Origin of the sequence: Chitinophaga sp. GbtcB8, from assembly GCF_019091455.1 — a bacterium.
In the GTDB taxonomy this organism is placed as follows: Bacteria; Bacteroidota; Bacteroidia; order Chitinophagales; family Chitinophagaceae; genus Chitinophaga.
Map to the genome: position 1 here is coordinate 1 of NZ_JAGXJN010000034.1, position 57,671 is coordinate 57,671.

Here is a 57,671-nt window from a genome sequence, read left to right on the forward strand (position 1 = left end):
CACACAACTGGACACCTGCATAAAAAGTAGAGCCTCCCTCTTCAAGAAAAAAACATGTACTTGCTCGTGGGGATACGATAATCAGCCACTTTAGCCGCATGCTCTTCAGACGAAAAATCAATCAGCAAAACATCAGGTATATCTTTAGATCTCCACCCTATTTATTGCATTAAAATCAACCCAGAGGAAATACAGAAATAGAACAAGCAATGCAATTGACATCACTGCTGTTACATTTTCAGTCTTTTGAATCAATATTATAATAAAAGGCAACAAAATGCTAGTCATAATAATATTAAAATTTGTAAAGCTTGGTATTAGGATAACCTGTCCGGCATTGATCTCAAATTTGGGTACGGTTAGTTTTGTATTGCTGACATAATGTTGCAGCTCTTCCAGAGAAGACATTTTCATGGCCTTCAAATTATACTTTATTGTGTTTTAGATCTGGTGTCTGCGGTCATTTTGCTATCTACCTGCCGGGCTGCTATGTTTAAACCTCTTACAAAAAAGGCCGGGCTAAGTTAAGGTACTCCGCAGCCGCAAAATACATCCTTCCTCTGTCCCCCTCACCCAACTTTTGTGTTACAATATATTCATCTATTTATACTCATTCCTCACCAACCTTCCTGGTAAACAAGTATTCCCAATCCCCACAAATTTCAACGTATCCTTTACCTGAAGATAACGTGCATTGCCAACAAAACAGTTACCCCGAAAGGGCGCTGCTACCGTTAAAGTAATCGTATCATTTTTATTTATCCAGTTACCAATGAACTCAACAGGAGCTGCTTGTTTACGGCGCGTATCCCACTTACTGAATTTTAAATAAAAAGCACCGCCGCCGTTTAATTTCAGCTCCCAGCGTTTTGTAATCGTATACGCAAATGTGCACTTCACTTCCGTATGCGCATAAAACACATCTCCCCCACTCAAACCAGCAGCATTTACCAACATAAGCCCCAAATATTCATGATAACTTAATATAAACCATACACGGAACCGCGTCAATCAAAATCCCCCTTTTCTCAACCTCCACCACCCAAAATCCACCCCACTATTATTACATAATAATTAATTGTTAATTCACAATCATTCGTTATTTTTAGTAAAAATAAATATAACCTACATCCCCAGCTCAACCAAAACGTAAATTCTACCTGGTATGAAGAACACCTTCCTTAAAACCTGTTTGTGTGCCGTATTTTTATGTATTTCCCTATGGTCTGTAACACAAGCACAACAAATTTCCATCAGTGGCGCGGTCACCGACAAAACCACCGGCGAAAAAATGGCCGGTGTGACCGTTAGCGTGAAGGGCTCCCTGAGCGGCACTATTTCAGACGGCAGCGGTAATTTTAAGCTCAACACCTCCCGCAGCTTACCGTTAACGCTGGTATTTTCCTACGTAGGATTTAAAAGTGAAGAAGTACTGGTGAGCAATGCCGGCGAAACATTGAGCGTACAGCTGTCATCTACGGAAGTGCTGGGACAGGAAGTAGTAGTAGCTGCCAGCCGCGTAGCGCAAAGCATCCTGCAATCTCCGGTATCTATTGAAAAGCTGGATTCGCGCGCTATTAAAGCATCCCCTGCACCAACATTCTATGATGCCCTGGCTAATATGAAAGGCGTAGAAATGAGCACGCAGAGCCTCACCTTTAAATCAGTGAACACCCGCGGTTTTAACAGTAATGGTAATACCCGTGTGCTGCAGCTGATCGATGGTATGGATAACCAGGCGCCCGGCCTGAACTTTTCTGTAGGTAATATAGTAGGTATCACAGAGCTGGATATGGATAATGTAGAGCTGCTGCCCGGTGCAGCATCTGCCCTGTACGGGCCTAATGCGCTGAATGGCATTGTGCTGATGAACAGTAAAAATCCTTTTGAGCACCAGGGGCTGAGCGCTAATGTTAAATCCGGTATATTATCAGACGATGGCCGCAGCAAAGCCACTACCGGCTACTATGATGTAACGGTACGTTACGCGCATGCCTTCAATAACAAATGGGCCTTTAAAGTGAACTTTGGCTATATTAAAGCAGACGACTGGCAGGCTTACGACACCCGCGATCAAAGCGTCCTGAATGGTCATAACCTGCAGGATGGCACGCGCGCTAATAACCCGGCCTATAACGGGGTGAATACCTATGGCGATGAGACCAATGTAAATATGTATGCCAACCTGCGGCCCGCAGCGCTTACGCCCAACAACCCGCTGGGTATGGGTATTGCGCAGCTTTCTGCTGCTACCGGCGGTCTTATTACCCCTGGCCAGATCTTTAACGCTATTATGCCGGACAGCGCCAATACCTTCGTATCCCGCACCGGTTACGACGAACGCTCCATGGCAGATTATAATACCAAGAACATGAAGATCAACGGCGCCATTCACTACCGTATCAAAGATAACCTGGAAGCATTCATACAGGGCAGCTATGGTACCGGTACTACGGTGTATACCGGGGCAGACCGCTACTCTATTAAAAACTTCCGCATGGGTCAATATAAGGCAGAGCTTAAAGGCAGCAACTTCTATGTGCGCCTGTACACCACCCAGGAAAGGGCGGGCGACAGCTATGCCATCGGCACCCTGGCCCAGGGTATTAATGAAGCCTGGAAACCCAGCGCTGGCGCTAATGGTTGGTTTGCCCAGTATTTTGGCGCTTATGCAGGAGCCTCATTAACCACCTTCAGCACCGCTTTCCAAACTGCGCTTGGACAAGGCCAGAGCCCGGCACAGGCATTTGCCACCGCCACCACTGCTGCAAAAGGAGGATCCACCACTTTCCACAACAATGCAAGAGCTGCTGCTGATCAGGGCAGGCTGGTGCCCGGCACTGCCGCCTTTAACAATGCGGCCGATACTGTTAAGGGAAAAGCCATCCCCGGAGATGCTAACGGCGTAGGCGCTAAGTTCAATGATAAAACAAACCTGTACCAGGCAGAGTTCATGTATAACTTCAGCGACCTGATCCCCTTTGCCGAAGTACTGGTGGGCGGCAACTACCGTGTATATGCCCTTAACTCCGGCGGCTCTCTTTTTGCTCTGGATGATAACGGCAAAGAATTCCGCATCAATGAATACGGTGGTTATGTGCAGGTGGCTAAAAGCCTGGTAGAAGATCACATACACCTCACAGGCTCCATCCGTTACGATAAGAACGAGAACTTTAAAGGGCAGTTCAGCCCCCGCCTTTCCGCAGTATACACCTTCTTTAAAACGCATAACATCCGCGCTTCCTACCAAACCGGTTTCCGTATTCCCACCTGCCAGGATCAATACATTGACCTGCAGACACCGCAGTACCGTTTGATTGGCGGCATTCCCTTTATGATTGACCGCTTCGGATTGAAGAACGGACCAATATATACGCTGGAATCCGTACAGGCAGGCGCTCCGAAGCAATACGAGTTCCGCGATTTTGAACCGGAACGCATTGTAGCATTTGAAGTAGGTTATAAAGGCCTGTTTGCCAATAAGGTGCTGGTAGACGCTTATGTATACAGCAATAACTTCAAGAATTATAATGGCGTGCAGGCACTGGTAAAACCTGACGGCGCCGGCGGCAGTCAGATCTACTCCATCCCGGTAAATCTTGACAGGGATATTAAATCCTGGGGATGGGCATTGGGCATAGATTATTCTCTTCCGCTGAACTTTGTAACAGGAGGTAATATTTCCTATAACGACCTGCGGGATGATGAAGGACTGACCAGCGCAGGCGTAATGTGGAACACGCCTAAAGTGCGTTATAACCTGTATGTGGGCAACCGTAACATTGCCGGCTCTAATTTCGGCTTTAATGTTACCTGGCGCTGGCAGGATAAGTTCATCTGGAACTCTACGTTCGTATCTCCTGCAGTGAATACGCTTGCCCTCAGCGAGATCCCTTCCTACGGCACACTGGATGCACAGATAAGCAAGTTCTTCCCGAAAGCGAAGACCACTGTGAAGATCGGCGGCGCTAACATCCTGAAGAAAACATATATACAATCATGGGGTAATCCTACCGTGGGAGCACAATTCTATGCTTCCCTGGGGTATAACTTATAGCTTACTCACTCCTTAAATTGGCGAAGGTCCTGGCTTAGCCAGGACCTTCTATTTTGTTGTAACCCCCAACCAGAGTTGGGATATCTTTGAACTATACGTTAAATCTGAAGTGCATCACGTCGCCATCCTTCACCAGGTATTCCTTACCCTCAATACGCAGGCGGCCATTATCGCGGGCAGCAGTTTCTGAACCAAATTTCACATAATCATCGTAGGCGATCACCTCTGCTTTAATAAAGCCTTTTTCAAAATCCGTGTGGATCACGCTGGCGGCCTGCGGCGCTTTCCAGCCTTCGTGGATGGTCCAGGCGCGTACTTCCTGTACCCCTGCGGTAAAATACGTGATCAGGTTCAGGAGCTGGTAGGCAGAGCGGATCAGGCGGTTCAGGCCGGGCTCTGTGAGGTTGTATTCTGACAGGAACAGCTCTTTATCGGCCGGATCTTCCATTTCGGAGATCTGTGCTTCAATAGAGTTGTTCATAATAATTACCTGTGCGTTTTCGCCCTTTACGGATTCTTCCAGGGCTTTGGAGAATTTGTTGCCGGTATGCAGGGAGGCTTCATCTACGTTGGCTACGTATAATACCGGCTTTTCTGTTAACAGGAAAAGGTCGGCAATAGCGCTGCGGTCTTCCTTGCTTAATCCCAGGGAGCGGATGTTCTTGCCCTGTTCCAGGCATTCCTGGCACTGTTTCAGGGTTTCGTATTCCTTTTTGGCTTTAGGATCGCCGCCGGTTTTGGCCATCTTTTCCGTCCGGGCAACCTTCTTTTCCACGGTTTCAAGATCCTTCAGCTGCAATTCGGTATCAATGATCTCTTTATCGCTTACCGGGTTAATAGGGCCTTCTTCCCTTAATATATTATCGTCTTCAAAGCAACGGATCACGTGTACAATGGCGTCTACCTCGCGGATATTGGCCAGGAACTTGTTACCCAGCCCCTCTCCCTTGCTGGCGCCTTTTACCAGGCCGGCAATGTCCACAAATTCGATGGTAGTGGGCACTACGCGGTTAGGTTTTACCAGCTCTTCCAGCTTGAACAGGCGTGCATCCGGCACATCTACCAGGCCTACGTTCGGCTCAATGGTGCAGAACCGGTAGTTGCTGGCCTGTGCTTTGGCGCTGTTACTAACTGCGTTAAATAAAGTTGATTTTCCTACGTTCGGCAATCCTACTATTCCTGCTTGCAACGCCATTTTTTAAAAATTTGCCCGCAAAGATAGGGGAAATAGTTGAATAGTCGGTGGCCCATGGTTTATAGTCCGTAGAACCGTGCGGGTGGCGGGTTTGGAGATTCCATGGTCCATGGCCGGTGGTCCATTGCCTGTTGCGCGGAGGTATATTTGCGGGAAATGGGAGGCTATGGACCATGAACCAGCGGCTATGGACTTTTTCTACATATCATTTTTAATTTACAATTTTAGCGTTTAGATTTGGCAGATGGACTTTGATCTACAGATCATTGCCTATAGAATATAAGCGCAATATAAATCGTACGCAGAACAGCCATGGACTATAGGCCATGGACCGTGGATTAAACAACAACTATGGCATTAAACTACATCTGGATCGCTTTTTTTGTGATCGCGTTCATAGTGGCGCTGATCCGCCTGATCTTCCTGCATGATACCACGGTATTCTCTACCTTGATGACCGGTATGTTTGACAGCGCCAAAACCGGCGCGGAAATATCCCTGGGCCTGGCCGGTATCATGACCTTCTGGATGGGCATAATGCGCATAGGTGAAAAGGCCGGTATGATCGGCATTTTTGCGCGGGCGGTTGATCCGCTGTTCTCCCGCCTGTTTCCGCAGGTGCCGCGTCAGCACCCGGCCATGGGCTCTATTGTGATGAACTTTTCTGCCAACATGCTGGGGCTGGATAATGCTGCTACCCCGGTAGGCCTGAAAGCCATGAAAGAGCTGCAGGAGGTGAATCCTGCCCCGGATACTGCTACCAATGCCCAGATCATGTTCCTGGTGCTGAATACGGCCGGCATGACCATCATCCCTACCTCTGTAATGGCCATGCGCTTAGCCAATGGGGCGGCCAACCCGGCAGATATTTTTATTCCTACGGTGATCGGCACCTTTATTTCCTTCATCAGCGGTATTATTGCCGTGGCGCTGTATCAACGTATTAATTTGTTTAACCTGCCCATGCTGGTATTCTTAGGTGGTTTTGGCCTGCTGATGTGGGGCCTGTACGCCTGGATGCACAATATGCCGCCCGCCGAAGTAGCCACTTATACGGGTATGCTGGGCGGGCTGGTGATCTTTTCCATCCTCACTTCCTTCCTGGTACTGGGATTCGTAAAAAAGATCAATGTATACGAAGTGTTTATTGACGGCGCCAAGGACGGATTTTCTACCGTAGTATCCATTATTCCTTACCTGGTGGCCATCCTGGTAGCTATCAGCGCGTTCCGCAGCACCGGCTGTATGGATTACATTGTGAATGGTATTGGCAGCTTGTTTGCCTGGATGGGCTTTAATACGGACTTCGTACCGGCATTACCGGTAGGCCTCATGAAAACCCTGAGCGGCGGCGCTGCCCGCGGGTTAATGGTAGATACCATGCAGCATTATGGCGCTGATTCCTTTGCCGGCCGCCTGGCCTGTATTATGCAGGGCTCTACCGAAACTACCTTTTATATACTGGCCGTGTACTTTGGCTCTGTAAATATCAAGAATACCCGTTATGCCCTCACCTGCGGCCTGATAGCGGATTTCGTAGGTGTGGTAGCTGCCATTATATTGGGATACCTGTTCTTTCATTAATTACGAATTGGGTAATTCGTAATTCAATTTGTATTTTGCGCGTCCGCACCCACCATGCGCTATCTCATATCAAAACCTTTTCATGACTATGAAGAAGTCTCTCCACGAAGACTGGATAGCCGTTATTATTGCTTTTCTGACTATTGCACTGGTATGTAGCGGCCTTAAACCGGCGTTACCAAAATTTGGAGCCTGGAATACGGGCGGCGGCTTATGGGCGCAGCTTAGCAACCCGGACCTGTTACGCCAAACCGGGATCCTTTTCCTGTGGGCTTTAGGCAGCCTGCTGCTGGCGCGCCTGCTGGCCAAAGACCTTCAACCCGTAAAGCTGGCACTAAGCCTGCTGGGTATTGTGCTTATTACCTTGGTGGCACAGCTGATAACCAGTAACAAGATCGTTAAGGACTTCGGTATTGAAGTGGTGTTATTCAGCCTGTTGCTGGGCCTTTTCATTAACAATGTGCTGGGTGTGCCTGCCTGGCTGAAACCAGCTATACAAACGGAGCTGTTCATCAAAATTGGTTTGATACTGCTGGGCGCCAATGTGCTGTTCCAGGATATTATCAATGCCGGCGGGTTGGGCATCCTGCAATCTGTGGTGGTAGTGTTTACGGTATGGTATTTCTCTTTCTGGATCTGTAAAAAGCTGGGACTGGATGATGAGTTCAGGATGATGATCTCCAGCGCGGTATCCATTTGCGGGGTATCGGCTGCTATTGCTACTTCCGGCGCTATCGAGGGCGATAACCGTAAATTATCGCATGTAATATCGCTGGTGCTGATCGTAGCCATTCCCATGATGCTGATCATGCCCTATATTGCTATCTGGGCGGGTATGTCGCCGGCAGTGGCCGGGGCCTGGCTGGGCGGCACTATTGATACCTCCGGCGCCGTGGTAGCAGCAGGTACACTGCTGGGCGAAGAAGCGCTGAAATACGCCACCCTGGTGAAATTCTCGCAGAACGTATTGTTAGGCCTTGCCGCCTTCTTTATTTCCGTATACTGGACGGTTAGTAAAAAAGAGGTGAGCGCCGATAAAAAACCGGGGCTGAAAACCATCTGGGAACGTTTTCCCAAATTTGTGCTGGGCTTCGTGCTGGCATCCCTGTTATTTTCCTTTGTGCTGCCGCGGGAAGTAGTGACTGCTGCCAAAGGATCGCTGAAAGAACTGCAAACATACTGGTTTGCGCTGGCCTTTACCTGTATAGGGCTGGAAACCAAGTTCACCGATATTTTTAAAATGGAGAACGGCCGTCCTGCTATGGCGTTTATTATTGCGCAGCTGTTTAATATCTTCTTTACGCTGGTGGTGGCGTATCTGGTGTTTGGACGGCTGGCCGGGTAAAAGGTCCTACATCTTTAAGACGTAGGACCTTTTGTATTGTACAGCTTAATTCGTAATTATCATTCGTCCCACCACAACTTATCAGACAACGCGCCTACAGGCGGTACATTCGCTGCATTGCGGCTGGTTTCAATAGTAGGGTAAGCTACCCGGCGGATGAAGGTGCTTAGCACAGCATTCTCCGGCAGGTGAAAGTCTTTGTACTTATAATCAAACCTTCTTGCATCCACCCATGCTTCCGGGTTCAGGAACATGGCTACGTATTTTTCCTTCATGATCAGGTCCAGGGTAATGTTGGCGGCGCCTACGGCTACTACCGGCTGTTGCATATAAATCCTGCTGGCAGTGGTATCCACACCAATCTTATCCATATTAGCCTTAATACCCGCCAGATAGGCTGTGTATGCTGCTGGTTTATTGCCGGCACGGAAAGATGCTTCAGCTGCAATAAACTTACACTCAGCATTGGTGATGAGCAGCAGGGGGGCCCCGGGTTTAGAATAAAAACCACTATCAGCAGACAGATAGCTTTCATCTTTAGTGGTACCGGTACCTACCCTGCCCTTGCCATTGATGGTCCCTCTATAGTCTCCATAACGCGTAGTGTCTGTAATCCATGGAAGCCGGGGATCAAAAACACCAAACGTGCTGTCATTCAGGGCTGCTACGAAATGCGTACTTAGCCAGCCATCAAGCAAGGCCTGTGTATTATTATAGGCCGCCTGATTCCAGGGACTGCGCGACTGGAACTCCATAAGCTGCGCATCATCATTGTTACTGGTATAAGCGTTAGCTAATGCAGCAAGTACCTGTGCCGGGTCATAATCGGCGGTTTTACTTACACGATTTAACAAGCGTGCTTTCAGTGCATAACCTGTCTTTTTCCAGGCAGCTACATTGCCATGATGCAGCAGGTCGCGTACTGCGTCCAGCGATATTTTGGGATCAGCTTTTTCGAGTGATGCAATACCATCGTTTATCAATGTAAGGCATGATTGGTAAACATCCTTATCTGCATCATAATGCGGTTGTAAAATACTGCCGTTCAATCCTTCTTTATAAGGTACAGCACCCCAAAGAGAATTGGTTATGCTCAGGTTCAAAGCCATCATGATCCTCGCGGCGCCGGCATGCTCATAAGCGCCTACAGAATCGGCCTGCTTAATAAGATCATACAGATCTGCCATGGTGTTATAAATGGCTTCCCAGGTGCCGCTGTAATCTACTTCATCATATGTATCTGTGCTGCTGGCCGTGTTGGGTGAAGCCAGGTATTGCACAAAATAAGAAGTAAAATCGCCTGTACGATATACAGTATAAGCGGTATTATAGGTAGTGCTGGCCAGCAAACCATTGAGGGGGGCAGTTTCTGACAGGTTTGGATTTTTGTTTACATCCAGGTATTTCTTACACCCTGCTATCATAAACAGGCTGCAGCAAGTAACAGCTATGATCAATCTTTTCATAATGCAGGGCTTTAAAAGGTAACATTGATACTGGCTAAGAAACTCCGTACTGCCGGATAAGTGAATCCTGCAAATGCATCGGCATTACTGCCTGCATTAAAGGAGCTGGATTCCGGATCAAAACCAGTGAATTTAGTGTGCAGCCACAGGTTATTACCAGTGAGGGTAATATTGGCGCCGTTAATGAAATGTGTTTTAGACAGCAGCCTGGAAGGCAGCTGGTAAGAGAGGCTTACATTACGTAAACGTACCCACGAAGCATCTTCTATAAACGCCTCTGTTACGCCCCTGTATATACGGCGGTAGTAACCATCCCCATAGTCCTTACCATCGGGGCCTAACTTTTGTCCCAGGTACACAGGTATGTTATTGGGCTTTCCATCTGAAAATACACCATCAAAGGTTTTCATCTGGTCACGGTTCTCTGTCATTTTGGAAGCGCCGAAAGCTGCCAGGAAGTTGGCGAACTGGTTGTACTTCTGCACGCCCTGCCTTACATCAAACAAAAAGGAAAAGCTGAATGCTTTATAAGTAAAGGAGTTGGAAATGCTGCCGATCCATTTGGGTTGTGAATTACCCAGGTATTTCTGTGAGGTATTAATAACCGGGAATCCCGCCGATGAACCGCTGCTCTGGATCAGGATAGGCCTGCTTTTATCGATCAGTAAGGGATCTTCCGTGGCATCACCATAATACCGGGCGTAACTTCTGCCAAAGATGGCGCCTACCGGGTAACCTACAATGTACTTCATAGTGGCAGTGGAGCTGGCGTAACCGAACTGAGATCCTACCACTATTTCATTTACATCCTGCCGCAGGGATAATACTTTATTACGATTGGCTGAAAAGTTCACCCGTACATCCCAGTTAAAATCTCTGCTTTTTACCGGTGTGCCGTTCAGAGATATTTCTACGCCCCTGTTCTGAATGGAGCCTGCGTTTGTATAAAACGTTTCATATCCTGAACTGGATGGAATAGGTACTCCCATCAGGAGGTTGGTGCTTTTAGAAGTGTACCAGGTAAAGTCAATGCCTATACGGTTTTTCAGGAACTTTAACTCCGTACCTGCTTCAAAGGTGTTGGTAAACTCAGGTTTCAGATCCGGATCTGTTTTAGTATCTGCACGTGTCCAGCCAATAATGCTGTTATTGATCGGGCCGTCTGCAAGAGGTTCATAACCGGCAGTTAATTTATATACTGCAGGGTCCTTCCCTATCCTTGCCCAGGAAGCACGGATCTTACCATAGCTCAGGATATTGTCCTGCATTTTAAAATGATCTGTAAATACATAACCTGCGCTTACAGAGGGATAGAAGAAATGATTGCGGCCGGATGGCAGCGTGGAGGTGAAATCCTCCCGGCCGGTGAGCGTCAGGTACAGGTAATTGTCCCAGCTCAGCGTCCAGTCTGCAAACACGCCAATAATGCGGTAATCTTCCTTATACTGGCGGCCTACTACACGCTTGGCATTCTGCATTACCAGCAGGTCCGGGATATCCAGTGTATCGCCTTCCGTGGATATCTGTTTCAGCTTATACTCATACAGGTCATGCCCCAGCTTTAGGTCAGATGTTAAACGGGGCGTGATGTTATTTTTCAGGTTGGCAATAAAGGTGCTGTTAAGCGTGCGTTTATTAGTCTGGTATTCATGTACAAAACCGGGGCCGGCATCGCCGTTGGGCACTTCATCCGTGAGGCCTTTAGGGCCTGCAGCAGTAAAAGTTCTGCCATCTGTATAAAAATCAGTACCTACGCGGTAAATGAGGTCCAGCCATTTAAAGGGTGAATAGGTGGCGTTCACGTTGCCGATCACCCGGTTCACATTGTCCACAAAACGGTTGTGGTACAGGGTGTACATCGGGTTATCGGTACCTGCAGCATAGGTTTGCTGCGTACCGTTGGGTTTAATGTAATTGGCCACATCCCAGCGCGGCGACCAGTAGATCAGCTGCTCGCCGTAGCGGTCTGCATTGATGCGGTTACCTCCGGAATTAATATAGTTCAGGGAGGCGCCTACTTTGAATTTTTCGCTAAAGCGTAGCTCACCGTTTAATTTGGCGGAGTAATTCTTGTAATCGCTGAAAGGTACTACCCCATCCTGGTTCAGCTGGGAAAAAGAGGCGGCAAACACCGCTTTTTCCGTACCACCGCTCATGTTTACGGTATTTCGTACCTGCTTGCCCGTGTGGTAAGCCCGTTTATAATTATCAAATAGTTCTGCGGGATGCGTAGGGTCCAGCTGTTTGGCCTGCTCTACCGTAGGCCCCCAGGAAGGCCAGAAGCTGGCCGGGTCATACACGCCCTGGTAACCTTGTGAAAACCGGGTTTGTACATCCGGCGTTTTGTTCACATTCTCAATGCCGTAGGTGGAGGTAAGGCTTACTGTTAAACGCCCTGCCCTGCCGGATTTGGTGGTGATAACCACCGCGCCGTTAGCTGCACGCAAACCATATAAGGCAGTGGCAGCGCCGCCGCGTAAAATGGAAATGCTTTCTACGTCATCCGGGTTGATGTCTGCTGCACGGTTGCTCATGCCGCGGGTATCATCCACACCGGCGCTGGTGTAGGTATCATTGTCCATGGGAATACCATCTATAATAAATAAGGGCTGGTTGGATTTTGTAGGATCCAGCGAGTTTATGCCCCGGATAATGATCCTGGAACCCTGGCCCGGCGCGCCGCCTGTGCTGGAGATCTGCACACCGGCTACCTTACCTTGTAAGGCATTTACCACATTGGTTTGTTTGGAGGTGACGAGTTCTGCCCCGCCTACATCCTGCACGGCATAACCCAGTGCACGTTTCTCTTTTTTAATACCAAGGGCCGTTACCACAACCTGTTCCAGGTTACGGGTATCGGCCTGCAGCACTACCTGCACGCTGGACCGGCCGTTTAATGGCACTTCCTGTTTTAAATAACCTACAAAGCTGAATACCAGTGTGGCATTCGTGCTGGAAACAGTGAGGCTGAAGCTTCCGTCTGCCCCGGTGGTGGCGCCGGTGGTGCCACCTTTTACCTGGATGGTTACTCCCGGAAGGGGCTGACCTCCGTCTGATGCTGTTACGCTACCGCGTATTACGGGGTTTTGCGCCTTTAGCAAAACAGGCAGCAAGCAACAGCACAGCATGATGCACGCGAAGATTTTTTTCATGTTGCGCGGTTTAGAATTGGTTGATGTAAGTGTAATTAAATATACGAAAAACAGTCTACAGTCCACGGACAACAGCCGACGGTCTACGGATCACGGTTAGGTCTGTAAACCTGAGTACGCTATGTCTTTAGTTATTTGATATACGTGATCTTCCCTGTCGTCAGGTAGAATAACTTTGGTTGATAATTAAGATGAATGCAGTGCTACCCCCTTAATCGTATTTGCCTACTTTCTCTTCCATGGTCACATCTTCATCCTTACGGATCTGCATTTTAATATACACCAGCAGCTGCGAGGCGCCTGCTTTAAAACATACTTCCTGTGCTCTGCGCGCAATATCCATCAGCTGGTCATACGGGCCTTCCATCACGGTTTCAAAGGGGCATACGCGGTAAGGCACGCCGGAGGCCTGTATCACTGCAATGGCTTCATCTACTACAGCGTATACTTTTTCGCTGGCTACCTGCGGAATGATCTGCAGCGCTAAATTGATCTTGTGAGAATGCATGTGTAAGTTTTATGCAACAGTTTCCTTTGTATGCTTCTTGCAAAATAATCAATGATCGTCTAAATTCATAGTTTTATATAACCTACTTCTTCCACTTCACCTCATACAGATCCCTGCGCATATCTTTTTTCGTATGCACGCTGCCAAAAGCATTCAGCTCTTTCAGCAGCACCAGGTCTACATCCGCCACCACTATCATTTCCGTATTGGGCGTGGCATCGGCTTTTATACCGGTTACCGGGAATGCAAAGTCAGAGGGGGTGAACACTGCGCTTTGCGCATATTGCAGGTCCATATTATTTACTTTGGGCAGGTTGCCTACGCAGCCGGCAATGGCTACATAACATTCCATTTCCACCGCGCGGGCCTGGGCGCAGAAACGTACACGGTTATACGCATGCTGCGTATCTGTGAGGAAGGGCACAAATAAGATCTGCATCCCCTGTTCTGATAATATACGGCTGGGTTCGGGGAACTCTACATCATAACAGATCTGTATACCTATTTTACCGCAATCAGTATCAAATACCTTTAGCTCCTGCCCGCCTTTTACGCCCCAGGCAAATACTTCGCTGGGTGTGGGATGTATTTTAATATAGTGATCGTAGGTACCATCGCGGCGGCACAGGTAACAAATATTATACAGCTGCTCATCTATTACAATGGGCATGCTGCCGCCAATAATGTTTACGTTATAGGACACTGCATGGCGTACAAATTCATCGCGGATCTGCTCCGTATAACGGGCTACGCCACGTATGGCGCCGGCAGGATCCAGCTGGTTAAACTCCGCCATGAGCGGGGCATTGAACAGTTCCGGAAATACTACAAAGTCGGATCCGTAATCGCTTACTGCATCAATAAAATATTCCACCTGCTCCAGGAAGCCGTCCAGGTTACGGTAATCGCGCATTTGCCATTGCACCAGGCCAATACGCACGGTGGATTTGTTGTAGCGAACCGTATCGGCATCCTTCTCATAATAAATATTATACCATTGCAGCAGGGTGGCAAATCCTTTGGAGGATTCATCATGCGGCAGGTAGTTACGCAGTATTTTCTTTACCAGAAAATCGTTGGAGAACTGGAAAGTAAGTGTAGGATCGTACAGCTCTTTGTCCTGCACTTTTTCAATGTATTCACGCGGCGACATTTCATCTGCATACTTTTCATAGTTGGGAATGCGACCTCCGGCCACAATGCCGCGCAGGTTCAGTCTTTCGCATAATGTTTTACGTGCATCGTACAGGCGGCGCGCCAGGCGTTTGCCCCGGTAGTCGGGGTGCACAAATATTTCTATGCCATACAGGATATCCCCTTTTGGATCATGTGTGTTAAAGGTGTAATAACCGGTGATCTGTTCATAGGTATGCTCATCGCCAAACTTACCATAGTTCACAATAATAGATAATGCGCAGCCTACCACCTTATTGTTTACGGTAATGGCTATCTGCCCTTCAGGGAACAGGCTGATAAGGCGGCTGATGGTAGGTTCCCGCCAATAGCTGCCTGCCATGTCCGGGTAGGCGGACACCATGGATTCTTTCAGGTCAAAATAATCCTCTGCCGTTAACAACCGTATGTCTATTGTTTCTGTCATGGCCGTAAATTTGGATGTATCACAAAAAAATTGTTACTTTTAGCTCTCAATAAATATACCCAAAAGACTCCAATAACCCCTAAATACAATCCCTGGTTGACACATTAAACCCTCATAATACCTTAAATCCAATCTATGATTATGCAACTTTACCCCTCCCAACGAATGACGTGGATCATGGCGGCGTTGTTATGCCTGCTATTCCCACGCACCTATGCACAACAGGTGTATGCCAATAGCCAGACCAACGGCATTACCGGCTTGTGTTTTTCATGTAGTGTCAGCAACCCCAATAATGCGGTGAACAACAGTAACCTGAATGATTATGCACAGCTGAATATGGGCACAGCGCTGGGCACAGTAACGGTGTACCAGATGCTCATTTTTCCATCAGCCAGCAACGGCTGTGATTCACTGGTGATAGGCATTGGCGCCAGCGGCAGCCCGGCAGACAATCCGTATACCAGCGTTACCGTGCAAACATATAACGGCAATACGGCCAACAATGATGCACAAACAGTGGACGACAACATGCTGCGGCAGCTGCAGGGTTATGGGCAGGCAGAGATCCTGCTGAAGGCACAACAAACTTTTGACCGTGTACGCGTTACGCTTACGCGGCAGGGATCCGGCTCATTAACCAACCTGCGCATCTTTTATGCATACCGCCAACCCGGCCTGCTGCCGCCTGTTGTAACAGACAGCCTGCTGAGCACCTGCGAGGGCAGCACCATAACCCTGCATGCATTTTCGGATGATCCGCAGGTAACTGCTATTAACTGGTACGATGCGCCCTCCGGCGGGAACCTGTTATATACCGGCGATTATTTTACACTGCAGGCCGACAGCACTGCTACCTATTACGTTACCTCCCAGGCGTTATGTGAATTTCCGCAACGGGTAGCCGTACAAGTGACCACCACTCCCCGGCCGCCGGCGCCGGTACTGGGCGTGCCAGACACAGTGTATGCCTACCGTTTTGCCAATGTAACGCTTACGGCTACTGCGGCAGACAGCGCAGTGATACACTGGTACCGTTCCGACACGGGTACCACTGCGGTTTACACCGGCAACAGCTACCGCTTTACCGTGCTTACACCCGGTACCCTGTACTTTTATGCCGGTACAGAGCAGCAGGGCTGCATTAGCCTTCGCAAACAGGTAGTGGTAATAGTAAGCACCCAAACAACGCCACCAGCCGCACGCAGCGCCGCAACGGCGGTTAAGCAGCAGCCGGCAGCATTGCCTGCATTACAGCTCTACCCCAACCCTACCAGGGGCGAACTGCGGTTTACCGGCAAAGACCTTTCCGGCAGTGTAGCGGTTATTAGAGATGTGAATGGAAGGGAAGTACAGCGGGAAGTGCTGCAGCGTAATGGCCTGAATATATCCCGGTTAAAAACAGCGGGCATTTATTTTATACAGGTTATTGCCAAAGACCATGCAGTATACAGCGGCAAGGTGCTGCTGCAGCGATAATAACAGGTTTTAACTGGCAGAGCCCCGGTATGGTACCGGGGCTTTTGTTTTGGAGGAAAGCCGTTACCTTTGTACCTTATTTCAAACTATAGCGTTCTTATGCCCCTTATTCAGAATCGGGACATTGTTATTGTGGGTCTTCAACAATGGTACACGCCTATTGGCAGCAATTGTAAAAATATTGCGTTGCAGTTTGCCCGGCATAACCGGGTGCTGTATGTAAACTCCCCGCTGGACCGCCGCACCATTATGCAGCAAAAACATGATCCGGAAGTGGCCTTTCACCTGAAAGTGGTAAAAGGGGAAACCAGCGGCATTGTACCTATTGGCGAAAACTTCTGGAACCTGTACCCCAACCGGGTGCTGGAATCGGCTAATTTCATACCTTTTACGCCCCTATTTTCCATTTTTAACCGTATTAACAACGGACGCTTTGCCAAAAGCATCCAGGCGGCTGTAAATGAGCTGGGATTTAAGAACATCCTTTTATTTAACGACAACGATATTTTCCGCGGGTTTTACCTGAAAGAGCTGTTAAAGCCCGACCGTTATATTTATTACAGCCGGGATTACCTGGTAGCCATGGATTACTGGAAACGGCATGGCGCCAAGCTGGAACCCCGGCATATTGCCAAGGCAGATGTTGCGGTAGCCAACTCCCTGTACCTTACTGATATGCTGCTGCAGTATAACCGCAACAGTTATTATGTAGGCCAGGGCTGTGACCTGAGCTTATTTGACCCGCAAAAAGTATACGAGCGGCCGGCAGACCTGCCCCTGACAGATGCACCCATCATTGGCTATGTAGGTGCGCTTACCGCTATGCGGCTGGACCCTGAGATCCTGTTATACATTAGCCGTAACCGCCCCCAGTGGCAAATTGTACTGGTGGGGCCGGAGGATGAGGTGTTCCAGCAATCGGCGCTGCACCAGCAGCCCAATGTTCATTTCCTGGGACGTAAACCGCTACCGGACCTGCCGATGTACCTGCAGCATTTTGATGTATGCATTAACCCACAGCTGGTAAATGAAATTACCATTGGCAACTATCCCCTTAAAATAGATGAATACCTGGCCATGGGCAAACCTTCCGTAGCTACGGACACCAAAACCATGCAGCTGTTTAAGGATCATGTGTACCTGGCTGCGGCTAAAGAGGATTATATACCGCTGATAGAAAAGGCCATGGCTGAAGATGAACCTGTCCGCCGTGCTGCGCAAATAACCTTTGCACAATCCCATACCTGGGAGAACTCGGTGGAGGCGATCTACAACGCGATAGCGTTGTAATTAATAATTAAGAATTAATAATTAATAGTGTAGAACGCAGAGGAAAGCTAAAAGCAAAAAGTAAAAAGTAAAAGAGTAATCCGGCATAATTGAAAAAGGAAGCAGAGGTGATCTGCTTCCTTTTTTATTATTAATTATTCATTCTTAATTACTAATTCCTCAATCTCCTGCCTTCAGGAATTTACCGGTCCAGCGGAATTCTCCTTTGCTGTCTTTAACCTCCATGATATAATAACCACCGGTGAGGGTGCTTACATCTATATCCTTCTGGATGGTTTTACCGGTTACCGGCTGGGTGAAATTAGCTTTGGGCCGCCCGTTCATGTCATAGATAGTGAAGTACAGCTTATCACCGCTGCCTATGTACCTAACCGTAATGCGCATGTTGGTAACAGCCGGGTTGGGGTACATGGCTACAGAATCCAGGGTAATGCTGGTTTTATCTGTAAGCACCTCTATGGTGTAAGTGGTTTTGCTTGTTGCTCCCTGATCATCTGTTACGGTCAGCTCAAACACATAGGTACCTATTTCCAGGCCGCTGATGCGTGTTTCCACCCAATCCGGATGCCAGATGTAAGCCGGGCTTGGGCCGCTTACCTGCCTCCAGGAATAGGTAGTAATGGTACCGTCAGGATCATTAGACTGTTCGGCGTTTATGTACATGAAATCGTTCGGCGCCTGTACAGATTCATCGCCGGTGGCAATGGCCAGCGGTGCCATGTTCTTGGCTGTGGCAGCCGCTTTTACGGTTACGGTTACACGGTCGGTGGCAAATACGCCTCCATTATCGGTTACTTTCAGCTCAAATACATAGGTACCTGCAGCTACAAGGCCGGTAATGTTGGTGGATACATTGGCAGGCTCAATAATGGTAGCGTTTGCACCGCTTATTTTAGTCCACTGGTATTTGCGGATGCTGCCATCGCTGTCCTTACTCTTGCTACCATTCACAGTTGCAGTAGTGAGCGGTAAGGTGATGGTGAGATCACCGCCGGCATTGGCGATCGGCGCCTTATTGTTCGGGTCAGGCAGTACGGTTACGGTTACACGGTCTGTAGATACCGCACCTTTGCCACTCGTTACGCGCAGCTCATATACATAGGTACCTACATCCAGGCCGGTAATATTGGTGGCCCTGCTGTGGGGTTCTATAATAGTACCCTGGCCGCCGCTTACCTTAGACCAGGTGTAAGATACGATGCTGCCTTTGGATGCGCTGCCATCTGCATGCGCAGTGCGCAGCGGCAGGGTGATCCGGATATCGGCGCCTGCATTGGCTACCGGTTCTCCGACCATAACTTCATCTATCACCGTAATGGTTACACGGTCTGTAGCGGTAGCGCCTTTATTATCTTTTACCGTCAGCCCATATACATAAGTACCTGGCGCCAGGCCGGTAATGTTGGTAGCCCTGCTGTGGGGTTCTATAATAGTACCCTGGCCGCCGCTTATTTTAGTCCATGTATAAGATACAATGCTGCCATCCGGATCTTTGGACGCGCTGCCATCCACATGTGCAGTACGCAGCGGTAAAGTAATGGTCATGTCCTGGCCGGCATTGGCTACCGGTGTTTTATTTGCTGCAGCGTTTACAACTACAGTTACCTCGTCGGTTGCAGTGGCATTCTTATTATCCGTTACCGTTAATCTGAACACATAAGTGCCCTGTGTTAAACCGGTAACCGTAGTTTTGCTGGCGCTGGCAGTAGTAATGGCGCCACTTCCGGGGCCGCTTACTTTTGTCCAGGCATATTTGCTGATCTTGCCATCGGAATCCGCAGATTTTGTACCGTCCAGCGTAGCGCTGTTAGTTGGCAGGGTAATGTTAATATTGGCACCGGCATTTGCAGTAGGTGTTTTATTAGCGGCTGCGTTTACAGTTACGGTCACTTCATCTGAAGCCGTAGCATTATCATCGTCTGTTACTGTTAATCTGAACACATAAGTGCCCTGTGTTAAACCGGTAACCGTGGTTTTGCTGGCGCTGGCAGTAGTAATGGCGCCACTTCCGGGGCCGCTTACTTTTGTCCAGGCATATTTGCTGATCTTGCCATCGGAATCCGCAGATTTTGTACCATCCAGCGTAGTGCTGTTAGTTGGCAGGGTAATGTTAATATTGGCACCGGCATTTGCAGTAGGTGTTTTATTAGCGGCTGCGTTTACAGTTACGGTCACTTCATCTGAAGCGGTAGCATTCTTATTATCGGTTACGGTTAAACGGAACACATAAGTACCGGCAATGGTAAGCCCTGTTACGGTTGTTTTGCTGGCTGTGGCGGAGCTAATGGCGCCACCTGTTGGGCCGCTTACTTTTGTCCAGGCATATTTGCTGATGCTGCCATCGGCATCTTTAGAGGCAGTACCATTCAGCGTTGCGGTGCTGGTTGGTAAGGTGATCCTTACATCAGCGCCTGCACTGGCTACCGGCGCCTGGTTACCACCCGGGTTCACTACATTGACCACTACCTGGTCCTTGCTAACACCGCCTGCATTATCTGTTATGCTCAGCTCAAAGGTGTAGCTGCCTGCTACCAGGCCGGTAACATCGGTATTGCTGGCATCATTTTCTGCAATGGTAAAGGCGCCCGGACCACTGATCTTTTTCCACAGGTAGCTTACGATCACACCATCCGGATCCAGTGAGTTGCTGCCGTATAATTGTGTTGCGTTGGTTGGCAATGTTAAAGTAACATCGCTGCCTGCTTCTGCATCCGGCAGCTTATTACCGGTGGAGGGCTGTACGGTTACCATTACTTCATCTGTGCTGATTGCGCCGCTGTTATCTGTAACAGTCAGCTGAAATACATAGGTACCTTGTATAAGGTTGGTAACCGTAGTTTTAGAAACAGTAGGGGTGGTAATAGTGCCCTGTACGGGGCCGCTCAGCTTTTTCCAGGCATATTTGGAGATGATGCCATCCTTGTCTTTAGAACCGGTACCATTCAGCGTAACGGTGGTGGCTGGCAGTTTAATAACCACGTCGCCACCGGCATCGGCCGCAGGCGCAGTGTTCAGGAGGCCTGCATACTCATACGCACCAACGTCGTACTTACCACCCTGCGGGCGTGTTACATCATCAAAGTCTGTTTTCAGACCCAGGTCAGACATATCCCGTCCGGCGTTTACTGCCGCTGATCTGGAGGTAAGCTCGAATATACCACCCAGGATATTTCCCAGTAATGGCAGGTCAGTTGTTTTATACGACTGGTTATTGGAATAATCGAATTTAATGGGCGCGGAACCTCTGATATACATGCCGGACTGCGGATAATCCCAGGAACCACCCGGCGCTATCAGCAGGTTATTATACACCTTGTGACCAACGGTGGTAAGGTCGGCATAGATCTTAATAGCATCTACTCCGGTACCGGATACAGTGTTATTATAGATATAACCGGTGGCTGGCTGGAATAACAGTTTATCCGTTACGTTTATACCTTCATAATAGATGTTGGTAACCACGTTATTGTACACATAGTTAATGCCGCTGCCAAAGATCTGGATACCGCAGTTATAACCTTTGTCTACCCGGTTGTTGTAGATGCGCAGCGTACTGCCGCCACCGCAAAGGATGCCGTAGCCGTGTGCGCTGTTCCTGGCCATGGCATAGTTCACCAGGCGGTTATGGTGCACCAGGTTGGAGCCCAGGTCGGCCATGGAGATCTGGATACCATCGCTTCCTACATTTTCCAGGTCGTTATCATATACTTCCAGGTTTTCAATGTGGTGCGATTTCATGTTTTTGCAGGTACCATCATCCCACAGGTAATGGGTGTTACCAATGTAAAAACCTTCCCATGCGGAGTTGCGGCACAGCAGGTGGTGGATCTTTACATTACGCATTACGAACGCGCCTTCCAGCCACTCGGGATGCCCGCATTGCTGCAGGGTTTTGGCCTGCACAAACATACCGGCATCGTGCACGTATGCATTATGCAGGTCATAGTCGCTGCTGCCGTCTCCTAAGAAGAAACCAAACAGCTTCTGGCCATTTTTATTAGTACCGTTTACATCAAAACCATATTCCAGGTTCTTGTCGCCGGTACCTTCTACTTTAAAATATTTTGAGTTGGTAAATACAAAAGCGGCTACGGTGGTGGTGCTGTTTACGCCGGTGCGTACCAGGCCGCCACAGTTCTGGATAATGATGGGTTTAGCAGCTGTACCCAGCAATCCGCCGAACTGGATAAAATCATAATCACCTGCAGCCAGGCACAGGGTATCCCCTGCCGTTATGTTCAGGCTCTTCATAGCATCCGGGTAATAAACCTGGTTGCCGCTGGAGCGGGGTACGGTGATACGTTTATTAACAGTACCTGTGCCGTTGGATGGTTTGGAAGGTGTAGTGGTTGGGGGTGTGGAGGAGACGCCACGGGTATATTGCAGCATCCACTCATACACGTTCATATTGTTCTCCTTAAAATTCGGATCGTAGGTTTTTGACCACGCATCGTGGATTTTCGCGTTAAAAGTCGTCAGTTTGGCCATGGGATTAGGTGCCGGTTTGGAACCATCGATCCCATCTACCCAGCCTACAGAATATTTGTAGGGTACCGTAGGGTCATTATTGTTATGTGTGGCCCACACGGGTGTATTATTACTGGCAATTGTTTTTTGCAGTTGCGGATAAGGTACCGGATCATAGGCGCCGCATACCACTACTGCTGCTGCATACTGTTTTGCTTTTGAGGGCACTTCAGAGATAGCACCCCAGACAACACCACCGCCCATACTTAAACCGGTAACGTATAAACGGGAGGCGTCTATACGCAGGTTCTTTTCCAGGTAAGCTACCAGGCGGTGAATGTCGCCGGCGCCCGGCCATGTTTTAAATTGTGGTGAAATTACAATGAAAGAATACTGTTTCCCGTTAGAGGTGAATGAGTTCGGAAAAGTGCCCCGCTCAATCAATGCCTGCGGTCCGTTCTTCAGTACTTTAGACTGTAAGGACTTAGCATTGGCGCCGGCAAGTTCGCCTACGCCGTGCACAGAGATTAGTAAAGGATAAGATTTTGTAGGATTAGCGTCGTAATCGACAGGAAGAGCCTGATAATAGCCTGTTAAATTCGTAAACGTATCCGGCAAGGTTTTTGGAACGTTCTTCATTCCCTGACCGAAAGACGACAGGCATAAGGATAGACAGGACAAGAGCACTAATAGACCTGTGCGGCCAGGCACAGTTGAGTTAGTGTAATGTTGTTTCATTACATAGAGGTTTTTCATATTAAACATATGGTGTTGGTTTATCAATGAGATCTTTCCAAGCTTTCAAGCCTTAATCCCCCCTGGACAAGCATTGAATGGCTGAATGAATAACACTGACGGGTGATGTTGGTCTTCTTATGTCGGGCGTAAATATTATGTACTCTTCTAATGTTTCTTCAATATCACCCTTGCAAAGAAAGTATTTTTTATTTATCAAATAATAGTTTTTTTGTATATATATCAGGATTTATAATAAATTATCTTTTTTCCTCCCTCGTATTACATTGTTTTTCAATATTTACAACCAGCGATTGTTGTAACATATTTTTTTATTAACAAAAAAATGTATCTTGCACGCGTAAAAACATATAGTATTGTTACCCCATATACTACTCTTTTTCTAACTGTATCCTGTTAAAAAAACCGCTTTATTATTATTAACGACGACACATGGCTTTTGGATTTCTGGCTGCCATCCGCAACCGGCATTTTCACTCTTTAATGGGTAATGTTGTGATGGCTTTTTTTAACGTACTGTCTTTCTCGTTACTCGTGCGCCTCCTATCCCTGAATGCTTTCGGGGAATGGGTTACCTTCATTGGCACCTATAATCTGCTGGACCAGGTACGTACCGCCTTACTCCAAACCGGCCTGATAAAATTTTATGCGGGGGTGGATGAGACTACCGGGCGGCGGGTAATTGGCGCGGGCTGGTACATTTCCATCCTGCTTACCTTAAGTTATATAACACTTTCGTTCCTTGCTTACTTTGTAGCTTACAGATGGTTTAACCCTACCTGGCATCTATTTATTTGCTGGCTGGGCATGCTTACACTTTTTTCCCTGCCCATGAACTTTGCTACCTGGGTATTGCAGGCAGAACACCGTTTTGAAAAAATTATCTGGGTCCGGTTAATGCAGAACGGCTCCTTCCTGGTGCTGCTGGGCGTGTTATACCTTACAAAGCTGGTAAGCCTGCCCAATGTATTATATGCGTATTGCGCATCCATGGCGCTGGCCAGCATTTACTGCCTGCTGCGTAAATGGACCATGATCCGCTCTGTGTTTTTCCGTACAAAAGAGCAGGCGCGGGAACTTTTCAGCTTTGGTAAACATATTGTGGGCAGTATGGCCTCCTCTTCCCTGCTTAATTATTCCGACACACTGGTGATCCGCACCCTGCTGAACCCCGCTGCTGTGGCTATTTACAGCATACCGCAAAAGTTTATGGAGGTAATTGAAATTATACTGCGCAGCTTTGTAGCTACGGCACAGCCTACCCTTTCCAGCGCCGCTAACCGGAATGACTATACGGGCGTAGCACGGGCTTTTGCAAAATATACCGGCACAGTGAGCTTGCTTATTACTCCATTTATTATAGGATTGCTGATCTTTACGCAGCCCTTAATTATCATATTAGCTAAAAGCACTTACCTGGATGCTACGGATATTGTGCGCATTATACTGTTCTCCGCCATCCTGTGGCCCATTGACCGTTTCATTGGCGTTACGCTGGACATGATCAATTTGCCCAACGTGAATTTTTATAAAAATTTCCTGAAGCTGATCCTGAATGTGGCCTGTGATATTCTTTTTGTGTGGATCTATACAGATATCCGCTCGGTAGCGTTCGCTTCCCTGCTGAACGTAATATTTGCCGTAGTGTTCGGATATTACTTTTTGAAGAAACATCTGGATGTACATTTGCGCGATGTATGGACCTTAGGCTGGCAGGAATGTAAAAGGTTATTGGCAAAAATAAGGGGAAAGGCCATGGTGGCGGATAAGGCATAGCTCAATTACATATAAAAAAAAGCCGGATATGAAGTAATGATCATATCCGGCTTTTTTAATAACATCAGCTCATAATACCTTCCATACCACTTCCTCATCCAGCAGGTCCATAATAGCGGCGCTTTTTTCAAGATCAAACTTGCGGGCAAACAGCTTACCGGAAGCCAGCAGCAGTGTCATATCTTCTGTAGCAAAAGTTTTAGGATGCTCTTTTCCTGCGCTCCAGTCAATGTAGTGCAGGTTATCGCCGGTTACCTGCGCGCGGTAAGGGCTGTTCATGAGAATGGTCTGCAGCAGAAACTCATCTGATCCCCAGGTGTATCTGAAATAACGCTGCAGTTCCGGATGCTGCTCTTCAAATTGCAGGCAGTACTCCACGCAATCCGGTGTAAGTGTCCACCAGGCGGAGCCACAGTACAGCTTAAAGCCCAGCGGTGTGCGGCGTTTAGGCAGCAAGGCTGTAAGCAGGCGGCCAAACTTATACTTACCGGGAAAATGATGTTCTACAAAATGATAGTTATTCATTTTGCTCATCATGGGCGCCAGCGCTTCATCATTAATAACGTTAATGAACTGCTGGCCGCTCTCCTGCCGGCTGCATAGAAAATCATAAATATAACCGGCGGGTTTTAACACATAATCCTGCGCGCTGAGTAAAGTAATGTACTTATATTTTTCGCCGCTTTCCATTACGGCCTGCATACTGTTCAGCGTAGCCTGCAAAATGCTCCAGCCCGCCCAGGTAACCTTTACCCTTTCCGGCACGGTGTATACCTGCGGCAGGGATAAAGGCGCTTCCCAATCCTGCAGGCCGCACTTTGCATCCACATGCACATAACAATCAATACCCGGGTGTGCCAGCCTTTGTAAAAGGCGTTGCAGCTGGGCCGGTTGTTTGTGTGCGAGTATTATAAATGCGATCCTCATTTCTTCCTCCATACTGTATTAAACCCACCTGTAAAACCCAGCGGCAGTATTTCTGCTACCTGGCAATCCAGGGCCTGCAAAAACTTAATGCGTTTGGTGAACAGGGAAAAGGGAAATACATCTTCCACAAAATTGGTTTTGGCAAAACGTACGATCTTAAAATCGTGCGCAGTGGCCAGGTCATGCAGGTCTTTACGGGTAAAGAACTGTACGTGATCCAGGTTATCGGCCTGCGACTGTACGGTGGTCCCTCTAAAGCCCAGCGCTTTTTTTATACCGTTAATAAAACCCCATATTGCAGGATTGTTGCGCGCTTTCAGCATAGGCTTGGTTACACACACTTCCCGCGGGCCTTTACCATTGGGTACTGTAACTATCAGCATGCCCTCAGGTTTCAGCGCGGCGGCTATTGTTTCCAGCAAAATGCCCGGCTGGTCCAGGTGTTCCAGCACCTCGCTGCATATTACTGCATCGTACTGCTGGCCCTGCGCCTTCAGTGCTTCTGCGCTGATGGCTTCAAAATGTACATTAGGCAGCTTATTTTTTGAGCGGGCTACGTCTATTGTTTTCTGGCTGATATCAATACCCAGCACATCATAACCAAACTGTCCCAGGTGACGGCTTATCACCCCATTGCCACAGCCTACATCCAGTACGCGGCCTTGGGCCGGAATGCCTTGCTGCAGGCAGCTCTCAATAAATTTAAGTCGTTTGTTGTCGGTAAAACGTTCGTATTCGTAAGTGATCGTGGTCATAGTATCCTTTATTATTTTTTAATCAGCTTTTAGTAGTTAGTATTGACCATTACTAAGCGCTAAAGGCTAATTGCTTCATAGATATTTTCAATGCGGCGGGTCATTCCCGTTACATTGTAGGTAGTTTGAATAGTTTTAACAGCCTTTTGCTGCAGCTGCTTACGCAGATAAAAATCCTGCAACAACCGCACCATAGCGGCGGTTAAGGCTTCGGGATTAGCGGGCGGCACCAGCAGCCCGTTCTGCTCATGGGTAACGGCTTCCCGCGTACCATCCACATCCGTGGCAATTACCGCTTTACCCATGGCCATGGCCTCCAGCACACCAATAGGAAAACCTTCCCATAAGGATGGCAGGCAGTAAATATCCATAGCTTTCAGCACAGCCGGAACATCCTGCCGGAAATCCAGGAACACTACTTTATCTGCAATACCCAACGCCTGCGCGGTATCCATGGCTGTTTGCTTCAGCTCTCCCCCGCCTACCATCAGCAGCGTAATGTCCTTTACCTGTTGTGTTGCTGCTGCAAATGCGCGGATCATGGTAACCGGATCTTTCTGGTAGGTCATGCGGGCTATGTACCCTACTACCAGGTGATCTGCCGGGATGCCCACGGCCGTTCTTACATCCGGGTAAATAACGGCGGGATCAAACTTCTGCAGGTTCACGCCATTCCGGATAACCTCTGCGCGGAAGCTGCCAAAGGCCTGCAGGCCGGTTTGGCGGTTAGCTTCAGATACGCAGATGTTGACCTGGGCTTTGCGGGTTATAAATTTTTCTGCGGCTATGCGTGCCCGTTTCATCATAGGGTTCAGCCCTTCATGGAACGACCAGCCGTGAATGGTATAGATCAACGGCAGCTGCAGGGAACGTGCGGCCCACAGCACATTAGTGTTGGCGCGGGTGCCGTGCACATGCACCATATCTATTTGCTGCTGTTGTAAAAAACGCTTTACCTGTTTCCACACACTGATGTCAAATGCTTTTTCGCTGGCTATTACATGTGCGGGCACCCCCATTTTTTGCAGGGCCTGTATCATGGGCCCGTCTGTAAAGGCCAGCACTACCGGTTCAAAACGGGTACGGTTAAGCGTGGCCACCAGGTCCAGCACATGGCTTTCCCCTCCGCCAATTTTACCCTGGCGGATGGTTTGCAGTACGCGTATTTTTTTTGCCGGTAACATTATAATTTCTCCATCCAACGGTTATACCATAACTGGAACACCAGTATATTCCACAGCTTCTGGTGGCTTACCTTACCACCGCTAATGTATTTTTCCATGAGCTGCTGCACATGCGGCGCATTAAACAAGCCGCTTTTGGCCAACCTTTCAGGGGCCAGGTAATATTGCATCTGCTCTTTCAGCTCATCCCGGAACCATTCCTGCAAAGGTGCAATGAACGGGCGTTTGGGGCGGTCCATTAAAGACTGCGGAATGTATTTATGTACAATGGTCTTCAAAATGTACTTGTTCACATTATCCTTTACCTTCAGCGACTGCGGCACCTGCGCCAGGAACTCCACCAGGCGGTGGTCCAGCATAGGCTCACGGCCTTCAATGCTCACGCTCATGGTAGCACGGTCTACCTTCACCAGGTTATTATCTACCAGGAAGGTTTTGTAATCAATGGCCAGCAGCTTATTCAGCGGGTCATTGATATTAGTGAGCTCCCCATTCAGGTCAAAGTTGGTCCTGTACTTTTCAGGCTTTACCTGCATGTAGTGGTGCACCTCGCTTTCCGTGAGGTACTGGCTGATATATTTCAGCGCATACTGCGGCTGGCCGGCGCCCCATATCAGCTTCATTTTCTCATAGCGGGAGGCGAAGTTGTATTTCTTATTAAAGTATGGGATCAGCTCAGGATTCATCAACCCCATGGTATGGCTTAATACGCCCTGCAATCTTTTGGAAAAGCGGGTATAACGCAGGGACTGATTGAACTTATTATAGCCGGCAAACAGCTCATCGCCGCCATCGGCGCTCAGCGCTACTTTTACCTGTTTGCTGGCCAGCTTACTTACCAGGGTAGTTGGTACAGTGGAATTATCGGCAAACGGCTCGTCATAAATTTCAGGCAGCTGCTCCAGTATTTCCAGCGCATCCTTGGGGCCTACAATCCATTCTGTATGGTCGGTGCCCAGGTGGCGGGCAATCTTTTTTGCTTCCTGCGATTCATCGAATGCGCGCTCCTTATACCCGATGGTAAAGGTTTTGATACGGCTGCCGGAGCCGGCTTGTATAATAGCGGCCACGCTGGCGCTGTCATACCCGCCGCTCAGGAACACGCCTACCGGCACATCAGCTACCATGCGGTAGTTGTAAGCGCTTTTCATGAGCGCTTCTGTATGCTGGATCACCTCATGCTGGGAAAGGCCAGTTAGCGGCTGGTTATAGGCATCCAGCACATTCCAGTACGCCCGCTCCTGCAGCTCCTGCCGGTTTAAACGGATGGTGAGCAGGTGGCCGGGTTTCAGCTTACGCGTTTCCTGGTAAATGGTATAAGGGGTGGGTATGTAGCTGTATTGCAGGAACAGGGATACGCTGTTCACATCTATCTCCTTTTTGAACTGCGGATGCTCGCACAACGCTTTCAGCTCTGAGGCAAATAACAGACGGGCGCCATCCCAATAGTAATAAAGGGGTTTTACGCCGGCGCGGTCGCGGCACAAAACTACCTCATCCTGCTGGCGGTCAAAGATCACAAAGGCAAACATACCAATGCAACGGTCCAGCACGCGCTCTTTCCAGGCATCGTACCCTTTTAGCAGCACTTCGGTATCAGAACCGGAATGGAAGCTGTAACCCAGCTTTTCCAGCTCTTTCTTTATTTCCTTGAAGTTGTATATTTCCCCGTTGAAGATGATGGAGTAATGTTTGAAGTGCATAGGCTGGTGTCCGCCGCTGGAAAGGTCCAGGATAGACAAGCGGCGTTGTCCGAAACCAATGCCGGCTGCTGCATGTTCAAAAACTTCATAGCCGGAGTCATTGGGGCCACGGTGCTGCATTGCATCTGTCATGCGCTGCAAAATGTCTGTTCCGGATTTTTTGGAAAAATCAATAAACCCTGCGATACCACACATAGTTGTTCAGTGTTACGGTTAGTGTTCGGCGAAATGTGAATTAATAATTAATTCAGAGTTCGTATCTCAAGTTCTTCATGTTCCAGGCAATACCTCTCCAGAATGCTTTCAGGTGCGTTGCTTCGCGCTTCAGCAGGAACTGGAGGGTGTTTTTTGGTACAGTCAAAAAAATGAAATAAAGTAAAAATACCAGGCGGGCCGGCAATTGTACATTGCGGCGCATGAACAGGATCCTGTTCCTGGTGATGTAATATGTTTTCAACGGGCTGTTCTTACCCGTTGTCATAGATTCTTTGTGGTAGATCAGCGATTTGTACTGGTAGTAGATCTTATATCCTTTGCGGCGGAACTGCTCGCACCAGTCAAATTCTTCATAATACAAAAAGTACACTTCCGGCATGAGGCCTACTTTTGCCAGCGCCTCACGGCTGATCATCATAGCGCCGCCATGTGCATAGGGAGTGGCTTTGATGGCGTCATACTGACCCAGGTCCGGTTCATGGCAGCCTATCATGCTGTTACGGCCGGTGAACATATCAACGGCATGGTAACCGGCATATTCAATGGTACCCTTATGAAAGAAGTAATGGAATTTGGGGCTGGCCACCCCTGCATCCGGGAACTGTGTAAATACTTCCAGCAGTCCTTCTATTAAGCCTTCCGTAAATTCGGTATCATTATTTACCAGGAACAGGTAAGAGCCTTGTGCTGCCTGTATGCCCAGGTTATTGCCGCCGGCAAAACCGCGGTTCTCCTGGCTACGGATCACTTTCACTGAAGGGTACTGTGTATTAATAATGCCGGAAGGATCTTCCTGAGAGGCATTATCTACCACAATTACCTCCAGCCGGGGGTAGCTGATCTTTTGCAGGGAGTCCAGCAGCTCACAGGTCACCTTTGTATTGTTATAATTAACAGTGATGACGGATACCAAGGGATAATATGTTGGTCTACTTGCTGACAACATCTAATAAGGGATTATCTATACCGGTTTTAGTGTGTTTGGTGTGAATGAACCGGTTATTGGCACCTTTCAGGCGGAACAGCAGCGAACCCATTATGAAAATGGCGCGCGGCATACCCAGCAGGGCAGAAAACAGGTATTTACGGAAAAACAGCACCGGTACAGGAAGTAACAAGCTGATACAGTTACATACCCACAGCGCTACCCACCAAACGGCGGGCAGCAGCAGGTAATGGTGTAAAAGAATATAGAACACTGTAATGACCGTAACGGATGCCAGCAGTAACAGGCGTGGCATTAAAAGGTTCTGGCAAACCGCCAGGTTAAAATAATCCACATTGCCACGGAACAGCTGCTGCCAGCCTTTTTTCCAGTACTGGCGCAAATACACCAGCTGACTGGATAACCAGCGGCGGCGCTGATTTTCAAATGCCTCAGGCTGCTCTACTTTCTCGTCAAATACCTGCGCATCTTCCAGGTAATAAATGGCATGGCCCTTTGATACCACCATTAACTGCAGCACTTTATCAAACCCGCCAATAGCCTCAATTTCCTGCATTATACCTTTAATGAGCGGATAATGAAAGGCCATGCCGCTACCGATAACTGAGGATGAAAGGCCTAAGGCATTTGCCCCCTTGCGGTACAGGTGGTTTGCAATGATCTCATTGGCTGCATCCAGTACGGCAAAAGGCGTATTTAAGTTCTTAGCTACTCTTTGTGTTTGTATGGCATACTCCCCGTTTTGGAAAGCGCTGTTCACCTTTAACAGGAAATCAGGCGTGAGTATGTTATCTGCATCGCAGATCAGCGCCAGGTCATAGGCATCTTCCGGCAGCTGTGCAAATGCAGCGTTAAGGGATTTGGCCTTGGTGCTTTTCTCGAACGACACCGGCATAACGGTAGCGCCTGCACGGCTTAGCTGCGTTAAGGTATCAGGCTGCAGGGAATCGGCTATCACTACCACTTCATACATACCGGCGGGATAGTTGAGCCGGGCATAACTTTCTACCGTAGACAGGATAATGCTATCTTCTTTATAAGCAGGGATCAGTATGGCCACACGGGCATAAAGACCTGCTTCCGGGGGCGGCATAGTTTTTTTACGCTGCAACCGTCCTGCTACAGAGAGTACCAGGTTAAATAAAATGCATCCGGCTAAGTAGGAAAATAAAATTACTTCAATAACGGCTATCATTATACGTTATCTTTTTGTACCATAGCGAACGGCGTATTCACCATCAGCCACATATCATATACAAACGAATGTTTGTTTGCATAGTTAATATCCAGGCTGATACGCTCTTCCACTGACATATCTTTTTTACCGCGTTTGCTGATCTGCCACAGGCCGGTGATGCCTGCAGGCGCCAGGAAACGTTCTGCCCACGCATCGGTAGTTAAGGACGCTGCTTCATATAAAGGCAGCGGGCGGTTACCTACCAGTGACATATCCCCTACCAGCACGTTAAACAGCTGCGGCAGCTCGTCGAGGCTGGTGTTCCGCAAAAATTTACCAAGGCGGGTGATCCGGGGATCATTGGAGAACTTCAGGAATACGGGGCCATTTTCATTAGTGTTATACTGGTTCCGGTCCTTTAACAGCTGCAGCTGTTTGTCTGCATTCTGTACCATGGTCCTGAACTTATGAAAACGGAACATGCGGTAGTTCTTACCTGCCCGGGGGGAGGAATAGAATACCGGTCCTTTGGATTCCAGCCTGATGAGTATGGCTATGAGCAGGAACACGGGGGCCAGCAGCACCAGTAAGGCGCCAGCCACTGCTACGTCGAAAATACGTTTCAGCAGGTGGTTGATATGTTTGCCGGAAGTAGCCACGATAGATGTTTCGGGCGTTTTGTCGGCAAACAGGTGCATGCGTTTGAACTTGCTTACGAAGTTCACTTTTTCTGCCAGGCGGCTAACCAGGCATTCCCGTGTAATGATCTCGTCAATAAAGTTGTGTTTTTTAACTAATGATTTCAGGGGCGCAGACAATTGATCTGTGTACAGGAAGAACGGGATGGCGCTGAGCACCTGGTGCTCTTCAAAGTACGCTTCCCAGTTTGCCAGATCTGTTTCGTAAGAACTGTTAAAACGGTAAATGATCACCGCCGGTATTTTGCGATACACGTTCAGCAGCTGGTCTATGGCCTGCTGTGCATCTTCAATGTGCTCTGCTACGAGGTACTTGAAGTTGGGGGTTTCCTGGGGTACATCCACATAAGAGTGACCAATGAACAACGCGATCTTCTCATCGGTGATTTGCCGGTAGATCGGATTGTGCTGTTTACCAGTATTGCTACTCCTGACAACAGTGGCAGTCGTTGAAAAACTAGGTGTAATCGTCGTCTCCATATTTTATTACAGTTAATAATGGGTAAGGGATTAATCTTATATCGACACCGTAAGCTGACCGTTCAGCATGTGTGCTACTTTTTCAAGTAACACTACGGGATCAAAGGGCTTTTGCATTACTACCCGTACATTATCAAAACGGGCGGCAATTGCAGTTGGCTCTGTATTGAGTACTTCTCCGGAAAGTACCATAACCGGTATATCTTTATAAAGGTAGCTGCCGGACAGGTGTTCCAATAATTCCCACCCGTCTATATTAGGCATGTGAAGGTCTGTGATGATCACATCTGCCGCATTCCCCTTCGAAAGCCAGGCCATTGCTTCCAATCCATCCTGGGCGGTCATTACAGTGTAATGCTTACCAAGGATTGCATCCAACAATAATCTTATTGGCTTGCTGTCGTCTATTATTAAAACTTTCTTTTTCATTTACTACCTTCTTTTTCAATAATTCATTGTTAAACCAAACACCTACGTAACAAAACACAGCTGTGCCATAGGCATAAAGAAGGCTTTAAATTGGATGTGGTCAAAGATGAACTGAAAATGTACGGTAGTTTTTCAGGGGATATTATGGTCGATTAGAAAAGGATTAACTATACAACTTAGTAGGTCTCCTCAATAAATATTAACTCTAAAGTACGCATATTTGCCAAATTCGGTGCAACTGTTTTCATAAAGAGAAAATGGAACAATGTCCGAACGGATGTAAAAATATAATACTTGAATCATTCCATAATCGATATTTCGTAAACGGTTTGTTTTGGCGGGTGAATGCGTTAAAAATGATGGTAAACGAGTTAAGAAACAAAAATTACTTCAAAAATTTGTTATTATGGAGCGAAGTACTGTAAATTTATTGCCTCACTTTACCTCGAATCTTCTTCATGAAAAAACTGCCTGTACCTGCGACTTTATTACTACTATTAGGAGTTACGGGATACGTGTTCCTGGTGCTGCTTACCATTTACCACAAACAACCACCCCTGTACGACGAGCCCCTTTTTATCCCCAATGTGTACTTATTTGAACAATACGGGCTTTCAAAAGAGTTCCTGCTTAACATAAATCAACAGGCGCCCGGCCCCTTATACCAGTTTATCCACTACCCGTTGCGTTGCATTACCCATTTGCAAACACCGGGTATACGGCTGGTAAATACCGCTTTACTGGGGTTAATGATCCTGGTGCTCACCGCACTGATCACGCGCATACATACTGCCGGCAGGAAGCAGGCCTTTATACTGGCGCTTACCGTAATGGCCGTACCTATGGTGTGGACGGTTTCCGGTATGGCCTTAACGGAAATACCGCCCATGTTCTTTGCCACCCTGTCTATTCTGTTATTATGGTTTGCGCTGCAAAGGCAGGAAAGCGCTTTGCTTGTAAGCCTGTTTATGGCTTTACTGGCAGGGTTTGCGCTGGGCATGGCTATCCTGGGCCGCTCCCCTTTCCTGATCATGGTGCCGGCAGCCGGCGCCTTGCTGATCAATAATTTCCGCAGCACCGGCCGCTGGCTGCTGCTGATCATTTACTGCAGCGTGGCATTAGGCATGTGCTTACCGGTATTTTATATATGGAAAGGGCTCACCCCTCCGCAGCAGGCTTTTACTGCTGCAGGCGGGCTGGATGCGGAACATGGCATGCTGGCCTTTGCCTATGGCGCGCTGATCACCTTTTTACTGGCGCCGGGCTGGTTCTATTTCAGAAAACGGGTTATACTATATATGCTGGGCGGTTATGCAGTGCTGCTGCTGCTGAACATAACCCTTGTACGCTGGGAGTATGGCCCGCTAAGTGTAGCCATGGAAAAAATACTACCGGCTGCCCTTATGCAGCTATACCCTTTTATTATGGCGCCTGCACTGACAGTGGTGGCCATTTACTTTGTAATATGCTCTGCATGGCGGGCCTGGGAACACCGTACAGAACCTTTTTTCCTGTTCCTTTTAGCCTCAGCTATGCTGATGCTGGCTACCAGCTTTAAGGTTACGCACCTGTTCAGCTCCCGCTATGTAGCGCAGGCAGCGCCCTTCTTTGTGCTGCTGTTACTGGGGTATGATAAGCTTACTTACAGCAAGGTGTTAAGGACGGTAGCAGGAATGGTAATTGGTCTGTTATCGCTGGAAACATATTTTCTTTTTCATTAAATGCTTTAAAAATTAACTATAAAGCCCCGAAAACAAGCTTTCCCTAATTAAAATATCTAATTCACCCAAAAAAATTAGGTAGTTTATGATCTGCGGATTAATTTAGCGCTCGAAACCGGGTACGCCTTTAACGTGCTATTTATTACTACAGTATTATGTACTGTTTTTCCCAAAGTGGCACAGGTGTAGCAAATCTTATCTTTCTTTCGCCTTATCCTAACACAAAAACCACACGTAGTACGGCTATAAACCGATCGCTACTTTCTTATTTACCATTCCTTTGAATTTCTGGTTGCATGACTACATGCGTCATGTTCATGCATTTAACTAAACGGGTATCGTATGATTTGCCGCAGGGGTCCGGGTTTTGCCGGATTTTTTAAGGTGGCATAATTGATAAAAAATAATAATTGATATGGATGTAATATATTTTGTGAAAGCACTACTTAAAAAGAAATGGTGGATCATTATCAGTACGATAGTGGCCATTGTGCTTTCGTTTGTTTTCACCATGGACCGTGCAAAGCTGTATGTGTCCAACGCCCAGATATCGACCGGCTTTACTATTAACGATGATATTAAGCTGCGCGATGAAAATAATGTGAACCTGTTTGAAGCGGATGTAAAGTTTAACAACGTTGTTGAAACCATCAACTCCCCTACCGTTATCAGCCTTCTTTCCTACCAGCTGCTGATACACGACCTTACCTCTGCCAAACCTTTCCGTTTCCTCACGGAAAAAGACCGCCGCACCCCGGAGTACCTGCAGTTTAACCGGATAGCGGGTTTGCAGCTGGCGCGCCATAAGCTGGACTCTTTGCAGATGCTGACCTCTTACCAGCCGGAAGAGCGTAAGCTGCTGGAATATATGAAGCTGTGCAAGTACGATTATGAATCCCTCCGCAAACGCCTGAATATAGGCCGCCTGCAACGTACGGATTATATTGATATGTCTTTTGGTTCTGAAAACCCGGAGCTCTCCGCCTTTGTGGTGAACACCCTGTATTACGAGTTCACCCGTTACTACCGCAGCATGCGTTCAGAACGTTCTGTGGAAAATGTAGGCACCTTTGAAGCGCTGGTGAACCAGAAGAAAACAGAGCTGGATCAGAAGATAGATGCGCTGCGTAACTATAAATCATCTGAAGGATTGCTGAACGTAGAAGCGGCCAGCGGCAATGAGCTGGGCCTTATAAGCCAGCTGGAAAAAGCGCTGCTGGATGAAAAAGCTACCTACAACAACCTCAGCTCCTCCCTGCAAAGCGTGAATGAACAGTTAGCGCAAATGAACCAGGGCAGAGCGGTGTATGATAATAACAACGCGGAGATTGTAACGCTGCGCAAACAGCTGAACCAGAGTAATGATGAATACCAGCGCGGCGGCAGCACTGACGCGGACCTGGCTGATAAGATAAAGACACAACGCGCACAGCTGCAAAGACTAATGTCCAGCTCCTCCGTGGCTACCGGTAAAACCGTAAGCAAAGATGAGCTGATACAGAAAAAAGCATCGCTGGAAGCTGATATAAAAGCATCCACGCTGAACATAGCCAGCCTGCAAAATAAGATTGGTTCCCTGCGGGGCTCCGTAGGGTCCTATGCTAATAAAGAAGCTACTGTAAGCACCTTACAGAAAGAAGTTGACCTTGCCCAGGAAGAGTATAATAAGCTGAAAGAAAAGCTCAACACGGCACTGGACAGCCGTCTTGCGCCCCCGGATGATTTCAGGCAAACGCTGAAAGGCCAGCCTGCATTTAAACCGGAATCTTCCAAGCGTATTATCATCATGGGTATGGCCGGCGCATCCGTGTTCCTGTTAACCACCCTGGGGGTATTATTTATGGAGTTCTTTGATAACTCTATTAAATCTCCCTCTGTGTTTGAAAGGCATGTGGATCTGAAGCTGATCAGTACTATTAACCATGCTGACCTGCACAGGTACAGCATTCCGGAAGTTTTGCAAAAGCAGATCTCGGACGATGACGCTTCCCGCAAAAGGCAGAACACGTTCCGGGAGCTGCTTCGCAAGCTCCGGTATGAGGTTGAGAGCAGTAACAAATCCATTTTCCTCTTTACCAGCACAGAATCCCAGCAGGGTAAAACCACGCTGGTGCAGGCCCTGGCCTATAGCCTGAGCCTGAGCAACAAACGGGTACTGATCATTGACACCAATTTCTGTAACAATGACCTTACCGTAGCGCTGCAGGCCAAACCTACGCTGGAAACCTTTTCCATGGCCCCGGAAGAAGTGAGCATTGAAAAAGTAAGGGAAATTGTTACCACCTATTCCGTAGAAGGGATAGAAGTGATCGGTTGTAAAGGCGGCGACTATACGCCGTCTGAGATATTGCCCCGCAACCACCTGCTGAACTACCTGCCGCAGCTGAAAGGGTATTATGATTTTGTGCTGCTGGAAGGCGCCCCGCTGAATGATTATACAGACAGTAAAGAGCTGGTACACTATGTAGAAGGTGTAATAGCTATATTTTCCTCCAGGGTATCATTGAAGCAGAATGATAAGGAATCCATACAATTCCTGCAGAGCATGAATGGTAAATTATTGGGGGCAGTGCTAAATAATGTAAATGATGACTTCTTGGAATTGTAGTTGTCTGAAAACAACAACAACAACAGTATGGAATCCATAACCCCAAAACTAAAATTTATTTTCTCCTTCCGGCCGGCGACATCAAGACGCTATGCCTGGGTGGATTATGCAAAAGGAATCGCAATTATATTTGTAGTGTACAGACATGTATTATATGGATTATTGTATAGCGGCGTATCAGTAACGCCCGCTCTGATGGATGCAAATGAAATGTTGTACGGGTTCCGTATGCCGTTATTCTTTTTCCTGTCAGGCCTGTTCTTTGCCTCCAGCCTGCAAAAGCGGGGGGCTGCGGACTTCCTGGTAGCCAAGATCAATACTTTGCTGTACCCCTACCTGTTATGGTGCTTCATCCAGTTAACCCTTCAGATCATTTTTTCAGAGTATACAAATTTTAAACGGGGTGTTGGCAATTATATTGACATTCTTATTCACCCCCGCGGCATGCTGCAGCAATGGTATTTGTTTGCGCTGTTCAATGTAACGGCGCTGTACCTTTTTAACCATGTGGTCGTAAAGCTAAAAGCGCCGATGCAGCTGCTACTGGGCCTGGTAATGCTGGGGCTTATTCCTTTGGCAGGCACCATCAGCACCCTTTCCGATGTAATGATGTTTTATGTGTTCTTTTGCCTGGGGCACCTGGCTGCGCCTTATTTTTTCCAGGATAAGATACAACGGCAGCTTACCTCCGGTTATAAGGTAATGATACTGCTGCCCTTTTTTATACTGGCGCAATATTACACTATGGAGCACCCGGAGGCCAACATGTACATTTTTTCCGCACTGGCCATGTTTGGCGCACTGCTGGTGATCATGATCTCTTTTTTGCTGGCCAAATACCAGCGCGCTGTTTTTTTGCAAACATTAGGTCACTATTCATTATACATCTACCTGCTGCACCTGGGCATTGTATTCCTGTTCCGTATGGTGCTGTTACGGCTGAATGTGCAGCTGAGCATGCCGGTAATGACACTGATACTAATGACTTTGGGGATCACATTATCCATTATACTCTACAGGCTCTGCCTGTTGTTACACCTGGAGTTCCTGTTTATAGGGCCTTTTAAAACACAGGCGGAAAAACGGCTTGTGGCCAGCGCAGCAACAACAGATAAAGTAAGTGAACAATGAGAAAACCGGAAAAAAAAATCATCAGCGACCAGCTGCATAGATCACTGATCATCCTTTTTGTAGGGATGACCATTCTTATGCTGCTGATCAAAACAATGTTCCTGTAAGGGAGTATAACGGTAAGGCATACATGCAATTGACAAAGAAAAATATTACGCTCTGGTTCATAATACTGTTATGGGCGATCATGGTACCGGTGCTGGCCTACGTGGCCTCCACCGACCTGAAGGCGGGCGTTGGGCTGAGTGTAATGATCATAGGCGCTGCCATTTGCCTGGTATGCGTGGCCAATTATAAGCTGGGATACTACATCTACATCACTATTACCATGACGCTGCCTTTGCTGGAACGTATGTCCGGCTCAGAACAGAGTGTGGGGATAGTGATGGATGCGCTGCTGCTTTCTGTGTTGTTCGGCTGCATTTTTAAACGGGGTGATGAAACGATCAAAAAAGTAAAGTTCTTTAAGGATCCGCTGTTAGTATGCCTGTTCCTGTACCTGATCATCCTGGTAATGGAATTTTTTAACCCGGAAACGCATTCTTTCCTGGGCTGGTATGTGTTTATGCGGGTGTCTTTGCGCTGTTATATTTTCCTGTATGTAGGACTGAATGTTTTCAACAGCCTCCAGGACGTGCGTACTTTCATGAAGTACTGGCTGATACTGGGTACCGCGGCTGCCTTCTATTGCTGCATACAGCAATGGCATGGCCTGCTGCCTTATGAGCAGGCGTACATTAACAAGTACCGGGAAAAGTTTGGCACTACCATGATTATATCCGGTATAAGGCTATTCTCCTTTATGTCGGATGCAGCGGTGTTCGGGATCATTATGGCCTGTAACATCATCATGATGCTCATCCTCCTGACTGCTAAAAGGACCGTTATTTCCATCCCCATCAAGATCGTCATTATTGTATCCATCATGCTGCATGTGCTGGCGCTGGGTTATTCGGGTACGCGTACGGGTTATGTAATGGTGCCGCTGGGATTGATGGTGTTCTTTATGGCCAACCTGCAAAAGCGCAATACTATTTTAGTGGCCATGGCCTTTGCGTTTTTTTCGCTGGTAATATTGTACGGGCCTTTTCACAGCAACGCTACTATTGTGCGGGTTAGAACAGCCTTTATTGGCAAGCAGGATGAATCTGTGAATGTGCGTGACCGTAACCGGCACCGCATACAACCATACCTGCAATCGCATCCATTTGGGGGAGGCGTAAATACAACCGGTGGTAACGGGGTTACCTATAACCCCGGGCATCAGCTGGCCGATTTCCAGACGGACAATGGTTTCCTGCGCGCTGTGCTGGAAACGGGCTGGATAGGCATGCTGCTGATAGCCGGTCATTTGTTTTTCCTGATACAAATAGCGGTATCAAACTTTTTCCGTGTGAAATGGGAGCTGGACAAGCTATTGATGATAGGCATTGCTGCCGCCAGTTTTGCAGCAGCCATATCACAGTATGCGCAGGACACCACTACCCTGGTGGAAACATCTATTATGTTGTATGCCTTTATGGCCATTGTAATTAAAATTAAATACCTGGAAAGGGCGTAAATATTTGCTGGTGGAACCGCACTTCATAAGTTTCCGGACTAACGGAAATTTATAAGCGGGGGCCATCATGCAGTTTTAAAATCTAAATATTGACTGATGAAACGAGCCTACATTACCTTTTTGGCAGTATGTATAAGCCTGGGGGCTTTTGCACAGCTGCAACAACCGGATACTTCTGTTTTATTAAAGCTGCCGCAGGATCCGTCTATTATTGCACGGTTTAAACAAAAGCTGGTGGAACTGGCATTGCAAAACCCGGACGTACGGCAGTATGACGCCCAGAAAGATATCACCAAATACGAAACACGCATTGCCAAAGCAGCCTGGCTAAACCACCTTACGGCTGCCGGTAACTTAAATGAGTTCACCATTAAAGGCAATAACAATGGTAACAACCCGCAGGCCAGCTTTTACCCCCGTTATAACTTTGGGGTAATAATACCGCTGGGCCATTTTATTTCTATCCCTAACGAGGTGAAGAAAGCAAAGGCACAGGGCCGCGTGGTACAAAAACAACAGGAATCCGCTGCGCTGATCATTAAGGATAAAGTATTGGAAGCGTATGAAGAATATTCCGCCAATAAACAGCTGGTAGAGCTGCACGGCCCTATCCTGGAAGATGCATTGGTGCATTACAACCAGATAGAAGAAAAGTTCCGTGCCGGCACTGAAGGTATTCCGCTGGATGAATATAAAGCGGCCTACCACGATTACAACGTAGAAATGGTACAGAAGGTATTGCTGGAAAAAAATCTGCGTCAGTCAAAGCTGGCGCTGGAAGGCATTGTAGGCATGACCCTCGAAGAGGTGATGCGCTTACTGTAGTATTTCTCTTTGTTGATCGTAAATTTTATTGTAATGATCTTAAGGCATATGATGCTGCTGGCGGGCCTTTGGCTATGCGGTAACGCGCACGGGCAGGATGTTGTGGATTATGCCCCCATGCAAGCAACACAGGTTAAGATCAGTCCGTGGCAAACCAGGCCGGCGCTGATCTACACACCGGACAAACCGGTGCCTGGCAAAAAGTATCCGCTGCTGGTTGCCTTTCACGGCAGAAGCATTGCGGGCAAAGACCTGGGTAAAATATTCCGGGAAGGCGTAACACGGCAGATCCATGAGGGCAGGAAAATTGAGGCCGTGAACCCGAAGGATAAAAAGTTATACGAGTTCATTGTGGTGGCGCCACTGGCGGAAAGCTGGTCGTTCTCCCCACAGGATGTGGATCCGATGCTGGATGATGTGATCAAACGTTATCCGGTGGATACTACCCGGATCTACCTGACCGGTTATAGTGCCGGCGGGTGGTCAGTAGAATCTGCCAAAACGCATAACAAACACCTGGCTAACCGGATAGCTGCCTGCGTTACTATGTCGGCGCCCATTACGGACAGCCCGTATTTGAAACGTTACCGGCTTGTAACCGATGCCAACATACATACCTGGTATTTTGCCGGGCTGGAAGATGGGTACGTGCTTAGAAATGCGCACACCTATGTAGATAGTACCAATAAGTATAAACCCGGGCTTACGCGTTTAACCGTGTACCCTGGCGGGCATTGCTGCTGGCACGAGTTCTACAATCCGAAGTACCGGGAGAATGGACTGAGTATTTATGAATGGCTCTTGCAATACAGAAAGTAATTGCGAATTGTCAATTACGGGTTGGACACTGCGTAGTGATTGCAACTCGTAATTGGCAGTTTATAGTTGTGGAATTGTGTGTTGATAGATTGGATTTGAAGTACATAATTTGTAATTGATAATTCGTAATCCCCATGGATAGACGGAAAGCACTCAAAGGTTTCCTGCTCTTCGGCGGTGGCGCTGCCGCGGTAGCAGCCGGTTTTAAAGGTTACCAATGGTATAGGAAACCAGACCTGCAGCATTTGCCGGGTTATAAAGCGCTGATCGCTGAGCTGGCGGAAACCATTATACCGCGCACGGATACGCCCGGCGCTAAAGATGCCGGTGTGCAGGATTATATCATTACCATGATACAGGACTGCACCCCCACCAAGCTGCAAAATAAATTCATGGATGGGCTGGTGGATGTGCAGCAGTATGCACAAGCCCAGTACAGCCGCTCCTTCCTGGAATGCAGTAAAGAACAGCGCCATAATGTGCTGGCGCATTTTGAAAAAAGAGACCGGCAATACAGCGGCCTGGCCGGCAAAGTACAGCGCAAATTATTTGGCGACAGCTTTTTTGTAACCCTGAAAAAATATACCGTGCAGGGTTACTGCACCTCTATACAGGGCGCTACGCAAGGGCTGGCCTATGATTATATCCCGGGCAAATACCAGGGCTGCGCAACGCTGGTACCCGGGCAAAAATGCTGGGCCACCTGAAATTAAAAGACCCCTGAAAAATGCGAATTACTTATATCATATTTATCATCAGTCTCTTTATCCTGTTCTACAACTATATAGGATACGGGTTGCTGCTGTGGGTAATAGTACGCATTAAGCGTATGCTGGTACGTACAGCGCCAGCCCCTGCCCCGCCCTATGAGCCGGATGTAACGCTGGTGGTAGCAGCCTATAATGAAGAAGGGATCATTACTGCGAAAATAGAAAATACCCTGGCGCTGGATTACCCGGCACATAAAAGACACCTGCTGTTCATCACAGACGGATCAACTGATGCTACCCCGCAGATCATTAGCCGCTACCCTGAGCTGCAATTACTGCACACGGATAAGCGGGGCGGTAAAACTGCAGCCCTGAACCGGGCCATGGAACAGGTGCAAACCCCTTACGTTATTTTCTGCGATGCCAATACCCTGCTGAATAAAGACGCTATACGCAACATCGTAAAACATTATGCGGATGAAACTGTAGGCGGCGTGGCCGGCGAAAAGAAAGTGATCAGTGACGACAGCAGCGGAGCTGCAGCCACAGAAGGTATTTACTGGAAGTATGAATCTTACCTGAAAAAGCTGGATGCAGAGCTGTACTCTGTGGTGGGCGCAGCCGGGGAGCTATTCTCCATCCGCACTGCCTTATTTCAGCCGGTGGAGGAAGAGGTGATCCTGGACGATTTTGTAATTTCCCTGCGCATAAACCTGAAAGGCTACCGGATTGCCTATGCACCGGACGCCTATGCCATGGAAACGCCTTCCGACAATATTGCGGAGGAGCATAAGCGGAAGATCCGCATCAGCGCCGGCGGTTTCCAGTCTATTGTAATGCTGCGGGCCCTGCTGAACTTTTTCCGCTTCCCGGTAGTATCGTTCCAGTACATATCCCACCGGGTATTGCGCTGGACGCTGAGCCCTTTAAGCCTGCTACTATTATTAGTAACAAATATAATGTTAGTAATATATCCGGGGGGCTGGCTTTTTTACGCTTTCCTCCTTATTCAAGTAATGGGTTATGCAGCAGCATTTATAGGTTATAGCCTGGCAGAACGTAATATTAAGATCAGCATATTTTATATCCCTTTTTATTTCCTGTTCATGAACATAGCGGTGTACCAGGGATTTTACCGCTACCTTACCAACACCCAGTCTGCAGCCTGGGAAAAAGCGAAACGTAGTAAAATATAACAGGTATGGAAAAACAATTACCACTCACAACAGACAATACCCTGGCGCCTGCCGCCACTATTACCCCTGCTGCACCGGTAAATGCAGCCAAAGCCCCCAAGAAATTCATTGGCTACATTCACAATTTCCGTGGAGTGGCCATTATTTATGTAGTAGGCGCGCACATTTTATTAAACTGGAGGGAAGGGTCCGTATCGCATAAGGTGCTGGACATTATTATGCAAAACTCCACCATCCTGTTCCTGTTCATTGCAGGTTACTTATTTCAGCACCTTTCTGCCAAATTTGAGTATAAGGATTACCTGGTTAAAAAGTTCCAGAACGTAATTTGCCCTTACCTGCTGTTATCCATACCAGTACTGGCTTACCGCCTGATATCGCAGGATATTAACGGTTTTACGCTGCAGGATCACCCGGATTTTGCATCATGGAGCCTGTGGCGCCAGGGCAGCTATTATTTACTGCATGGGGCGCATTTGCAACAGTTGTGGTTTATACCCATGATAGCTTTATATTATTTGATAGCGCCCATATTGCTGTATGTGGACCGGCATCCGAAATTATATTACGGTGTTTTGCCGGGGCTTATTATCATATCATTAGTGGTACAACGCAGTACCTTAAGTGATACGCTGGTAATGGCGGTGCACTTTTTATCCGTATATGTTTTTGGAATGTTCCTGAGCCGTTATAAAGATGAATACCTTGTATTTGCCCGTAAATACTGGGTTTTAGTAACGGTGCTGCCTATAGCTTTTTTAGTATTGAATTATTTTATAAGCCCACGCTTTTATGATAATGTGGACTACACACATAAAATGCTGTTCTGCCCTTTTTACCTTTACTGGCTCTGGAGGCTGGAAAAATATGTGCCGAAATTTGTAGATGTGCTGGCGGTGCTGAGTTTTGGTATTTATTTTGTACACTACTTCTTTGTGCTGTTATTGAGAGGTGCGTACCAGAAGATATTTCACGCAGCTATGCCGGGTAATTTAGTGGTTTGGACCGTATGCCTTATAGTAGTAATGTTACTTTCCATATGGGCGTTACAGTTAACTCAAAGGATCTTAGGGAAAAAGAGTAAGTTCCTGGTGGGCGTGTAACTTACTGGAAATTTTAATAAAATTTTAATAGAACGGGAAAAATTTGTTTGCTAACTTGCACAGATTTTCATCGTGTAGACTATTACGTTGTTGTTGATCTGAATTGTTTTGTGATCATCTTCGGGAATTCATCTATTCCAATATTTTAACCATTCATATCCCATGAAAGAGCCTGGTAACAATGAAATATTACCGGATACTCAATCATAATATATGATCAAATTCTATCTCCGATTGGTGATGCTGATGCTCATTTGCACTCAGTCATCCTTTTCATGGGCACAAAGCGTGCTGGATCCAAATGATGCAGTAGTAACATACAACTCTTCCAAGCCCCCAGTGAAACCTGCCTATAACCAAATTGGCAAATGGGTAAGGTCCAAGATCCTGAGCTGGAACACAGACGATTACAAATGTTATATCTATAATGATATGCAGTTCCGCCTGCTGTACCCCAAAAACTTCAATGCGGCGGACACTACCAAGAAATACCCCGTTACCATTGTATTTCACGGCACAGGTTCCAAAGGAGATATTTATAATAACGAAAAACAGCTGGAAGCAGGCGGCACCCAGCACCTGGCTAAGCGGAACAACGGCTCTTATGACGGGTTTGTGATCTTTCCGCAGAATCTGACCGGTTTCTTTGGTAATACACAATATGATTACCTGGTGCAGATCGTCACCAATTTTATGGCTCCCCAGCTGCATGCGGATATATTCCGCGTAACCATAGACGGTTATTCTGCCGGCGGGCAGGCCACCTGGGATATGCTTATCCGCCATCCTAAATTTGTGGCCGGTGCAACGCCCATCAGCGCAGCAAAAGACACTTACGATGATTCTATAGAGCTTTGGAAAGCCATACCCGTATGGCATTTCCAGGGTGGTAAAGATGGTAATCCCAACCCGGCCGTAGCTACGCTTATTCAAACATCTGCAGTAAATGCCGGCGCCAACTATAAGCTCACCATTTACCCTACCCAGCCACATAGCATATGGAATATTGCCTGGAATGAAGCTGATTTTTTCCCATTCATAATGCGGGCTAACAAAGCCAATCCCTGGCCATTATATGGCCATTACCAGTATTGTACCGGCGAAACTGTAAATACCACGCTTTGCCTTACTGCCGGATTTGATGCCTACCAGTGGCGTAAGAATGGAGCGGTAATACCCGGCGCTGCCGGCAATACGCTGCAGGTAAGCAGCTATGGCACCTACGATGCCCGGGTAAGGAACGGCAACACCTGGTCTGACTGGTCGCCCATGCCGGTAGTGGTAGGCGCCAAAGCACCTACCATAACACCCGCTATAACCACCAGCGGCCTGCAAAGTAACGTGCTGCCCACACCGGAAGGGAAAGACAGCGTAGTACTGTCAGAACCGGAGGGTTATGACACTTATAGATGGATGAAAGCCGGTGGTACAGATACTTTAGGCCGTAACAGTACTTTTGCCGCACGTGATACCGGGGGGTATATAGCCCGGGTAACCGAAAAATACGGTTGCTCTGACAATTTCTCCGCACCCTTCCGCGTAATTCCGGCCAATGGCGCACATGCCCCGGATGCCGCTGCCGGCCTCATTGTTTCCTCCCTTTCCCAAACCCAGGTAAAGCTGAACTGGATCGATAAACCATCGCCCGCGTATAATGAAACATTTTTTGAAATATACCGCACTCTTACACCAGGCACCAGGTACCAGCTGGTAGCTAGGGTAAATGCGGATGTGCTTACCTATACAGATGCCAGCCTGCCCACCAACACCCGCTTTTATTATATTATAAGAGCAGTGAACGATAACGGCGCAGCGCCTGTAAGCAATGAAGCCAGCGCCATTACCAAAGCAGATACCACTGCGCCGGTTGCGCCATCAGCCTTAACCAAGGTAAGCGCCACCCGTAGTACCGTAAGGTTAAAGTGGGGCGCCGCTACAGATAATGTGGGGATAGACAGGTACGATGTGTATGTGGATGGTATTAAATCCTACACCACACCTAAAGACAGTTTTGCCATAACCGTATATGGGCTTAATTACCGCCAGGTATACAACTTTGTAGTAAAGGCACGCGACCTGGCAGGCAATGAATCGCCGGCCAGCAACCAGGTATCTGTTGCAGCAGTAAATGCCACTGATACCATTACCCTGGGCAATGTACCATCCATACCATATAGCTTAACTGCCCTTGCTGCATCCTTTAACCAGCTGCAGATAAGCTGGGCTGATAGCAGCGGCCGTGCATCTGCCTTTGAAATATACAGAAGCACCAGCTCCGGCGGCACTTACCGGATTGCAGCCACCGTGGCCGCCAATCTGAGAACCTATACGGACGGAGGTTTGTCGGCCAATACCAGCTATTATTACAAGCTCAAAGCCATCAACAAATACGGCAGCAGCGACTTAAGTAATTATATTCAGGGCACCACCAGCAAAGCAGTATCCCCTACCTCGCCCAACGCACTCACAGCTACCCCGGTATCAAACAGCCGGATAGACCTGCAATGGACAGACAGGAGCAACAATGAAACCAGCTTTGAGCTGTACCGCTCTTACAACAATAACAGCACCTATGTATTGCTGGCCTCACTGGCTGCCAGCTCCGGCACCACCGTGCAGTACTCAGATACCGGGCTGTTTGCCAATGGTGTCTACTATTATAAGGTATTGGCTAAAAACGGAAGTGCCACCAGCGGCTACTCCAATGAGGTAACCAAGCAAACATTGAACAGCAAGCCTGTTATTACGGGCGCGGCCAATCAAACCATGCGCTACGGCACCCAGCTAACTTATCATATTACCGCTACAGACCCGGATAATGAACCTGTAACCCTGGCTGTTACCAACCTGCCGGCTTTTGCTTCCGTTACCGACAGTAGCACAGACAACTTTACCGTTACCTTCTCCCCTGCCCAGGCAGATACCGGCGCATATACGATCACCGCAACTTCTGCAGACCAGCATAACGGCATTACCACACAAACATTTACACTAAATGTAGATGATAACTATCAACCGGTATTAAGCCCCATTGCAAATATAACCCTGGCAGAAAAAGACAGCCTGCAGGTAAGCCTTTCCGCCAGCGATGCAAATGCCGCGGATACGGCTATATGGACTGTTACCGGCCTGCCTTCCTTTGCAACGCTTACACCGGCCGGCCATACTGCGCAGCTGCTGGTAAAACCCGGTTATGCAAATGCCGGCACCTATAATGTAACGGTGAAGGTATCAGATAACAGAAGCGGACTGGCTACCCGGCAATTCACCATTACTGTAACAGACGTAAATCCCAACTATAAGGTATACGTTAATTTTACGGATGGCTCTTATACAGCCGGCAGCCCCTGGAACAATACCAACAGGAAACCCCTGCAGAACGATGTGTTTTCCGGCTGGAAAGATGATAAAGGCAGCGCCACCGGCATTAGCATGACCGTGCTTACGCTCTGGCAAACCGTGAACGGCGGCGCCAATACCAATAACCAGGGCTATAATGCCGGTAGCAATGCAGGCCTGTACCCGGATAATGTAATGACCAGCAACTGGTGGACCAACACTGACAAACAAACCATGCAGCTCAGCGGCCTGCCCACAGCATATAAATACTGCTTCACCTTTTATGGCAGCCGCTATGGCGTATCAGACAACCGCATTGCCAATTATACTATTAACGGTACCAGCGTAACGCTGAACGCATCAAACAACACCAGCCAAACCGTAGCTATCAACAACATAAGGCCGGATAGCGCAGGCAATATTAAAATAGACCTGCAGCCTGCTGCAGGCTCCCAGTATGCTTACCTGAATGCGATGGTTATTACCGTTGTTTATGACGATGGTACTGCGCCTGCCCGGCCGGGTAATTTTACAGCCGCCAGTGTTACGCAGGGTGTAAAGCTAAGCTGGACAGACCAGGCGTATAATGAGGACAGCTATGAAGTATACCGCAGCCCCTCTAAAACAGACACCTTTACGCTGATACATACCGGCGCGGCTAACGATACCGCCTATACGGATGCTGATGCGGCCAGCGGCCAAACCTGGTACTACAAGGTAAGGGCGGTTAACAGCCACGGCGTTTCACCTTTTACAGATACTGCATCCATACTGGTGCCCAACAAAGCGCCGGTACTGGCAGCAATAGATAATGTGATCATAAAGGCAGACAGCACCCGGCAGATAGCCCTTAGCGCTACAGATGCTACGGGCGACACTATAACCCTGCGTGCCAGCGGGTTCCCTGCCTTTGCCACGCTCAACGCCACCGGTAATGGCGCTGCCACCCTGCAGCTGGCGCCTGCCAGCGCCAATATTGGCAAATACACGCTAACGGTGGTTGCAAAAGACAACAAGGGCGATTCCAGCAGCCAAACCTTTACCGTACAGGTAACAGATAACAAAATATCTACCGTATATGTGAACTGCAACCAGGTACAACCAGCCGGCGCACCCTGGAACAACTTTAATTCGCTGCCCAATGTAAATGCAGGCATCAGTAATATGAAAGATGAAACCGGCGCAGGCAGCGGCATCAGCATTACCATACTGGATGCCTTTACCGGCGCCAATAATGTAGGCGCTGTAACCGGTACCAACTCCGGCGTGTACCCGGATACAGTAATGCAAACATTCTTCTACGATCAAAGCAGCACCGCCAGGCGCATACGCCTCAGCGGCCTTTCCGCCACCCGTAAATACAACCTGGTATTCTTTGGCAGCCGTACCGCTGTATCAGATAACCGGAACACTATTTACGCAGCGGGCGGCGACAGCGTAATATTAAATGCAGCCAGCAATACAGCCAATACCGTGCAGCTCAATGGCCTGGCGCCGGATAGCAGCGGCAATATCATCTTTACCGTAAAACAGGCTCCCGGCTCCTTCTCCGCTTACCTGAATACGCTGGTAATACAGTCTTATGTGGATGATGGCATACCCATTGCCCCGGATAACCTGACCGCTACATCCGCCAGCAGAACCAGCATACAGCTGGCCTGGGCAGATAAGGCCAGCAATGAAACCGGCTACGAAATATGGCGTGCTAACAGCAAGAACGGCGCCTATACCGTGCTGGCTACCGTGGGCGCTAATATAGCCGCCTACACAGACAACAATGTCAGCGCCAACACCGTATATTATTATAAAGTAAGGACCCTGGCAGGTACTGCAGCCTCTGCATTCAGCAATATTGCCGGCGGCAGCACCATGGCCTACAGCCTAAGTATTAATTTTACTTCCGTAAACCTGGCGCCTGCCCCCTGGACGAACATCACGGTATTACCGGATGCAGGGTACCGGGTTACTAACCTGAAAGATGATGGCAGCAATACCACCGGCGTTAATATGACCTTCCTGGCGCCCTTTGCAGGCTCTAACCCGGCCGGCAAACAAACCGGCAATAATAGCGGCGTGTACCCGGATAAAGTGCTGGCAGAATCTTTCTATACAGAAGGCGCAGATACTGCACGTATAAAAATGAGCGGGCTGGATCAGCTGAAAGAATACTCCTTTACCTTCCTGGGCAGCCGTGCAGATGTGGGCACCCGCATTACCGGTTACAAAATAGGCAGCCGTGCCGTAACACTGGATGCGAATAATAACACCCAGAACACGGTGACCATTGATAAGGTAAAACCGGATAATAACGGGGAGGTATATATAGACATTTACTCCACCTTCGACTTCGGTCACCTGAATGCAATGGTGGTAAAGGTATTCCCTGCTACAGACAGCACTAACCTTGAAACCCTGCCGGTAAACGGAGCTGCCGCCACTATGGATAACGGGCGCAGCACCCAGACCATAGGGCTCATGGGCGCTATGAGCGGCGTAGCGGCAATAAATAACACGCCGGCGAATGCAGTGGAAGCGGTGACCGTATATCCCAACCCGTTCACCAGCTTTATTAACCTGAACTTTACCATAAGCAGCGGGCAAACCGCCAGCCGCATACAGGTAAGGTTAATAGATATGAATGGGCGGCCAGTGCTGCTGAAAGACCTGGGCAACAAGGGCAGCGGCGCCTACCAGGAAAGGCTGGAGATCAACAACCAGCAGCTGCAGCGTGGCATATACCTGTTACAGGTGCTGTCCGGTAACAACCAGATAAAAACACTTAAGCTGGTAAAACAGTAAAATAATACTCCCTTTACAAGGGCTGGCTAAGAAGTAACTGCAGGCAGGTAAGCAGCGGTACTTTTTGGCCGGCCCTTCATATTTTATAACACCCTTATTTTAGCCTTCCCCAAAACGGTTATTGCACAAATCAGGAGGTTTACCAGTAATTTTACGCCATTTACCAACTTTTAACTACCGGGAATATTTTTATTCTCTAAATTGCGATGAATATATCGAGTAGGGACAATTCCACTTCTTTTCGACCATCTCCTGAGAAAACTCTCCTATACTTAATAATTTAACCATCACTTCCGATGAAAGAGCCTGGTAACAATTAATTATTACCCGGATACTCAATCATTTTATATGATCAAATTTTACCTCCGCTTAATGCTGGTGATGCTTACATGCATATGCACGCAGCAAACATGGGCACAAGTGCTGAATCCAAGCGATCCAGTAGTCACCTACAACTCAGCCAACCCGCCCACACAGCCAGCATGGGGGCAGATTGGTAAATGGGTAAGGACCAAACGTGTTAGCTGGAACAGCGACACATACAAATGTTACATCTACAAGGGCATGCAGTTCCGCCTGATGTATCCCAAAAACTTCAACGCTGCGGACACTTCCAAAAAGTATCCCCTCATCATCTTCTTCCACGGTATTGGGGAGAAGGGATCTATCTATGACAATGAGTACCAGCTGTATCATGGAGGTCAGATACATCAGAGCCGGGTACTATCCGGAGCATTTGACGGCTTTCTCCTGTATGCGCAGAATAATGGCGGATACTGGGGAAATACCCAATATGATTACATGAATGAGCTCATTAACAACTTCTTTATCCAGCAGCTTAATGTGGATCCTTTCCGCTGTATGATCGAAGGTCTTTCCGGGGGCGGTATGGCCACCTGGGATTTTCTGTTCCGTTACCCCAAGCTGGTAGCGGCAGCTACGCCTATCAGCGCGGCAAATGATACCTATGATAATTATGTACAAAGCTGGAAATACACGCCCCTCTGGCAATTCCAGGGTGGTGTGGATAAGAACCCCGCACCGGCTGTAGCACTGATGATCCAGACCGCAGCACAGAATGCGGGCGCCAACTATAAATTAAAGATCTACGACGGTCAGGGCCACGGCGTATGGAACTTAGCCTGGGGCGAATCGGACTATTTCCCCTTTATGTCCCGCGCCTATAAGTCCAACCCATGGGCTTTATATGGCAGAACGGAATTTTGTCCCGGTGACCCGGTAAATACCACCCTGGGGCTTACCGCAGGATTCGATGCTTATGAGTGGCGGAAAGACGGCGCACTCATATCTGGCGCTAACAGCAATACGCTGCTGGTGACCAGTTTTGGTACGTATACAGCCAGGGTAAGAAGCGGCAGCAGGTGGTCCCAGTGGTCGCCTATCCCTGTTGTAGTGCAAACCAAAGCGCCTACCGTAACGCCTAATATACAAATGGCCGGCCTGCAGAGTAATGTACTGCCCACACCGGAAGGTAAGGACAGTGTAATACTTTCTTTGCCGGATGGTTATGCCTCTTACGCATGGATGAAGAGCGGTGGTACAGATACCTTAGGCAGGGCAATGAACTTCACTGCCCGTGAAACCGGCAGTTATATTGCCAGGGTAACCGAACAATACGGTTGCTCCAGCAGCTTCTCCACTCCTTTCCCGGTTATTAATGCGGCTGGCGCCAATGCGCCTGATCCTGCCGGTGGATTACTGGTTACGCCATTGTCCAAAACACAGCTTAAGCTTAACTGGACGGATAAGCCATCCCCGCTTTATAACGAAACCGCATTTGAATTATACCGCGCCGCAACTGCCGGTGGTCCCTACACCTTGGTAGGTAAGGTGAATGCAGATGTGCTCACCTTTACTGACGCCGGCCTGATGGCCAATACCCGCTACTATTACATTGTACGTGCCGTAAATAATAACGGCGCAGCACCGGTGAGCAGCGAGGCAAACGGCCTTACCCTGGCGGATAACCAAAAGCCCACAGCTCCGGGCAGCCTGGCACAGTCCGGCGCCACCCGCAGCTCCGTGAACCTTACCTGGACTGCCTCTACGGACGATGTAGGCATCGATAAATACGATATTTATTTTAACGGCAAAAAGACCTTTACTGTTCCAGCCGGCACTACTTCCTTTGCAGCTTACGGCTTAGCGGCCAAGACTATTTACACGGTAGTGATCAAGGCCAGGGACCTTGCCGGCAACGAATCTCCGGCCAGTAACCAGGTAACAGTAGCTACCTATCAAAGTGGTCTTAACTACAAGTACTACACCACTACTGCCAGCTGGACGGCATTACCCGACTTTAATACTTTACTGCCCGCCAAAACAGGCGTAGTGTCTACAGTAAGCACCAGCCCAAGAACACAAAGCGACCGGTTTGCATTCATCTGGCAGGGATGGATCAACATCCCCACCACTGGTAACTATACATTTGAGACCAACTCAGATGCAGGCAGCAAGGTATACATCGGCAGCGAAGTATATGATCCCGCTGCAACGCCGCTCGTGAATAATGATGGCGTACACAGCTCACAATACAGGGAAGGCACTATTAACCTTACCAAAGGCACATACCCGATCATTGTTACTTATTTTGAAGTAACCGGTTCGGATAACATTACCCTGTACTGGAAAAATACCGCCAACGGCGTAGGCAGCCGTCAGTCCATACCTTCCCAGTATTTCATTGATACGCTTAACCTGGGCGCTGCACCGTTAGCACCCAGCCAGGTAGCTGTAGCAGTAGTATCCCACAAGGCGCTGCGCGTAACCTGGAAGGATAACAGCAGCAATGAAACAGGTTTTGAACTGTACAGGAGCACCAGCTCAAACGGTACCTATACCATTGTTACAACAACAGGCCCCAACGTGATAACTTATACAGATACCACGTTGAATGCCAATACTACTTATTACTACAGGCTCAAGTCAATTAACCTGGCTGGCGCCTCTTCCAACTCTTCTTCTGCCAGCGGCAAAACGCAGGTATTGCCATCAATACCCACTGCGCCCAATACGCTTACAGCTACGGCTGTTTCCGGTACGCAGATCAACCTGGCCTGGAAAGATAACTCCAGCAACGAAACAGGTTTTGAAATATACCGCTCCGCCAACACCAATGCCAATTACGTGCTCATAGCCACCACGGCAGCGAATGCAACAGCAAATGCATCTTACTCAGATCAGGACCTGTTCCCCAACGCACGTTACTACTATCGCGTAAGGGCTAAAAACGACGGCGGTAACAGCGGTTACACCAACGAGGTGAATACGCTTACGCAGAACAGCCTGCCGGTGATCACCGACATTCCTGACAGGACTATGCGTTACGGCACTACCCTGTCCTTTAATGTAGGCGCCAGCGATCCGGACGAAGAAGATGTAAGCCTAACGGCTACCAATGCACCGGCCTTTGTTTCTTACGGGGATGATGGCAGCGGCGGTATCCTCCTTACCTTTAACCCGGGCATAGGCGATCAGGGTACTTATAATATCCAGATCACCGCTACAGACCAGCATGGCGGCGTAAGCAACAAAATCTTCGCCCTCGTTGTGAATGACAACTACCTGCCGGTACTGAGCCCGATCAATAACGTAAGCGTAGCCGAAAAAGGCAGCGCTACTGTAAACCTCAGCTCCAGCGATCAGAACGCCAGCGATCCTACCAACTGGACCGCCACCGGCTTACCTGCGTTTGCTACGCTTACACCTAACGGCAACACCGCCACTATACAGCTGGCGCCCGGTTATGCCGATGGTGGCGCTTACCCGGTAACGATCAAGGTAGATGATGGTAAAGGCGGCTTTGATACTAAAGACTTTACGATCACGGTAACCAATGTGAACCCCAACTATGCGGTATATGTGAACTTCACAGATGGCGCATACCAGGGCGCTGCTCCATGGAATAATACCAATAAACGTCCGGCACAGGGCGATGTATTCCCCAACCTGCTTAACAACAGCGGGCAGAACTCCGGTATCTCCATGAGCGTGCTTACGCCATGGCAAACCATAAACGGCGGCAGCAATACCAACAACCAGGGTGCTAACACTACCGGTGTATACCCGGCCAATGTAATGACCAGCAGCTGGTGGACACAGGCTGTGGCGCAAACCATACGCCTCACAGGCCTGAATTCAAAATACAAATACAGCTTTACGTTCTTTGGCAGCCGCGCCGGTATCAGCGATGCCCGCGTAGCCAGCTACACTATTAACGGTGTAAGCGTAACACTGAACGGAACCAATAACTCAACACAGACCGTTAATATCAACTCCATAAGCCCGGGTGCAGATAGCAGCATTACTATTAACATAGCACCGGCTGCCGGCTCTACTTATGCATACATCAACGCCATGGTGGTGAATGCAGCCTTTGATGATTCAACGGCACCGGCCAAACCGGGTAACTTTATCGCCACCGCACAAACCAACGGCGTTAGGCTTAGCTGGACAGACCAGGCGTATAATGAAACCGGCTACGAAGTATCCCGCTCAGCTACACAGGGTGGCGCATTCACAGTGCTGAACGATGGCTCCTCTAACGCCAACGACACTACGTATACAGATCTGAATGCCACCAGCGGTCAAACCTGGTACTACAGGGTAAGGGCGCTCAACCAGTATGGCAGCTCTCCATATACGGATACCGTGGCAGTGATTATACCCAACAGGCCCCCGGCACTGGCTGCTATTGCTAACGTAAACATGAAGACGGATGCTGTACTACAGATACCTGTAACAGCTACAGATGCAGCAGGCGATGTGATCACGCTATCAGCTACCGGCCTCCCGGCCTTCGCTAACCTGCAAACGAATGGCAACGGCACTGGCTCCATTAACCTGGCTCCCGGCGGTACAGACATTGGTAAGTATACCATTACTGTAAAAGCTACCGACAACCAGGGCGGCTCCAGCACCCAGACCTTTACCGTACAGGTAACAGATAAGAAGATCAGCTCCGTATATGTGAACTGTAACCTGGTAGAACCTGCCAGCGCACCATGGAACAACTTTAATGCACTGCCCAACACCAACGCAGGTATCAATAATATGCAGGATGAAGCAGGCGCCGCCAGCGGCATCAACGTAACCATCCTGGATATATTCACCGGCGCTAACAATGTAGGCGCAGTAACCGGCGATAACTCCGGCGTATTCCCGGATAACGTGATGCACACGTTCTTCTATGACCAGAGCGGCACCGACAAACGCATCCGCATCAGCGGCCTGTCAGCTGCCCGCAAATACAACCTGGTATTCTTTGGCAGCCGTGAAAGCGTATCCGATAACAGGAACACCACTTATGGTGCAGGCGGACAAACCGTTACACTCAACGCAGCCAGCAACACCAGCAACACAGTACAGCTCAATGGCCTTACACCAGACGGCGACGGTAATATCATCTTTACCGTAAGGCAGGCCAGCGGCTCCTTCTCTGCATACCTGAATGCTTTTGTCATCCAGTCTTATGTAGATGATGGTACACCGTTGGCACCGGCCAACCTGGTAGCTACCTCTAACTCCAGGACCAATATACAGCTTACCTGGGCAGATAAATCCAACAACGAAACCGGGTATGAAGTATGGCGCTCAACCACCCGTAACGGTACGTACAGCCTGCTGGCTACCGTGGGCACAAATGTGACCACTTACACCAACACCGGCTTAGCACCCAACACCGTGTTCTACTACAAGGTAAGGGCAATAGCAAGTGGTGTACAGTCAGCCTACAGCAACATTGCAGCAGGTGGTACACTGGCATACGGCATTTATGTAGACTTTACGGTTACCCAGATCTATGGTGCGCCGTGGAATGCTACCGCTGCCCTGCCAAACGCCGGCCTGGCCTGGAATAACCTGAAGGATGATGTAGGTAACACCACCAGCGTAGACCTGAGCATTGTGAACAACTTCACCGGTACTAACCCGGCGGGTGCACAAACTGGTAATAACAGCGGCGTATATCCTGACAAGGTGCTGGCAGAGTCTTACTACACAGAAACAGATACTGCTGTAATGCTGGTAAGCGGCCTGGATCTTACTAAACAGTACTCCTTCACCTTCCTGGGCAGCCGCGTTAGCGGTGGCACAAGGGTAACGGCCTACAAGATCGGCACTAAGGTGGTAACACTGGATGCAAATGATAATACCAGCAACACCGTTACAATAGAAAATGTAGTGCCGAACAGCAATGGTGAAGTAACCATCACGGTTTACACTGCCCTTAACTACGGCTACATTAATGCGATGGTGATCAAGGCCTTCCCGCCGGATGACAGCACCACCCTGCAAAGCCTGCCTAACGGCGGCGGCACAATGGCCAATGGCCGCAGTACCAATACCGTTGGTATCATGGGCGCCCTGACACCTGGTTTACAGCAGGCCGCTAATACCCTGGCAGATGATGTAGATGGAGTAACCGTTGAAAACGTATATCCGAATCCGTTCAGCAGCTATATTAACCTGGCCATTCGCCAGACAAAAGAAACCCGTATACTCATCCGCTTACTGGATGGTAACGGCCGCCTGATACTGGCCAAAGACCTGGGTAAGAGAAGTGGTGGTGTGTACCAGGAAAGAATAGATGTAGGCAGCAATGCATTGGGCAATGGCCTGTACCTGCTGCAGATCCTTTCTGAGAACAAA

General features: G+C 48.4%; 32 protein-coding genes (1 of these 32 running past the window's edge). 17 read left to right on the forward strand and 15 right to left on the reverse strand.

The annotated features are described in order from the left end of the window. Positions 1–600 precede the first annotated feature (600 nt). Entirely contained in the window at positions 601–957 is a 357-nt protein-coding gene (locus KVT36_RS24070; RefSeq protein ID WP_217606007.1) for a hypothetical protein, read from the reverse strand. Positions 958–1,165: 208 nt separating this feature from the next. Between KVT36_RS24070 and KVT36_RS24075 the strand changes: the two genes are divergently transcribed. Then, the gene (locus KVT36_RS24075; protein ID WP_217606008.1) at positions 1,166–4,057 is read left to right on the forward strand and encodes a TonB-dependent receptor; all 2,892 of its coding nucleotides are present in this window, start codon (positions 1,166–1,168) and stop codon (positions 4,055–4,057) included. 91 nt (positions 4,058–4,148) lie between these two features. Here KVT36_RS24075 and ychF read toward each other — a convergent pair whose 3' ends face one another. Continuing rightward, positions 4,149–5,252 (reverse strand): redox-regulated ATPase YchF, encoded by a 1,104-nt coding sequence (ychF, locus tag KVT36_RS24080; RefSeq protein ID WP_217606009.1) that lies wholly within the window; start codon positions 5,250–5,252, stop codon positions 4,149–4,151. Positions 5,253–5,603: 351 nt separating this feature from the next. On the opposite strand from ychF, the gene KVT36_RS24085 reads away from it, so the two are divergent. Together KVT36_RS24085 and KVT36_RS24090 are read left to right on the forward strand one after the other, a co-directional pair. Then, positions 5,604–6,836 carry a nucleoside recognition domain-containing protein gene (locus KVT36_RS24085; protein WP_217606010.1) on the forward strand — a complete coding sequence of 411 codons (1,233 nt, stop codon included), beginning with the start codon at positions 5,604–5,606 and terminating at the stop codon, positions 6,834–6,836. 88 nt (positions 6,837–6,924) lie between these two features. Continuing rightward, positions 6,925–8,181 (forward strand): YeiH family protein, encoded by a 1,257-nt coding sequence (locus KVT36_RS24090; protein ID WP_217606011.1) that lies wholly within the window; start codon positions 6,925–6,927, stop codon positions 8,179–8,181. Between the two features lie 59 nt (positions 8,182–8,240). On the opposite strand, the gene KVT36_RS24095 is transcribed toward KVT36_RS24090, so the two are convergent. The 4 genes from KVT36_RS24095 to KVT36_RS24110 form a co-directional block, all read right to left on the reverse strand. Next, positions 8,241–9,647, reverse strand: a complete 1,407-nt coding sequence (locus KVT36_RS24095) for a SusD/RagB family nutrient-binding outer membrane lipoprotein (RefSeq protein WP_217606012.1) — start codon at positions 9,645–9,647, stop codon at positions 8,241–8,243. A gap of 11 nt (positions 9,648–9,658) precedes the next feature. Continuing rightward, a complete protein-coding gene (locus tag KVT36_RS24100) occupies positions 9,659–12,799 on the reverse strand; it encodes a SusC/RagA family TonB-linked outer membrane protein (RefSeq protein WP_217606013.1) in 3,141 nt (1,046 codons plus the stop codon). 211 nt (positions 12,800–13,010) lie between these two features. Next, on the reverse strand, positions 13,011–13,307 hold the full coding sequence (locus KVT36_RS24105; protein WP_217606014.1) for a thiamine-binding protein: 297 nt from the start codon (positions 13,305–13,307) through the stop codon (positions 13,011–13,013). An 82-nt stretch (positions 13,308–13,389) separates the two neighbouring features. Beyond that, complete coding sequence (locus KVT36_RS24110) at positions 13,390–14,907, reverse strand: GNAT family N-acetyltransferase (RefSeq protein ID WP_217606015.1); 1,518 nt, start codon at positions 14,905–14,907, stop codon at positions 13,390–13,392. Positions 14,908–15,042: 135 nt separating this feature from the next. Between KVT36_RS24110 and KVT36_RS24115 the strand changes: the two genes are divergently transcribed. Further along, positions 15,043–16,386 carry a T9SS type A sorting domain-containing protein gene (locus KVT36_RS24115; RefSeq protein WP_217606016.1) on the forward strand — a complete coding sequence of 448 codons (1,344 nt, stop codon included), beginning with the start codon at positions 15,043–15,045 and terminating at the stop codon, positions 16,384–16,386. A 99-nt stretch (positions 16,387–16,485) separates the two neighbouring features. After that, positions 16,486–17,676 carry a glycosyltransferase gene (locus KVT36_RS24120; protein WP_217606017.1) on the forward strand — a complete coding sequence of 397 codons (1,191 nt, stop codon included), beginning with the start codon at positions 16,486–16,488 and terminating at the stop codon, positions 17,674–17,676. 159 nt (positions 17,677–17,835) lie between these two features. Here the strand turns inward: KVT36_RS24120 and KVT36_RS24125 are convergent, their stop codons facing one another. Continuing rightward, positions 17,836–22,665 (reverse strand): PKD domain-containing protein, encoded by a 4,830-nt coding sequence (locus KVT36_RS24125; protein WP_217606018.1) that lies wholly within the window; start codon positions 22,663–22,665, stop codon positions 17,836–17,838. Between the two features lie 666 nt (positions 22,666–23,331). Here KVT36_RS24125 and KVT36_RS24130 point away from each other — a divergent pair. Then, complete coding sequence (locus KVT36_RS24130; RefSeq protein ID WP_217606019.1) at positions 23,332–24,675, forward strand: oligosaccharide flippase family protein; 1,344 nt, start codon at positions 23,332–23,334, stop codon at positions 24,673–24,675. 69 nt (positions 24,676–24,744) lie between these two features. On the opposite strand, the gene KVT36_RS24135 is transcribed toward KVT36_RS24130, so the two are convergent. The 8 genes from KVT36_RS24135 to KVT36_RS24170 are packed head-to-tail and all read right to left on the reverse strand — an operon-like array spanning position 24,745 to position 33,190. Beyond that, entirely contained in the window at positions 24,745–25,614 is an 870-nt protein-coding gene (locus KVT36_RS24135) for a beta-1,6-N-acetylglucosaminyltransferase (RefSeq protein WP_217606020.1), read from the reverse strand. Beyond that, the gene (locus KVT36_RS24140) at positions 25,599–26,357 is read right to left on the reverse strand and encodes a bifunctional 2-polyprenyl-6-hydroxyphenol methylase/3-demethylubiquinol 3-O-methyltransferase UbiG (protein ID WP_217606021.1); all 759 of its coding nucleotides are present in this window, start codon (positions 26,355–26,357) and stop codon (positions 25,599–25,601) included. Before KVT36_RS24140 ends, KVT36_RS24135 begins: the two co-directional genes overlap by 16 nt. Positions 26,358–26,416: 59 nt before the next feature. Next, entirely contained in the window at positions 26,417–27,541 is a 1,125-nt protein-coding gene (locus KVT36_RS24145; protein ID WP_217606022.1) for a glycosyltransferase family 4 protein, read from the reverse strand. Then, a complete protein-coding gene (gene asnB / locus KVT36_RS24150) occupies positions 27,541–29,439 on the reverse strand; it encodes an asparagine synthase (glutamine-hydrolyzing) (RefSeq protein ID WP_217606023.1) in 1,899 nt (632 codons plus the stop codon). The genes KVT36_RS24145 and asnB overlap by 1 nt, the downstream gene beginning before the upstream one ends. Before the next feature lie 52 nt (positions 29,440–29,491). Continuing rightward, positions 29,492–30,373: a glycosyltransferase family 2 protein gene (locus KVT36_RS24155; RefSeq protein ID WP_254640176.1), complete on the reverse strand. Its 882-nt coding sequence runs from the start codon at positions 30,371–30,373 to the stop codon at positions 29,492–29,494. A 16-nt stretch (positions 30,374–30,389) separates the two neighbouring features. Next, positions 30,390–31,601 carry a glycosyltransferase family 2 protein gene (locus KVT36_RS24160; protein ID WP_217606025.1) on the reverse strand — a complete coding sequence of 404 codons (1,212 nt, stop codon included), beginning with the start codon at positions 31,599–31,601 and terminating at the stop codon, positions 30,390–30,392. Beyond that, positions 31,601–32,761 (reverse strand): sugar transferase, encoded by a 1,161-nt coding sequence (locus KVT36_RS24165; protein ID WP_217606026.1) that lies wholly within the window; start codon positions 32,759–32,761, stop codon positions 31,601–31,603. The genes KVT36_RS24160 and KVT36_RS24165 overlap by 1 nt, the downstream gene beginning before the upstream one ends. Before the next feature lie 36 nt (positions 32,762–32,797). Beyond that, positions 32,798–33,190 carry a response regulator gene (locus KVT36_RS24170; RefSeq protein WP_217606027.1) on the reverse strand — a complete coding sequence of 131 codons (393 nt, stop codon included), beginning with the start codon at positions 33,188–33,190 and terminating at the stop codon, positions 32,798–32,800. A gap of 458 nt (positions 33,191–33,648) precedes the next feature. Here KVT36_RS24170 and KVT36_RS24175 point away from each other — a divergent pair, with 458 nt between their 5' ends. The 11 genes from KVT36_RS24175 to KVT36_RS24225 form a co-directional block, all read left to right on the forward strand. Then, positions 33,649–34,911 (forward strand): phospholipid carrier-dependent glycosyltransferase, encoded by a 1,263-nt coding sequence (locus tag KVT36_RS24175; protein ID WP_217606028.1) that lies wholly within the window; start codon positions 33,649–33,651, stop codon positions 34,909–34,911. Between the two features lie 415 nt (positions 34,912–35,326). Beyond that, positions 35,327–37,519 (forward strand): hypothetical protein, encoded by a 2,193-nt coding sequence (locus KVT36_RS24180; RefSeq protein WP_217606029.1) that lies wholly within the window; start codon positions 35,327–35,329, stop codon positions 37,517–37,519. Between the two features lie 27 nt (positions 37,520–37,546). Continuing rightward, a complete protein-coding gene (locus KVT36_RS24185; protein ID WP_217606030.1) occupies positions 37,547–38,650 on the forward strand; it encodes an acyltransferase in 1,104 nt (367 codons plus the stop codon). Between the two features lie 130 nt (positions 38,651–38,780). Further along, complete coding sequence (locus KVT36_RS24190; RefSeq protein ID WP_217606031.1) at positions 38,781–40,211, forward strand: O-antigen ligase family protein; 1,431 nt, start codon at positions 38,781–38,783, stop codon at positions 40,209–40,211. A gap of 96 nt (positions 40,212–40,307) precedes the next feature. Then, the gene (locus KVT36_RS24195; protein WP_217606032.1) at positions 40,308–41,036 is read left to right on the forward strand and encodes a TolC family protein; all 729 of its coding nucleotides are present in this window, start codon (positions 40,308–40,310) and stop codon (positions 41,034–41,036) included. Between the two features lie 33 nt (positions 41,037–41,069). Next, positions 41,070–41,855 carry a hypothetical protein gene (locus KVT36_RS24200; RefSeq protein ID WP_217606033.1) on the forward strand — a complete coding sequence of 262 codons (786 nt, stop codon included), beginning with the start codon at positions 41,070–41,072 and terminating at the stop codon, positions 41,853–41,855. A gap of 134 nt (positions 41,856–41,989) precedes the next feature. Next, on the forward strand, positions 41,990–42,562 hold the full coding sequence (locus KVT36_RS24205; protein ID WP_217606034.1) for a gluconate 2-dehydrogenase subunit 3 family protein: 573 nt from the start codon (positions 41,990–41,992) through the stop codon (positions 42,560–42,562). Between the two features lie 20 nt (positions 42,563–42,582). Then, entirely contained in the window at positions 42,583–43,761 is a 1,179-nt protein-coding gene (locus KVT36_RS24210; RefSeq protein ID WP_217606035.1) for a glycosyltransferase family 2 protein, read from the forward strand. Positions 43,762–43,766: 5 nt separating this feature from the next. After that, positions 43,767–44,864, forward strand: a complete 1,098-nt coding sequence (locus KVT36_RS24215; RefSeq protein ID WP_217606036.1) for an acyltransferase — start codon at positions 43,767–43,769, stop codon at positions 44,862–44,864. A 213-nt stretch (positions 44,865–45,077) separates the two neighbouring features. Further along, positions 45,078–51,002 (forward strand): putative Ig domain-containing protein, encoded by a 5,925-nt coding sequence (locus tag KVT36_RS24220; protein ID WP_217606037.1) that lies wholly within the window; start codon positions 45,078–45,080, stop codon positions 51,000–51,002. 348 nt (positions 51,003–51,350) lie between these two features. After that, positions 51,351–57,671: the 5' portion of a fibronectin type III domain-containing protein gene (locus KVT36_RS24225; protein WP_217606038.1), read on the forward strand. 33 nt of this gene lie beyond the right edge of the window; the window shows 6,321 of its 6,354 coding nt (coding positions 1–6,321); it begins with the start codon at positions 51,351–51,353; its stop codon lies off the right edge, out of view.

What these genes read in the sequence shown, in the direction of transcription:
- KVT36_RS24130 (WP_217606019.1), top strand. Translation starts at nt 23,332, where the DNA reads ATGGCTTTTGGATTTCTGGCTGCCATCCGCAACCGGCATTTTCACTCT.
- KVT36_RS24205 (WP_217606034.1), top strand. Translation starts at nt 41,990, where the DNA reads ATGGATAGACGGAAAGCACTCAAAGGTTTCCTGCTCTTCGGCGGTGGC.
- KVT36_RS24180 (WP_217606029.1), top strand. Translation starts at nt 35,327, where the DNA reads ATGGATGTAATATATTTTGTGAAAGCACTACTTAAAAAGAAATGGTGG.
- KVT36_RS24175 (WP_217606028.1), top strand. Translation starts at nt 33,649, where the DNA reads ATGAAAAAACTGCCTGTACCTGCGACTTTATTACTACTATTAGGAGTT.
- KVT36_RS24085 (WP_217606010.1), top strand. Translation starts at nt 5,604, where the DNA reads ATGGCATTAAACTACATCTGGATCGCTTTTTTTGTGATCGCGTTCATA.
- KVT36_RS24185 (WP_217606030.1), top strand. Translation starts at nt 37,547, where the DNA reads ATGGAATCCATAACCCCAAAACTAAAATTTATTTTCTCCTTCCGGCCG.
- KVT36_RS24115 (WP_217606016.1), top strand. Translation starts at nt 15,043, where the DNA reads ATGATTATGCAACTTTACCCCTCCCAACGAATGACGTGGATCATGGCG.
- KVT36_RS24095 (WP_217606012.1), bottom strand. Translation starts at nt 9,647, where the DNA reads ATGAAAAGATTGATCATAGCTGTTACTTGCTGCAGCCTGTTTATGATA.
- KVT36_RS24220 (WP_217606037.1), top strand. Translation starts at nt 45,078, where the DNA reads ATGATCAAATTCTATCTCCGATTGGTGATGCTGATGCTCATTTGCACT.
- KVT36_RS24070 (WP_217606007.1), bottom strand. Translation starts at nt 957, where the DNA reads ATGTTGGTAAATGCTGCTGGTTTGAGTGGGGGAGATGTGTTTTATGCG.
- KVT36_RS24145 (WP_217606022.1), bottom strand. Translation starts at nt 27,541, where the DNA reads ATGTTACCGGCAAAAAAAATACGCGTACTGCAAACCATCCGCCAGGGT.
- KVT36_RS24200 (WP_217606033.1), top strand. Translation starts at nt 41,070, where the DNA reads ATGATCTTAAGGCATATGATGCTGCTGGCGGGCCTTTGGCTATGCGGT.
- KVT36_RS24165 (WP_217606026.1), bottom strand. Translation starts at nt 32,761, where the DNA reads ATGGAGACGACGATTACACCTAGTTTTTCAACGACTGCCACTGTTGTC.
- asnB (WP_217606023.1), bottom strand. Translation starts at nt 29,439, where the DNA reads ATGTGTGGTATCGCAGGGTTTATTGATTTTTCCAAAAAATCCGGAACA.
- KVT36_RS24110 (WP_217606015.1), bottom strand. Translation starts at nt 14,907, where the DNA reads ATGACAGAAACAATAGACATACGGTTGTTAACGGCAGAGGATTATTTT.
- KVT36_RS24090 (WP_217606011.1), top strand. Translation starts at nt 6,925, where the DNA reads ATGAAGAAGTCTCTCCACGAAGACTGGATAGCCGTTATTATTGCTTTT.
- KVT36_RS24215 (WP_217606036.1), top strand. Translation starts at nt 43,767, where the DNA reads ATGGAAAAACAATTACCACTCACAACAGACAATACCCTGGCGCCTGCC.
- KVT36_RS24105 (WP_217606014.1), bottom strand. Translation starts at nt 13,307, where the DNA reads ATGCATTCTCACAAGATCAATTTAGCGCTGCAGATCATTCCGCAGGTA.
- KVT36_RS24100 (WP_217606013.1), bottom strand. Translation starts at nt 12,799, where the DNA reads ATGAAAAAAATCTTCGCGTGCATCATGCTGTGCTGTTGCTTGCTGCCT.
- KVT36_RS24195 (WP_217606032.1), top strand. Translation starts at nt 40,308, where the DNA reads ATGAAACGAGCCTACATTACCTTTTTGGCAGTATGTATAAGCCTGGGG.
- KVT36_RS24170 (WP_217606027.1), bottom strand. Translation starts at nt 33,190, where the DNA reads ATGAAAAAGAAAGTTTTAATAATAGACGACAGCAAGCCAATAAGATTA.
- KVT36_RS24190 (WP_217606031.1), top strand. Translation starts at nt 38,781, where the DNA reads ATGCAATTGACAAAGAAAAATATTACGCTCTGGTTCATAATACTGTTA.
- KVT36_RS24075 (WP_217606008.1), top strand. Translation starts at nt 1,166, where the DNA reads ATGAAGAACACCTTCCTTAAAACCTGTTTGTGTGCCGTATTTTTATGT.
- ychF (WP_217606009.1), bottom strand. Translation starts at nt 5,252, where the DNA reads ATGGCGTTGCAAGCAGGAATAGTAGGATTGCCGAACGTAGGAAAATCA.
- KVT36_RS24210 (WP_217606035.1), top strand. Translation starts at nt 42,583, where the DNA reads ATGCGAATTACTTATATCATATTTATCATCAGTCTCTTTATCCTGTTC.
- KVT36_RS24140 (WP_217606021.1), bottom strand. Translation starts at nt 26,357, where the DNA reads ATGACCACGATCACTTACGAATACGAACGTTTTACCGACAACAAACGA.
- KVT36_RS24135 (WP_217606020.1), bottom strand. Translation starts at nt 25,614, where the DNA reads ATGGAGGAAGAAATGAGGATCGCATTTATAATACTCGCACACAAACAA.
- KVT36_RS24120 (WP_217606017.1), top strand. Translation starts at nt 16,486, where the DNA reads ATGCCCCTTATTCAGAATCGGGACATTGTTATTGTGGGTCTTCAACAA.
- KVT36_RS24160 (WP_217606025.1), bottom strand. Translation starts at nt 31,601, where the DNA reads ATGATAGCCGTTATTGAAGTAATTTTATTTTCCTACTTAGCCGGATGC.